This is a genomic window from Glaciimonas soli (genome assembly GCF_009497155.1).
In the GTDB taxonomy this organism is placed as follows: domain Bacteria; phylum Pseudomonadota; class Gammaproteobacteria; order Burkholderiales; family Burkholderiaceae_D; genus Glaciimonas; species Glaciimonas soli.
In genome coordinates this window covers 640,867-698,537 of sequence record NZ_WINI01000007.1, presented here as the reverse complement: position 1 = coordinate 698,537, position 57,671 = coordinate 640,867, and the positions used below count along the sequence as shown (strand labels likewise).

At 48.2% G+C, this 57,671-nt stretch carries 58 protein-coding genes and 1 other RNA gene (2 of these 59 only partly in view); 41 read left to right on the top strand and 18 right to left on the bottom strand.

Going from position 1 to position 57,671, the window contains the following annotated elements; genetic code table 11:
- The 16 genes from GEV47_RS15350 to GEV47_RS15275 all read left to right on the top strand — a co-directional run.
- A protein-coding gene (locus GEV47_RS15350; RefSeq protein ID WP_153235606.1) for a MotA/TolQ/ExbB proton channel family protein crosses the window boundary here: on the top strand, positions 1 to 133 show its final stretch. The gene continues 473 nt to the left of window position 1, outside the view; the window shows 133 of its 606 coding nt (coding positions 474–606); the start codon falls outside the window, past its left edge; the stop codon is at positions 131 to 133.
- Positions 134 to 152: 19 nt separating this feature from the next.
- Complete coding sequence (locus GEV47_RS15345; protein WP_153235605.1) at positions 153 to 590, top strand: ExbD/TolR family protein; 438 nt, start codon at positions 153 to 155, stop codon at positions 588 to 590.
- On the top strand, positions 577 to 1,620 hold the full coding sequence (gene lpxK / locus GEV47_RS15340) for a tetraacyldisaccharide 4'-kinase (RefSeq protein ID WP_322741659.1): 1,044 nt from the start codon (positions 577 to 579) through the stop codon (positions 1,618 to 1,620). The genes GEV47_RS15345 and lpxK overlap by 14 nt, the downstream gene beginning before the upstream one ends.
- Positions 1,601 to 1,831 (top strand): Trm112 family protein, encoded by a 231-nt coding sequence (locus GEV47_RS15335; protein ID WP_322741658.1) that lies wholly within the window; start codon positions 1,601 to 1,603, stop codon positions 1,829 to 1,831. Before lpxK ends, GEV47_RS15335 begins: the two co-directional genes overlap by 20 nt.
- Before the next feature lie 6 nt (positions 1,832 to 1,837).
- Complete coding sequence (gene kdsB, locus GEV47_RS15330) at positions 1,838 to 2,590, top strand: 3-deoxy-manno-octulosonate cytidylyltransferase (protein ID WP_153235602.1); 753 nt, start codon at positions 1,838 to 1,840, stop codon at positions 2,588 to 2,590.
- A gap of 243 nt (positions 2,591 to 2,833) precedes the next feature.
- Positions 2,834 to 3,490 (top strand): adenylate kinase, encoded by a 657-nt coding sequence (adk, locus tag GEV47_RS15325; protein ID WP_153235601.1) that lies wholly within the window; start codon positions 2,834 to 2,836, stop codon positions 3,488 to 3,490.
- A 358-nt stretch (positions 3,491 to 3,848) separates the two neighbouring features.
- The gene (locus tag GEV47_RS15320) at positions 3,849 to 6,455 is read left to right on the top strand and encodes a sodium-translocating pyrophosphatase (RefSeq protein WP_153235600.1); all 2,607 of its coding nucleotides are present in this window, start codon (positions 3,849 to 3,851) and stop codon (positions 6,453 to 6,455) included.
- Positions 6,456 to 6,492: 37 nt separating this feature from the next.
- Entirely contained in the window at positions 6,493 to 7,656 is a 1,164-nt protein-coding gene (locus tag GEV47_RS15315) for a patatin-like phospholipase family protein (protein ID WP_153235599.1), read from the top strand.
- 166 nt (positions 7,657 to 7,822) lie between these two features.
- A complete protein-coding gene (locus GEV47_RS15310; RefSeq protein WP_153235598.1) occupies positions 7,823 to 8,221 on the top strand; it encodes a ribonuclease domain-containing protein in 399 nt (132 codons plus the stop codon).
- Between the two features lie 34 nt (positions 8,222 to 8,255).
- Positions 8,256 to 8,714, top strand: a complete 459-nt coding sequence (locus tag GEV47_RS15305) for a barstar family protein (protein WP_228124738.1) — start codon at positions 8,256 to 8,258, stop codon at positions 8,712 to 8,714.
- Between the two features lie 91 nt (positions 8,715 to 8,805).
- Positions 8,806 to 9,420 carry a phosphoribosylglycinamide formyltransferase gene (gene purN / locus GEV47_RS15300; protein ID WP_228124720.1) on the top strand — a complete coding sequence of 205 codons (615 nt, stop codon included), beginning with the start codon at positions 8,806 to 8,808 and terminating at the stop codon, positions 9,418 to 9,420.
- A 172-nt stretch (positions 9,421 to 9,592) separates the two neighbouring features.
- Positions 9,593 to 10,846 carry an RsmB/NOP family class I SAM-dependent RNA methyltransferase gene (locus tag GEV47_RS15295; RefSeq protein WP_153235595.1) on the top strand — a complete coding sequence of 418 codons (1,254 nt, stop codon included), beginning with the start codon at positions 9,593 to 9,595 and terminating at the stop codon, positions 10,844 to 10,846.
- Between the two features lie 30 nt (positions 10,847 to 10,876).
- On the top strand, positions 10,877 to 11,494 hold the full coding sequence (locus tag GEV47_RS15290; RefSeq protein ID WP_153235594.1) for a phospholipase D family nuclease: 618 nt from the start codon (positions 10,877 to 10,879) through the stop codon (positions 11,492 to 11,494).
- Positions 11,491 to 12,855: a mechanosensitive ion channel family protein gene (locus GEV47_RS15285; RefSeq protein WP_153235593.1), complete on the top strand. Its 1,365-nt coding sequence runs from the start codon at positions 11,491 to 11,493 to the stop codon at positions 12,853 to 12,855. The genes GEV47_RS15290 and GEV47_RS15285 overlap by 4 nt, the downstream gene beginning before the upstream one ends.
- 158 nt (positions 12,856 to 13,013) lie before the next feature.
- On the top strand, positions 13,014 to 14,207 hold the full coding sequence (locus tag GEV47_RS15280) for a DesA family fatty acid desaturase (RefSeq protein WP_322741657.1): 1,194 nt from the start codon (positions 13,014 to 13,016) through the stop codon (positions 14,205 to 14,207).
- 421 nt (positions 14,208 to 14,628) lie between these two features.
- On the top strand, positions 14,629 to 14,907 hold the full coding sequence (locus tag GEV47_RS15275) for a DUF4019 domain-containing protein (RefSeq protein ID WP_153235591.1): 279 nt from the start codon (positions 14,629 to 14,631) through the stop codon (positions 14,905 to 14,907).
- Between the two features lie 132 nt (positions 14,908 to 15,039).
- On the opposite strand, the gene rpmG is transcribed toward GEV47_RS15275, so the two are convergent.
- The 3 genes from rpmG to radC form a co-directional block, all read right to left on the bottom strand.
- Positions 15,040 to 15,207: a 50S ribosomal protein L33 gene (gene rpmG / locus GEV47_RS15270; RefSeq protein WP_009667251.1), complete on the bottom strand. Its 168-nt coding sequence runs from the start codon at positions 15,205 to 15,207 to the stop codon at positions 15,040 to 15,042.
- A 17-nt stretch (positions 15,208 to 15,224) separates the two neighbouring features.
- Positions 15,225 to 15,461: a 50S ribosomal protein L28 gene (rpmB, locus tag GEV47_RS15265; RefSeq protein ID WP_054264245.1), complete on the bottom strand. Its 237-nt coding sequence runs from the start codon at positions 15,459 to 15,461 to the stop codon at positions 15,225 to 15,227.
- Between the two features lie 139 nt (positions 15,462 to 15,600).
- Positions 15,601 to 16,275 (bottom strand): RadC family protein, encoded by a 675-nt coding sequence (radC, locus tag GEV47_RS15260; protein WP_153235590.1) that lies wholly within the window; start codon positions 16,273 to 16,275, stop codon positions 15,601 to 15,603.
- Between the two features lie 141 nt (positions 16,276 to 16,416).
- Between radC and GEV47_RS15255 the strand changes: the two genes are divergently transcribed.
- The 6 genes from GEV47_RS15255 (at position 16,417) to GEV47_RS15230 (ending at position 22,251) form a co-directional block, all read left to right on the top strand.
- The gene (locus GEV47_RS15255) at positions 16,417 to 16,872 is read left to right on the top strand and encodes an FKBP-type peptidyl-prolyl cis-trans isomerase (RefSeq protein ID WP_153235589.1); all 456 of its coding nucleotides are present in this window, start codon (positions 16,417 to 16,419) and stop codon (positions 16,870 to 16,872) included.
- A 157-nt stretch (positions 16,873 to 17,029) separates the two neighbouring features.
- Complete coding sequence (gene ispH, locus GEV47_RS15250) at positions 17,030 to 17,974, top strand: 4-hydroxy-3-methylbut-2-enyl diphosphate reductase (protein WP_153235588.1); 945 nt, start codon at positions 17,030 to 17,032, stop codon at positions 17,972 to 17,974.
- Positions 17,975 to 18,545: 571 nt separating this feature from the next.
- Positions 18,546 to 19,475: a branched-chain amino acid ABC transporter permease gene (locus tag GEV47_RS15245; RefSeq protein ID WP_153235587.1), complete on the top strand. Its 930-nt coding sequence runs from the start codon at positions 18,546 to 18,548 to the stop codon at positions 19,473 to 19,475.
- A 41-nt stretch (positions 19,476 to 19,516) separates the two neighbouring features.
- Positions 19,517 to 20,731, top strand: coding sequence for an ABC transporter permease subunit (locus GEV47_RS15240; protein ID WP_153235586.1), 1,215 nt, complete (start codon positions 19,517 to 19,519; stop codon positions 20,729 to 20,731).
- A gap of 12 nt (positions 20,732 to 20,743) precedes the next feature.
- Entirely contained in the window at positions 20,744 to 21,514 is a 771-nt protein-coding gene (locus tag GEV47_RS15235; RefSeq protein ID WP_153235585.1) for an ABC transporter ATP-binding protein, read from the top strand.
- Entirely contained in the window at positions 21,514 to 22,251 is a 738-nt protein-coding gene (locus tag GEV47_RS15230) for an ABC transporter ATP-binding protein (protein WP_153235584.1), read from the top strand. The genes GEV47_RS15235 and GEV47_RS15230 overlap by 1 nt, the downstream gene beginning before the upstream one ends.
- 82 nt (positions 22,252 to 22,333) lie before the next feature.
- On the opposite strand, the gene GEV47_RS15225 is transcribed toward GEV47_RS15230, so the two are convergent.
- Positions 22,334 to 23,425, bottom strand: coding sequence for a lytic transglycosylase domain-containing protein (locus GEV47_RS15225; RefSeq protein WP_228124719.1), 1,092 nt, complete (start codon positions 23,423 to 23,425; stop codon positions 22,334 to 22,336).
- Positions 23,426 to 23,981: 556 nt separating this feature from the next.
- Between GEV47_RS15225 and ubiD the strand changes: the two genes are divergently transcribed.
- On the top strand, positions 23,982 to 25,466 hold the full coding sequence (gene ubiD / locus GEV47_RS15220) for a 4-hydroxy-3-polyprenylbenzoate decarboxylase (RefSeq protein WP_153235583.1): 1,485 nt from the start codon (positions 23,982 to 23,984) through the stop codon (positions 25,464 to 25,466).
- 66 nt (positions 25,467 to 25,532) lie between these two features.
- An RNA gene (gene ffs / locus GEV47_RS15215) (signal recognition particle sRNA small type) lies at positions 25,533 to 25,631 on the top strand.
- A gap of 75 nt (positions 25,632 to 25,706) precedes the next feature.
- Here ffs and GEV47_RS15210 read toward each other — a convergent pair.
- Complete coding sequence (locus tag GEV47_RS15210) at positions 25,707 to 25,934, bottom strand: hypothetical protein (RefSeq protein ID WP_153235582.1); 228 nt, start codon at positions 25,932 to 25,934, stop codon at positions 25,707 to 25,709.
- Between the two features lie 39 nt (positions 25,935 to 25,973).
- On the opposite strand from GEV47_RS15210, the gene GEV47_RS15205 reads away from it, so the two are divergent.
- Positions 25,974 to 26,156, top strand: coding sequence for a hypothetical protein (locus tag GEV47_RS15205; protein ID WP_153235581.1), 183 nt, complete (start codon positions 25,974 to 25,976; stop codon positions 26,154 to 26,156).
- A 41-nt stretch (positions 26,157 to 26,197) separates the two neighbouring features.
- Here the strand turns inward: GEV47_RS15205 and GEV47_RS15200 are convergent, their stop codons facing one another.
- From GEV47_RS15200 to GEV47_RS15180, 5 genes are read right to left on the bottom strand one after another with little or no spacing between them, the layout of a single operon-like run.
- A complete protein-coding gene (locus GEV47_RS15200) occupies positions 26,198 to 27,622 on the bottom strand; it encodes a heavy metal sensor histidine kinase (protein ID WP_153235580.1) in 1,425 nt (474 codons plus the stop codon).
- Positions 27,619 to 28,335 (bottom strand): heavy metal response regulator transcription factor, encoded by a 717-nt coding sequence (locus tag GEV47_RS15195; protein ID WP_153235579.1) that lies wholly within the window; start codon positions 28,333 to 28,335, stop codon positions 27,619 to 27,621. Before GEV47_RS15195 ends, GEV47_RS15200 begins: the two co-directional genes overlap by 4 nt.
- Positions 28,336 to 28,343: 8 nt before the next feature.
- On the bottom strand, positions 28,344 to 31,514 hold the full coding sequence (locus tag GEV47_RS15190) for an efflux RND transporter permease subunit (RefSeq protein WP_153235578.1): 3,171 nt from the start codon (positions 31,512 to 31,514) through the stop codon (positions 28,344 to 28,346).
- Entirely contained in the window at positions 31,511 to 32,773 is a 1,263-nt protein-coding gene (locus GEV47_RS15185) for an efflux RND transporter periplasmic adaptor subunit (RefSeq protein WP_194270675.1), read from the bottom strand. The genes GEV47_RS15190 and GEV47_RS15185 overlap by 4 nt, the downstream gene beginning before the upstream one ends.
- 21 nt (positions 32,774 to 32,794) lie before the next feature.
- Positions 32,795 to 34,321 carry an efflux transporter outer membrane subunit gene (locus tag GEV47_RS15180; RefSeq protein ID WP_153235577.1) on the bottom strand — a complete coding sequence of 509 codons (1,527 nt, stop codon included), beginning with the start codon at positions 34,319 to 34,321 and terminating at the stop codon, positions 32,795 to 32,797.
- A 224-nt stretch (positions 34,322 to 34,545) separates the two neighbouring features.
- On the opposite strand from GEV47_RS15180, the gene folE reads away from it, so the two are divergent.
- Positions 34,546 to 35,178 (top strand): GTP cyclohydrolase I FolE, encoded by a 633-nt coding sequence (folE, locus tag GEV47_RS15175; protein ID WP_153235576.1) that lies wholly within the window; start codon positions 34,546 to 34,548, stop codon positions 35,176 to 35,178.
- 390 nt (positions 35,179 to 35,568) lie between these two features.
- Here the strand turns inward: folE and GEV47_RS15170 are convergent, their stop codons facing one another.
- Positions 35,569 to 36,981: an MFS transporter gene (locus tag GEV47_RS15170; RefSeq protein WP_153235575.1), complete on the bottom strand. Its 1,413-nt coding sequence runs from the start codon at positions 36,979 to 36,981 to the stop codon at positions 35,569 to 35,571.
- A 345-nt stretch (positions 36,982 to 37,326) separates the two neighbouring features.
- Between GEV47_RS15170 and GEV47_RS15165 the strand changes: the two genes are divergently transcribed.
- From GEV47_RS15165 to ftsB, 4 genes are all read left to right on the top strand, one after another.
- Positions 37,327 to 38,982 (top strand): CTP synthase, encoded by a 1,656-nt coding sequence (locus GEV47_RS15165; RefSeq protein ID WP_153235574.1) that lies wholly within the window; start codon positions 37,327 to 37,329, stop codon positions 38,980 to 38,982.
- Between the two features lie 13 nt (positions 38,983 to 38,995).
- Positions 38,996 to 39,850: a 3-deoxy-8-phosphooctulonate synthase gene (kdsA, locus tag GEV47_RS15160; protein ID WP_153235573.1), complete on the top strand. Its 855-nt coding sequence runs from the start codon at positions 38,996 to 38,998 to the stop codon at positions 39,848 to 39,850.
- Between the two features lie 163 nt (positions 39,851 to 40,013).
- On the top strand, positions 40,014 to 41,297 hold the full coding sequence (gene eno, locus GEV47_RS15155) for a phosphopyruvate hydratase (RefSeq protein WP_153235572.1): 1,284 nt from the start codon (positions 40,014 to 40,016) through the stop codon (positions 41,295 to 41,297).
- A gap of 277 nt (positions 41,298 to 41,574) precedes the next feature.
- Positions 41,575 to 42,024, top strand: coding sequence for a cell division protein FtsB (gene ftsB, locus GEV47_RS15150; protein ID WP_153235571.1), 450 nt, complete (start codon positions 41,575 to 41,577; stop codon positions 42,022 to 42,024).
- Positions 42,025 to 42,081: 57 nt separating this feature from the next.
- On the opposite strand, the gene hslO is transcribed toward ftsB, so the two are convergent.
- A complete protein-coding gene (hslO, locus tag GEV47_RS15145; RefSeq protein WP_153235570.1) occupies positions 42,082 to 43,038 on the bottom strand; it encodes an Hsp33 family molecular chaperone HslO in 957 nt (318 codons plus the stop codon).
- A 14-nt stretch (positions 43,039 to 43,052) separates the two neighbouring features.
- Positions 43,053 to 43,577 (bottom strand): gamma carbonic anhydrase family protein, encoded by a 525-nt coding sequence (locus GEV47_RS15140; RefSeq protein WP_153235569.1) that lies wholly within the window; start codon positions 43,575 to 43,577, stop codon positions 43,053 to 43,055.
- 70 nt (positions 43,578 to 43,647) lie between these two features.
- Between GEV47_RS15140 and GEV47_RS15135 the strand changes: the two genes are divergently transcribed.
- Entirely contained in the window at positions 43,648 to 44,517 is an 870-nt protein-coding gene (locus GEV47_RS15135; protein WP_153235568.1) for a ferritin-like domain-containing protein, read from the top strand.
- A 32-nt stretch (positions 44,518 to 44,549) separates the two neighbouring features.
- On the opposite strand, the gene GEV47_RS15130 is transcribed toward GEV47_RS15135, so the two are convergent.
- The 4 genes from GEV47_RS15130 to GEV47_RS15115 all read right to left on the bottom strand — a co-directional run bounded on the left by GEV47_RS15130 (position 44,550) and on the right by GEV47_RS15115 (position 46,992).
- Complete coding sequence (locus GEV47_RS15130; RefSeq protein WP_228124718.1) at positions 44,550 to 45,095, bottom strand: RDD family protein; 546 nt, start codon at positions 45,093 to 45,095, stop codon at positions 44,550 to 44,552.
- Between the two features lie 104 nt (positions 45,096 to 45,199).
- Positions 45,200 to 45,949, bottom strand: coding sequence for a DUF3106 domain-containing protein (locus GEV47_RS15125; RefSeq protein WP_153235567.1), 750 nt, complete (start codon positions 45,947 to 45,949; stop codon positions 45,200 to 45,202).
- 9 nt (positions 45,950 to 45,958) lie between these two features.
- Positions 45,959 to 46,426 carry a DUF3619 family protein gene (locus tag GEV47_RS15120; RefSeq protein WP_153235566.1) on the bottom strand — a complete coding sequence of 156 codons (468 nt, stop codon included), beginning with the start codon at positions 46,424 to 46,426 and terminating at the stop codon, positions 45,959 to 45,961.
- On the bottom strand, positions 46,423 to 46,992 hold the full coding sequence (locus GEV47_RS15115; protein WP_153235565.1) for an RNA polymerase sigma factor: 570 nt from the start codon (positions 46,990 to 46,992) through the stop codon (positions 46,423 to 46,425). The genes GEV47_RS15120 and GEV47_RS15115 overlap by 4 nt, the downstream gene beginning before the upstream one ends.
- A 592-nt stretch (positions 46,993 to 47,584) precedes the next feature.
- Between GEV47_RS15115 and GEV47_RS15110 the strand changes: the two genes are divergently transcribed.
- From GEV47_RS15110 to GEV47_RS15065, 10 genes are all read left to right on the top strand, one after another.
- Entirely contained in the window at positions 47,585 to 49,336 is a 1,752-nt protein-coding gene (locus tag GEV47_RS15110; RefSeq protein ID WP_153235564.1) for an acetolactate synthase 3 catalytic subunit, read from the top strand.
- Positions 49,336 to 49,827, top strand: coding sequence for an acetolactate synthase small subunit (gene ilvN, locus GEV47_RS15105; RefSeq protein WP_153235563.1), 492 nt, complete (start codon positions 49,336 to 49,338; stop codon positions 49,825 to 49,827). The genes GEV47_RS15110 and ilvN overlap by 1 nt, the downstream gene beginning before the upstream one ends.
- 75 nt (positions 49,828 to 49,902) lie before the next feature.
- Positions 49,903 to 50,919, top strand: a complete 1,017-nt coding sequence (ilvC, locus tag GEV47_RS15100) for a ketol-acid reductoisomerase (RefSeq protein WP_153235562.1) — start codon at positions 49,903 to 49,905, stop codon at positions 50,917 to 50,919.
- 240 nt (positions 50,920 to 51,159) lie between these two features.
- Positions 51,160 to 52,092, top strand: a complete 933-nt coding sequence (locus GEV47_RS15095) for an ion transporter (RefSeq protein WP_153235561.1) — start codon at positions 51,160 to 51,162, stop codon at positions 52,090 to 52,092.
- Positions 52,093 to 52,246: 154 nt separating this feature from the next.
- Positions 52,247 to 53,008 (top strand): SIMPL domain-containing protein, encoded by a 762-nt coding sequence (locus GEV47_RS15090; protein ID WP_153235560.1) that lies wholly within the window; start codon positions 52,247 to 52,249, stop codon positions 53,006 to 53,008.
- Positions 53,009 to 53,038: 30 nt separating this feature from the next.
- Positions 53,039 to 53,278, top strand: a complete 240-nt coding sequence (locus GEV47_RS15085) for a hypothetical protein (RefSeq protein WP_153235559.1) — start codon at positions 53,039 to 53,041, stop codon at positions 53,276 to 53,278.
- 240 nt (positions 53,279 to 53,518) lie between these two features.
- Positions 53,519 to 54,163: a phosphatidylserine decarboxylase gene (locus GEV47_RS15080; RefSeq protein WP_153235558.1), complete on the top strand. Its 645-nt coding sequence runs from the start codon at positions 53,519 to 53,521 to the stop codon at positions 54,161 to 54,163.
- A 171-nt stretch (positions 54,164 to 54,334) separates the two neighbouring features.
- A complete protein-coding gene (gene pssA, locus GEV47_RS15075; protein WP_153235557.1) occupies positions 54,335 to 55,228 on the top strand; it encodes a CDP-diacylglycerol--serine O-phosphatidyltransferase in 894 nt (297 codons plus the stop codon).
- A gap of 120 nt (positions 55,229 to 55,348) precedes the next feature.
- Entirely contained in the window at positions 55,349 to 55,846 is a 498-nt protein-coding gene (gene lysM / locus GEV47_RS15070) for a peptidoglycan-binding protein LysM (RefSeq protein WP_153235556.1), read from the top strand.
- A gap of 146 nt (positions 55,847 to 55,992) precedes the next feature.
- The gene (locus GEV47_RS15065; protein ID WP_153235555.1) at positions 55,993 to 57,564 is read left to right on the top strand and encodes a 2-isopropylmalate synthase; all 1,572 of its coding nucleotides are present in this window, start codon (positions 55,993 to 55,995) and stop codon (positions 57,562 to 57,564) included.
- A 71-nt stretch (positions 57,565 to 57,635) separates the two neighbouring features.
- On the opposite strand, the gene GEV47_RS15060 is transcribed toward GEV47_RS15065, so the two are convergent.
- Positions 57,636 to 57,671, bottom strand: the end of a protein-coding gene (locus GEV47_RS15060) for a hypothetical protein (protein WP_153235554.1). The gene runs 276 nt beyond the window's last position; only the last 36 of its 312 coding nucleotides appear in the window; its start codon lies off the right edge, out of view — the gene reads right to left on this strand; its stop codon occupies positions 57,636 to 57,638.

The following is a 57,671-nucleotide window of genomic DNA, read 5'->3' as shown; positions in this document are numbered from 1 at the left end:
TTTCGGTTTGGCGATTGCTATGCCGGCATTGATTTTCTACCGCCATTTCCGCGCTTTAGTGGATAGCTTTATTGTCGATATGGAGCAGCAAGCCATTAAGTTTGTGGATGTTGTGCATGGATCACGTAAATAACTATAAATAGAGCGTAAACATGAATTTTCGCAAAGGCAGAGGAAGAGAAGAGCCTGAAATCAATTTGATCCCGTTCATCGACGTCTTGTTGGTGATCGTCATTTTCTTGATGGTGACCACCACATATAGCAAATTTACCGCGCTGCAAATCACGCTGCCGACCGCTGACGCTGCGAAAATGGCGGAGCCGCCATTTACTATCAACGTCGCTGTCACCGCGCAAGGTCAGTATGCCGTCAACAAGCTGCAAGTTTCATCCAAAGATGCAGCTGACCTGGCAGAAGATTTGAGGACCGCAGCGCAAAGTGATGAAAACAAATCTAAAGAAACACCTATGATCATCATCAATGCGGACGCTATGTCGCCGCACCAAATGGTGATTAATGTGTTGGAAGCGGCGCGTATGGCAGGGTTTGAAAAAATCACTTTTGCGGCACAGGCGAGTGGGCATAAATAAAACTTTATTGGAAGAAAAAATAACCGCGGCCTGGCAACGGCGCGGTTTATTGGCGTGTGTATTGTGGCCGTTGTCGCAGTGTTACCGAGTGACTACGGCGGCTCGCCGTTATGCCTACCGTCAAGGCTGGCTTGCCAGCGTACGGTTGCCAGTTCCTGTCATCGTAGTTGGTAATATTTTTATTGGGGGTACTGGCAAGACGCCATTTGCGATCTGGTTAGTGCAAGCCTTGCGTCAAGCCGGTTACGTGCCGGGCGTCATTTCACGTGGTTACGGTGCAGAAAATAGTGAGAGCAGCCGCGAGGTTTTGGCAGACTCCAGCGCCACCGAAGTAGGCGACGAGCCATTGTTGATCGCTGCTCGCGGTGTCTGCCCTGTGGTGGTGGGGCGCAATCGGGGCGCCGCTGCGCAGGCCTTGTTACAAGCGCACCCTGAGGTGAATGTCATCATTTCCGACGATGGCTTGCAGCACTATGCTTTGCAGCGAGATGTCGAAATTGTTCTATTCGATGGACGCGGGACGGGCAATGGTTGGTTATTACCCGCAGGACCTTTGCGAGAGGCTGCAACGCGCAAGCGTGATTTTACGATAGTGAATCTGGCTTCGACCGAATCTATTCCAGCATCGTTACCGGCTTCTGCCGTGCGCATGTCTTTAGTTGGCACGGTTGCGGAGCGTCTTAATGACAGCACACAGACACAAGCTTTATCAACATTGGGACAGCAGTCCTCGCGCATGTTGGCAGCCGGTGGTATCGGCAATCCACAACGCTTTTTTACGCTACTCAAAGCCAGTGGTCTGGTCATTACCGCGATGGCATTGCCGGATCATTATGATTTTTCTGACAATCCTTTTGCGGGCAGCGATGCAGAGATCATCCTGATTACCGAAAAGGATGCAGTAAAATGTCGCCAGATCGCCGCCATTAAAAATGACCCGCGTATATGGGTCGTTCCCGTCATTGCGAAAATTGATGACGCGCTGGCAAACCAAATTCTGGAGAAACTCCGTGGACACAAAATTACTTGATATTTTAGTTTGCCCGTTGTGCAAAGGGCCGTTGCAACATGACAAAAAAGCACAAGAACTCATCTGCAATGGTGATAGATTGGCTTATCCGATTCGTGATGGCATTCCGATCATGTGGGTGGATCAGGCACGTGATCTGAATGATAGTGCGGTTGCCAGCGCAGCTGCGTCAGCAGCAAAATCGGCGTCGACTGAAACTAAGGACGCTTGAGTATTTATGGCCTTCACTGTCATTATTCCTGCTCGTCTGGCGTCTACCCGTTTGCCGAATAAGCCACTAGCCGATCTTGGTGGCAAGCCGATGGTAGTGCGGGTCGCAGAACGTGCAGCACTATCTGGTGCCGCGCAGATTATCGTCGCAACAGACCATATTGATATTGCCCGCGCATGTGAACAACACGGTATCGCGGTACGTTTGACCCGTGCCGATCATCCATCTGGCACTGATAGAATTGCTGAAGTAGCGGCAGCGCTGGGTTTGCCGGCTGAAGCTGTCGTAGTCAATGTACAAGGCGATGAGCCGTTGATCGATCCGGCATTGATTGCCGCAACTGCAGCGCAGATATCAACCACCGTACCGATGGCGACCGCGGCCCATGTGGTTGAGAGCGCTGCCGATGCTTTCAATGCCAATGTCGTCAAAGTCGTGCTTAACCAAGCGGGACGTGCCATGTACTTTTCGCGGGCAACGATACCATGGCACCGCGATGGGTTCGCACAATCGACAGACCAACTTCCTGCGGGCTATGAACCATTAAGGCATATTGGCTTGTACGCTTACCGCCAAGATTTTTTGCAAATGTATCCAACACTGACAGCATCACCGCTAGAGCAAATTGAGGCGTTGGAACAGTTGCGAGTACTGTGGCACGGTTACTCAATAGCGGTGCATATTGCACCATCAGCGCCAGCCGCGGGCGTTGATACTCCCGAAGATTTGGCGCGTGTGAGACAGTTTTTTACTGTTTGATGACACCGGTTTGGTAAAATTGTATGAATTATGTGGTAAGTTTCATGCAAAGCATGTGTGTTGGCGTGTTATAAAAAAAGAAAACGCGCAAAAAAAACACAAAAAACGCACTTGATGACGTTGCCGCAGATAGGGATCACACAAAACCAAGCCGTGCAATTGGCACTATTGTTTAATGTGGGTCCAACATGTTCGCAGGCCGTTATCGCAATCAATTTTCAAACTCATCTTAGGATTTTAAATATGCGCCTCATCCTTTTAGGAGCGCCCGGTGCCGGTAAGGGCACGCAAGCAACCTTCATTAAAGAAAAGTTCAACATCCCGCAAATCTCTACTGGCGATATGTTACGTGCAGCAGTGAAAGCGGGAACACCATTAGGTCTGGCTGCAAAAAAAGTCATGGATGCCGGTAATTTGGTGTCGGATGACATCATCATCGGTTTGGTCAAAGATCGGTTGAAGGAACCAGATTGTGCTAACGGATATTTGTTTGACGGTTTTCCACGGACAACTCCGCAAGCCGATGCGATGAAAGATGCGGGCGTCGCGATTGATTATGTTTTAGAAATCGATGTACCTGATGAAGCCATTATTGAACGCATGAGTGGCCGTCGTACGCATCCGGCGTCTGGCCGCACATATCATGTCAAATTTAACCCTCCTAAAGTAGAAGGCAAGGATGATGTGACCGGCGAAGAGCTGATTCAACGTGAAGACGATAAGGAAGAAACCGTCAAAAATCGCCTGGCCGTTTACCATAATCAAACCAAAGTACTGGTTGACTACTATGGTGACTGGGCTAAATCAGGTCAGCCTGGCGCACCAAAATATCGTAAGATCAGCGGTGTCGGACCGGTAGAGCAAATTCGTGACAGTGCATTCACGGCACTGGAAAACTAAAAAAGCGGACTTTATGTCCGCTTTTTTATTTGTCAAATGATCCAGCGTCCGTTACGATGTTTTTAATATCAGGTCATAGATTGGAGCAATACCAAATAATTGATTTCAACAATACCGGGTTCATCCTCTCTAACGCGGGAATGACGAGGTGATTTTCAACATGATTATTTGGCTTTGCTTATTTGCAGTAATTTACTAAAAGCCAGCCCAGGCTACTTCTGAAAAAAGGGCGACGAAAAGTTTTGCAGTGCGCAGGTTCGCAGAAAAATTTTTGATTTTGTGATTGTGTTTTGTTTTACTTTGCCGTGCTAGTAGTTAGTTGAATGGACTACTAATTCTAAAAACAGAAGGAGTCAACATGACATCAGCTGGTGTGTGGTTTGCCCTCGTCTGCGGCGTGATTGCCGTTGTTTATGGTTTAGTCTCACGTAAATGGATATTGCAGCAAGATCCTGGCAACGCACGTATGCAGGAAATTGCAGAAGCAATTCAGCAGGGCGCTGCAGCGTACTTAGCGCGGCAGTACCGCACCATCGCCGTTGTCGGCGTAGTCCTTTTTATCCTTATCGCGATTGTTCCCGGCCTTGGTTTGATGACGGCACTCGGCTTTTTAGTCGGTGCCTTGTTGTCGGCCGCTTGCGGTTTTATCGGCATGAATGTCTCGGTACGCGCCAATGTCCGCACCGCACAGGCCGCGAGTAATTCTGGCTCGGGTTTGAATGATGCTTTGAATGTGGCATTTCGCGGTGGCGCGATTACCGGCATGCTGGTGGTTGGACTCGGCTTGTTGGGAGTGACGGTTTTTTATCTGCTGCTGACTTTGTCGTCGGGGCATGCCGAGATGAGCTTGCATGACATCCTTAAGCCATTGATCGGCTTGGCATTTGGCGCTTCGTTGATTTCCATTTTTGCGCGATTGGGTGGCGGAATTTTTACCAAAGGTGCAGATGTCGGCGCTGATCTGGTTGGTAAAGTTGAAGCTGGAATTCCAGAAGATGATCCGCGCAATCCGGCCGTGATTGCCGATAACGTCGGTGATAACGTTGGCGACTGCGCTGGCATGGCGGCTGATTTATTTGAAACTTATGTCGTCACGTTGATTGCTACCATGTTGCTGGGCGCACTGCTGGTGAAGGGATTTGAATTACAGGCGGTGCTTTATCCATTGGTGCTCGGTGGGGTATCAATTCTGGCATCGATCATGGGATGCTCGATGGTCAAAGCGAAACCGGGCAAAAAAATCATGTCGGCGCTGTATACCGGTTTGTGGTGGGCTGCGATTCTGAGCTTGATTGGCTTTGCGATTGTCACTTGGCTGATCATGCCTTCCGGATTACGGATCCCGATGATGGGCTCAGCTGCCATCGGCATTGTCTTGACTGGCGTGATGGTATATATCACGGAATATTACACCGGCACTGATTTCAAACCAGTGCGCCATATCGCCGAAGCATCAACCACTGGTCACGGCACGAATATCATTGCTGGACTCGGCGTCTCCATGAAGTCAACAGCGTATCCGGTCTTGGCGGTGTGCGTGGCAATTCTTGCTGCTTTTTGGATAGGTGGGTTATATGGGATCGCCATTGCAGCGACAGCCATGTTGTCGATGGCGGGCATCATTGTGGCATTGGACGCTTATGGGCCTATCACCGATAACGCCGGTGGTATTGCAGAAATGTCTGGAATGCCGGAAGAAGTCCGTGCGATTACCGATCCACTCGACGCGGTGGGTAATACTACCAAGGCAGTAACCAAAGGTTATGCGATTGGTTCGGCTGGGTTGGCGGCTTTAGTGCTGTTTGCCGATTACACTCATGCGCTTGATTCAGTCGGCAATAGTACTTCGTTCGAATTGTCCAATCCGCTGGTGATCGTCGGATTGTTCATCGGTGGCCTGATTCCTTATTTGTTTGGCGCGATGGCGATGGAGGCAGTGGGGCGCGCTGCGGGTGCTGTGGTGGTCGAAGTGCGACGTCAGTTCCGGGACATCAAGGGCATCATGGATGGCAGCGGTAAGCCAGAGTACGATAAAGCCGTTGATATGTTGACTGCTTCGGCTATCAAGGAAATGATTATTCCATCTTTGTTACCGGTAGTAGTGCCGATTGCAGTCGGGATGTTATTGGGATCCGCTGCTTTAGGCGGCTTGTTGATGGGCACGATTGTTACTGGTTTATTTGTTGCGATTTCGATGACTACCGGCGGCGGTGCCTGGGACAACGCCAAGAAATATATTGAAGATGGCAATCATGGCGGCAAAGGTTCGGAAGCGCACAAAGCTGCGGTAACCGGTGACACGGTGGGCGATCCATATAAAGACACGGCAGGACCTGCGATCAATCCACTGATTAAAATTATCAATATCGTCGCTTTGTTATTAGTGCCGTTGTTGCCCATGGGTGGTTCAGGTTTGATTGCAAAGATGGGGCATCAAGGCGAACTGGTAGGCGATGTTGAGCCAGCGGTCAGCACAGTGGCACAGGCTGCAAACGAGACCAACAATATGTCTGATGTTGCTAGTAGTGACGCCAGCGGAACGGAGGCCGTCGCAACCACTGCAGCCATTGCGGCCGCTGTTCCAGAGAATACGGCGATGGTACACAAGAAGCCCGCCAACAGTCCTGCCAAGTCATCCAAAGCCACCAGTAATAAAGCGGTGATTTATTTCGGCGAAGGCAAAAAAGATGTGCCGGCAGGAAGCGCTGAAAAACTGGCTGCAATAGCCGAAGCGATTAAAAATGATCCGGTAGCGAAGGTAGTACTTTCTGGATATCACGATACCACCGGCAGTGCCGCCACCAATGAAGAGATTGCGAAAGAACGTGCCAAGAACGTTAAAGCTTTATTGATAATGGACGGTGTTCCAGAAAATCAGATTATTTTGAAAAAGCCGCAAGTGATTAATGGAACAGATAATGGCGCGAGTGCTGCTGCACGCAGAGTAGATGTGAGCGTGCAATAACAATTCAGGCTCATGTAAAAGTAAAGGTGAGTATTAAATGAAACCCAGTATCGGCCTCATTTTGACTGGCGGTGGCGCGCGCGCCGCTTATCAAATTGGCGTGCTCGATGCAATGAAAACTATTCTGCGCGAACAAGGTTGGGCCGCGCAGCGTAATCCCTTCGATATCATTTGCGGCACCTCGGCCGGCGCAATCAATGCGACCGCGTTGGCCTGCCATGCAGATAATTTTGGGGTTGGCATGCGCCGATTGATGTCGGTGTGGCAGAACTTTACTACCGAGCACGTTTATCGTGCCGATTCACTCGGCGTCATACGCACCGGCGCACGCTGGCTATCGTTGTTATCGTTTGGCTGGTTGCTACGCCAGTGGCATGCGCATCCACCGACTTCTTTGCTGGATAGCTCGCCACTGGTCGGGTTGTTACATCGCCTGCTTGATTTGAATCGATTGCAAATGGCTTTGCGTAATGGCCATTTGCAGGCGCTGGCAGTGACTGCATCTTCTTACAGCAGTGGCTTGCATTACACGTTTTATCAAAGCGAGCTAAAACTTCAATCCTGGACGCGTAGCCAACGGCGGGCGATTAAAGATCAAATTAGCATCGCGCATTTATTGGCATCGGCTTCCATCCCGTTTATTTTTCCAGCGGTGCCACTGGATTGTAGTGGACATAAAGAATATTTCGGCGATGGCTCCATGCGCCAATTGGCGCCGATTTCACCAGCGATTCATCTTGGCGCACAGAAAGTGGTGGTAGTGGGGACTAGCAATGCAATGTCAGCATCAGCTGATTTGCCGCCAGAATTTAATTACCCCAGTTTGGCGCAAATCGCAGGACATGCTTTATCCAGCATTTTTCTCGATGGCCTGGCGGTTGATATTGAGCGTTTGGAGCGGATCAATCACACATTGTCTTTTCTTACGGAAGAACAAAAACAGCAGTCAACATTAAGACCGGTAGAGATGCTGATCATTTCACCATCAGAGCACATTGATGATGTGGCTGGTCGCCATCTTGATAGTTTGCCGAAACCGATCAAAGCGCTGTTGGGCGGGTTAGGGGCGAGCGAAGTGCGTGGTGCGGCATTGGCGTCGTATTTGTTGTTTGAGTCTTGTTATACGCGAGAGCTGATTGCGATGGGGCAAAAAGATACTTTTGCTCGCAGGCAGAATGTGGTGGACTTCTTTGCCGAATAAATGTTATTAAAAAACACAATCAGAGAATCGGTAAAGTTGGTGCCAACTACCTATTGGGAGACGCAATCTATTGCAATAGTTGATTCATTTTCAGCAACACGTTACTCTATGCCATCAACATACTTAGTCTGAACAAATGATAAGTCATACTAATAAGCAAAAAATAATGCGCCAGGTTATTGCGCCCAGTTGGCACGCAGCTGTAACGCGTTATTGTTTGCTATTTTTTGTTGGATTGTTGTTATCAATGCAGGTATTGGCGCGGAGTGCGTCGCCGTCAGATACAATTTCAGTAGATCAACTTCCTCCGCAGGCGCAACAGACGTTAATGTTGATTAAGCAAGGTGGCCCATTTCCGTACGCGAAAGATGGCGCTGTCTTTGGTAATTACGAAGGGCTTTTACCTAAACAAAAGCGCGGGTATTATCACGAATTCACCGTAAAAACACCGCGCAGCAGAAATCGTGGTGCACGCCGTATTATTTCAGGCGGGGCAATTGGTTCATCTGGCGAATATTACTATACTGACAATCATTATGAGACTTTCAGGCGCATCCAGGAATGACGGAAGTGTAAAAAGAGTGATAGGGCAGGAAAATATGCCGGGAAATGAAGCTCCCAAACAGCCGCAATCCATCATAGTCCAAGCTGAGGAAAAAATGAGTTTGTTTAAAACCGTGCCGCCCAATGTAGTGCAGTCCATCCGCGCCTTTCGCGTGTCTGACTTGCAGGCAGAAGCTGCGCGACTTGGGCAGCATTTCCTCTATGTGCACTGCGCAGAAGCAACGACTAAACAACAAGTGCTGGCATGCATTGCCCAAGCATTTCATTTCCCGAAATATTTTGGCAAGAATTTTGATGCTTTAGCCGATTGCCTCACTGATTTAACCTATAAAGCCGGGCCGCAACCGGGATTCATCGTGGTTCTGGAGCAATTGCCGAATACTCCCAAATGCGATAAAGAAGCGCGGGAAATCCTGCTTGACGTATTTCGCGACAGCGCCGATTTTTGGGCGGAAAAGAAAGTCGCTTTTCGTGTTTTTTATTCATTTCAATAACAACAATTTTTCCTTGATTGTTGTTTTGCCACTATATAGAACGGCTTTATTTTGATGCCGTTTTTGATTAAGTCGTAGTGCAACAGGTACAATGCGCGCCATGAAAAGCATCGTTATCCTGATTTCTGGACATGGAAGCAATATGCAAGCCATTGTCCGCGCCGCACAAGCCGAGCAGTGGCCAGTCCGTATCGCCGCGGTCATTAGCAACAAAGCCGATGCCGAAGGCTTAACTTTTGCCGCTAGACTAGGCATTCCTACTTCAGTTGTGTCAAATAAAGACTATCCTGATCGTGCGCAATTCGATGCGGCATTACAGGTCGAAATTGATCGTTATATGCCGGATTGCGTTGTGCTGGCAGGATTCATGCGGATTTTGACTGCGCCATTCGTGTTGCACTACGCGGGGCGCATGCTCAATATTCACCCGTCATTGCTGCCAAGTTTTACTGGGTTAGCGACACATCGCCAGGCGCTAGCAGCCGGCGTTAAGGTGCATGGTGCGACGGTGCACTTTGTCACTCCCGATCTGGATCATGGCCCGATTGTGTCGCAAGCTGTTGTCCCCGTATTTGATGACGATACAGAGGCGACGTTAGCGGCAAGAATTTTGGTTGAAGAGCATAAGATATACCCACTCGCTGTGCGCTGGTTTATCGAAGGACGTTTGCGCATAGTTGATGGTTGCGTACGTCATCACCAGTAAGTAGGTTGGTATAACTGTTTCTACATCGTTTCTCCTGCCTTACAGCTGTATGGCTTGGGCCGGTGTGATTTTCACAGTTATGCGGCCTTACTTGACAGCATTCCACACATCATTTGTAGCACCACGCGCTTCCTTGAAAAGTTAAGAAAGCGTCTTTAAAGAAAGATTTATCATGAGATTGCCTCCAGCGATCATCGGTTACACCGAAGAAGTATTGCGCGAAATTTTACGATTTACCGGTCCGGCTGACGTCACTTTGTCGCGTTATTTCCGAGATCATCCTAGGCTAGGCGCGCGCGAACGAGGAGTGATCGCCGAAGCTGTGTACGGCTTGCTGCGAAATAAATCTGTGTATACCAATTTTGCCGAATCGGGCAATGGCTCGCCTATGCGTCGTATGACCTTGTTGGGTTTGGCTGATGCGGTCGGTGTTGACTCTTTAGGTGGTTTGACCGAAGAAGAGACAGAGTGGTTAAATCGCGTCACCGCAATTGATCGTTCTTTGTTACCAGCCGCAATGCGTGCCAATTTGCCGAAATGGTTATTCGACAAATTAGTTGAACGTGATGGAGAAGAGCAGGCGATGAAATTGGCTGAAGCCTTAAACACGCCAGCGCCGCTAGATCTGCGTGTCAATTCCTTGAAGGCGACCCGCGATGAAGTGATTGCAACTTTGGCAGAAGCGCCAATACTCTGTGAACCAACGCCGTATGCGCCATTGGGTTTGCGGGTATTGAAAAAGCCATCTTTGCAAAACCTGCCATTATTTAAGGACGGTGCAATTGAAGTGCAGGATGAAGGAAGTCAATTGCTGGCGCAAATTGTCGGCGCTAAACGTGGTGAAATGGTCGTCGATTTTTGCGCCGGTGCTGGAGGTAAGACGCTGGCTTTGGGCGCGACTATGCGTAACACGGGGCGTTTGTATGCTTTCGACGTTTCCGAAAAGCGTTTGGCCAAATTGAAACCGCGGATGGCGCGTAGCGGCTTATCGAATATTCACCCGGTGTTGATTGCGCATGAAAACGATGGGAAAGTGAAGCGTTTGGCGGGAAAAATTGATCGTGTATTGGTCGACGCACCGTGCAGCGGCTTAGGGACCTTGCGCCGTAATCCCGATGTGAAATGGCGTCAAACGCCAGATGCGGTGACTGAAATGAATGCGAAACAGATCGCGATTTTGTCGAGCGCAGCGCGCCTGGTGAAATCTGGTGGTCGTTTGGTGTACGGCACCTGTAGCTTGCTAGATGAAGAAAATGAAGCCATTGCAGCGCAATTCCTCGCAAATCACGAAGACTTTTCATTAGTACCGATGAAGGATGTATTGGCTGAGCAAAAAATCGATCTGGAAATGCAGGACTATCTTAAGTTACTGCCGCATCTGCATCAAACGGATGGGTTTTTTGCCGCGGTTTTCGTGCGTAAATAGGAACACATTAGTTCAAGCAAAAGGATAGCGATGTTCCGTGTTTTTCCTGTGACGCACCGCACTGCCTTAAAAGTGATAATTGCAGCGCTTTCTCTGGTCGCCTCACAGGGATATGCCTTTGATGCGCCTGCGCCACCGCAGGCGGCAACCGGAACACTGCAAGCGTTATTTTCTCCGTGGGACAACATCGAAGGTGCGATATTGTCGGCGCTGGCTGGGGCTAAGCAGCAGGTTTTTGTGCAGGCGTATTTACTGACCAATGGGAAGATCGCTTCAGCATTATTGTCGGCCAAGGGGCGTGGTGTTGACGTACAAGTCTTAATGGACGGCAAACAAATCAAAAGTGGGGGATACGCTAAGGCCGCAGTGCTTGCAACTGCAGGAATTCCGGTCTGGCTGGAAACCAAATATCAAAACGCCCATAACAAGATTATCGTGATTGATCCGAGCACAACGGATCCGGTGTTAATTACCGGTAGCTTTAATTTTACGTGGGCCGCACAACACTCTAACGCCGAAAATGTCCTGATCGTGCGTAAAAATCCTCAGTTAACAGCACGATACGCACTCAATTGGCAGCGCCATAGGCAAGATGCTGTGCGTTATGATGCTAGCAAAGATAACAATCCAAAAAATAGCGCCAAATGATATTAGACCTGCTTTCCGATTCTGCTTATAACTTTGCTCGCAATTTGCGTGCGCAGGATTTGTTACTGCAGGTTGCAGTGGTGCTGGTATGCAGCGCACTTGGCTGGATGTTAGCGCGCTTGGTGCGTCGTTTTTTTGTGGTTGAGGATGTGACACAGCCTGTAATGCAAATTGGCTTGCGTAGTTTTTCGCAGGTATTAACCCCTTTGCTGATATTAGTGCTGTTAGTGGTCACTAAATTAATTTTAGTGAAATCGCAGCTTCCTGTCAGTGTGGTGCATCTGGCGATTCCATTGATGGCATCTCTGGGGTTAATGCGTTTTGTGTTTTATGCGTTGCGTCGCATTTTTGTTCGAGACAGCGGAGTCAGTGCATTTCTGCTTTTATTCGAAAAGTTATTTGGTGCGCTGGTCTGGGCGGGTGTATTGCTTTACATAACAGGCTTGTGGCCGGATGTGATTGACTACTTACATGGTACGGTCATCCCGATCGGCAAGCATCAGGTGTCGTTGTTGGATATATCGCAAGCATTGTTGTCGGTATTGTTTACGCTCTTGATCGCCTTATGGGCAGGTTCGGTATTAGAGCAGCGCTTAATGCGCATGAACACCATGCACTCATCACTACGCACGGTAGTGGCACGTATGGGGCGCGCATTTTTGATACTGGTAGCTCTGATGTTGAGCTTATCGCTGGTAGGAATAGATTTGACCGTGTTGTCGGTATTCGGCGGCGCACTGGGCGTAGCATTGGGGCTAGGATTGCAAAAAATCGCCAGCAGCTATGTTTCCGGGTTCGTGATTTTGCTGGAACGCAGCCTTGCCATTGGCGACATGGTGGGTGTCAGCACCTACTACGGCAAAGTGACCCAGATCAATAGTCGCTTCACCATCCTTGAGGGATTGGATGGCGTTGAGTCTATCGTGCCAAATGATGTCTTTATGACCAATGCGGTGCAGAATTACTCGTTGAATCATCGAATTTTGCGCTTGGCGACCCATATAACAATTGTTTATCAAGAAGATGTAGAAAAGATATTGTTTTTGCTAGAGCAGGCGACTAGTGTGATAGAGCGGGTCACGCATGACATTATGCCGCAGGCTGTGCTGTTGAAAATTGGACAAGACGGTTTAGAGATAGAGGTCGGGTTCTGGATACTCGATCCTGAGAACGGACGCTTAAATGTGCTGTCTGATGTAAACCGGGCCATTTGGCGCGTATTGCAAAAACACAATATTAAAGTGGCACAACCGCGACGTGATTTGCGGATGGTGGCAGAAGATGCGGTTGGAGCGGATTCACAACAGGTTGCAAAAATAGATGATGACCAGACCTTGCCAAATCCCAAAAGAACCCCATAAAAGTAGTATAATAGTCGGCTAATTTCGGTTAAGTTGTTCGTAACTACCTGCGAACTTGCTGTGAACTTCTAATGCACTTGCTCCGAATTTACATTGTCGTACAGTTATAGCAATAGCGTAATAGCTGCTGCGATCTTATTATTTTGGAGGAATACTTAGTGCTAGATTCAATTTTACACTTTCTGTCTAACGGCCTCACGGGTGCAAGCGCCTGGGGAGTGGTTATCGCAACGCTGGTGTTTACACATATCACCATCGCTGGCGTGACGATCTATTTGCATCGCTGCCAGGCGCACCGTGCACTGGATTTGCATGCCATCCCTAGTCATTTCTTCCGTTTTTGGTTGTGGCTGACAACGGGTATGGTAACCAAAGAGTGGGCAGCGATCCACCGCAAACACCACGCTAAATGTGAAACTGAAGAAGATCCACATAGCCCGGTGACACGCGGCATCAAAAAAGTATTGCTGGAAGGCGCCGAGTTATACCGCGTCGAATCCAAGGTTCCAGAAACCATGGAAAAATATGGCCACGGTACGCCAGACGATTGGATTGAGCGGAATCTGTATACCAAGCACAGTGGGCTTGGTATCGTGTTGATGTTGTTCATTGATCTCGCTTTGTTTGGGGTTATTGGCTTGAGTGTCTGGGCAATTCAGATGGTATGGATCCCGATTACAGCAGCCGGCATCATTAACGGTATCGGTCACTATTGGGGCTATCGCAATTACGATTGCAATGATGCGGCGACGAATATCATCCCATTCGGTATCCTTATCGGTGGCGAAGAGTTGCACAACAACCATCATACGTTTGGCACTTCGGCTAAATTGTCGTCGAAGTGGTATGAATTTGATATTGGCTGGATGTATATCCGCATACTTGAAACATTTGGTCTGGCTAAAGTTAAGAAAGTGGCACCAGCACCAAAATTCAACAGCGCAAAATTGGTTCCAGACTTAGATACTTTGCAATCGGTTATTGTGAATCGTTACGATGTGATGGCGAAGTACGCTAAATCATTGAAGAGCACTTGGCACGATGAGCGCGAGCATTTGTCGAATCAAGCCAAGTTGGGCGATGGCTTTTTGAAGTCAGCTAAAAAATTGCTGCAACGTGAGCCAGCAAAGTTGGAGGCGCCTCAACAGCAACAATTAACTGAATTGTTCACACACAGCAAGGCACTGCAGACTATGCATGAGATGCGCGTTGAGCTAGGTGCAATTTGGGAGCGCTCGCATTTTACGCGCGATCAATTGCTTCATCAGTTGCAAGATTGGTGTGCACGTGCAGAAGCGTCTAAAATTAAGGCTTTGCAAGAATTTTCTCTGCGTTTGCGTAGTTATTCTTGATGTGTCGAAAGTTATGACTGTAGTGCATGCAATAGAATAAAAAATGCCCCTGATTCAGGGGCATTTTTTTTGCAAATTTGCTTGTGCGCATCATTCTTCCATCATTGCAGGTGTAGCGAAATTTTTAACAATTTAAAATCAACCTTATACTTTGGCGGTAATCTGCAATAAATACTTTGTTGGCCAAATACTTTTCTTGGTTAAGGGCGTGGGATCGATTCTCAATTGACACTATTCATTATTTTGAGAGGGGAACGTGATGCAAGCTACTTCGTTTAAACGATTAGGATGTGCGAATGTTTTGGCGATCGGTATATCAATGTGCAGCGCTTCCGTTTTTGCCTAGGTGGCATCGTTGGATGCTGCTGTAAAAACTGCAACGGATTGGGCAGTTCAGGCCGATGCTAATTAGGCGGGTCACATGTGTGGCGAAAGCAATGTAATCATGCAAAAGAATATTTCCAAAGATGACTGGGCAAAATATCTCAATAGTTTGCATGCCGAATTAGGTAAATTAACTAGTCGCGGTTGGGTGCAGATAATACGAATGGGGCAACCGGCCAATTTGCCGCAAGGTGAATATCTCAACGTTATTTTTTTTCGCGTTTTGCTAATGCGGATACTGCTGAAGCCGTATCATTGGTTCAAAATGGTAAAGGTTGGGCACCAGTCGGTTATATTATCCGCAAGACGCAGCTAGTAACGCAGATAGCGAAGTAACAGTATGCGGGAGAATTATTGGCAGCCCTAGCGACGCTGGGTGAAAAAAAATAGTAATAAAAAAGCCCCTATAAGATGCTCTCTTGTAGGGGCTTTTTTGAGAAACGATCAATTACTTGATCTTGGTTTCTTTGTACTCAACATGCTTACGAACTTTCGGGTCGAATTTCATGATCGACATTTTTTCCGGAGTTGTACGCTTGTTTTTAGTTGTTGTGTAGAAATGACCTGTACCAGCAGTCGATTCCAACTTAATTTTGTCGCGGCCTGATTTTGCCATGATGGGCTCCTCTTAATTTAGACTTTTTCGCCGCGAGCACGCATGTCGACTAGTACGGCATCAATGCCTACTTTATCGATAACGCGCAAACCAGCGTTGGAAAGGCGCAGGGAGACCCAGCGGTTTTCTGACTCAACAAAAATGCGACGATTTTGCAGATTAGGCAAAAAGCGACGTTTTGTCTTGTTGTTTGCATGGGAAACATTGTTGCCGACCATCGGCCCTTTCCCGGTGACTTGACAGACACGTGCCATGTTTTACTCCTGAATAGATTTCCGAAATTGGAAAAAACGTGAGTATATATAAAAAACTGAGAATATTCAATGACTTGTGAAAAACAATTGTGTCTTGTTGGATTTTTAAATTTAACAATTTAAGATTTACATCGCTGCTTCACAAATCGCCATGTTCAGAGAAGGAGTACACAGTGTTGCCAGCAACAATAAAATGATCCAACACGCGCACATCGACCATAGATAAGCTCTGTTTAAGCATGCTGGTTAAATGATGGTCCGCAGCGCTGGGTTTGGCTATGCCGGTAGGGTGATTATGCGCCAAAATAACACTGGCAGCATTGTGCGATAGTGCCGATTTGACTATCTCACGCGGATAGACGCTGGTATGCGCCAAAGTCCCACGAAATAATTCACTGGTTGAAATCACGTGATTTTTGACATCTAAAAATAGTACGGTAAAAGATTCGTAAGATTTATTTCCCAATAGTAATTGCAAATATTGCGTGACTATCTGGGGGGAGTTCAGGTGATCGCCTATACGTAGCTTTTCCGCCAAGGCGCGCCGAGTCAATTCCAAGACTGCCTGCAATTGCGCAAATTTGGCCAGTCCCAAGCCATTAATGGCTGAAAAATCGTTTAGTGATGCACTGAACAAGCGATTGAGAGAGCCAAAATGATCGGTCATGTCACGCGCGAGATCGACCGCGCTTTTCCCGGCAACGCCGACACGTAAAAAAACAGCTAGCAATTCGGCGTCAGAAAGGGCTTCTGGGCCCAAGCGTATCAGGCGTTCACGAGGACGTTGCTCGACGGGCCAATCAGTAATTGCCATGCTTTCTTTCTTGTTTATTTGTTATTTAGGCGACGAAATCAATGTAAATCACCGGCCTTAAATGCAGCTATGACAGCCTTAGGGTAGAAGGTGGCTTACAATGATGGGTTCCGGCATTTAGCTGATCTTTTTTATTTTTCCATGTCTAATTCAACTGTTCCCGTCGTTACCGAAGCATCCTATTTGACTTTGCATTACCGTTTAGCCTCACAAGCCGGTGATGACATCATCAGTACCTTTAAAGAGTCGCCTGCAACGTTGCAATTTGGTATGGGGCAACTGGCACCTTTCTTAGAGGCTTGTCTACTCGGTTTGCCAGAAGGTACTCACACCACATTTGAACTGCCGCCAGAGCAAGCTTTTGGCCCACGTAATCCTGAGCTGCTGCAACGCGTTTCTCGTACTACATTGAGACAAAATTCGCAGTTGGGCGAGGAGTACCGCGTTGGTGATCTGGTGGAGTTCGCCGCACCTGGTGGCGGTCAATTTGCGGGGGTAGTACGCGAAATTGACGAGCAAGGCGCATTGTTCGACTTTAATCATCCGCTGGCAGGTCAGCAGGTGCAGTTCGAAGTAAAGATTATCGGAATTTTGTAAGTTATTTTGACTCTTAACGAGCGATTTAAGTTTTTGATTAAGTAAGGTCAAACTATCTTTGGCGCACGACCTCGTCATCCGTGCGTTCGTGAGGATGATGGTGGTATTTTTCTAATCGATTATTTGGCACCACTTATATAAACAGCGGAATATCATCATGGATAAAGAAATTTTATTAGCGCAACCACGCGGCTTTTGTGCAGGTGTTGACCGGGCAATTGAAATTGTTGAGCGAGCGTTACAAGAGTTTGGTGCGCCGATTTATGTACGTCATGAGATTGTGCACAACGCTTATGTTGTTGCGGACTTGCGTGAAAAAGGTGCGGTTTTTATTGAAGAGCTGGCAGATGTTCCAGCAGGGAATACGGTCATTTTCTCGGCGCATGGCGTATCAAAGGCGGTACAGGCTGAAGCTGAAATGCGCGGTCTGAAGGTGTTTGATGCAACTTGCCCATTGGTAACCAAAGTGCACATGGAAGTCGCCAAGATGCGTCGCGAAGGACGCGAAATTATCATGATAGGACATGAAGGTCATCCTGAAGTCGAGGGCACTATGGGGCAAACAGAGCTGGGTATGTATCTGGTCGAAACGGTCGCTGATGTCGAAAAATTGCAGGTGACGGATCCGGAATTGTTGTCCTACGTATCGCAGACCACACTGTCGGTCGATGATACTGCTGATGTGATTGCAGCCTTGAAGCAAAAATTCCCGCAGATTACCGAGCCAAAAAAAGGTGATATCTGTTATGCAACGACCAATCGTCAGCAAGCGGTCAAGTTTATGGCGCCACAAGTCGACGTCGTTATTGTCGTGGGAAGTCCGAACAGCTCTAACTCCAATCGCCTGCGCGAAGTGGCAGAGAAGATGGGCACGCATGCTTATATGGTCGACAATGCCGGAGAAATTGATCCAGCCTGGTTGCAAGATAAACCGCGGATTGGCGTCACTGCTGGTGCTTCAGCACCGGAGGTTTTGGTCCAGGCAGTTATCGACAAACTCAAGGAATATGGCGCAAAAAGTGTGCGTCCATTAGAGGGTGTTGAAGAAAATGTGACTTTCCCTATGCCGAAAGGATTGGCGCGCGTACCTCATCTTTCATAATTCATAATGGTTTTTAGTGCTCGGCATGTTGCCCGTTAGATGTATTCGGCGCATATTAAGCGAACGGAGAAAGCGAACGGAATAAAATTCTGGCTAGAGCACCGTTTTCCGTCGATAGTTTTTGCTTATCCTCGTTATGATGACGGCGAACATCAAAAGAGTTGCGTTATGCAAATTAAGCAACTAAAAAATGATGCTAACTCACTAAAGTGGATAATAAATCCATTAAAACCATTAGAAACTTCGTAGGAGACAATCATGCGTACGCCAGTTATATGTATCCCGTTGCAACCTCAGCCTATGTTCATAGCGATGATGTCGCTCGACTCCCAGATTGTGCAGATTAGATAAGCAGATATGAAGTCCAAGGGCATACCAGGAGCATTTCTGGATGCCCTTTTTTGCTTAAGTGAGGAGCAATAGAAATTTTATTTGCGATTTTGCTCAAGCTAATCTATGCATGTAAGGTATAGAGGGAACGATTTTTGCTCTGTAATACTGTGGTACTGATTGGGTTATATCATCGTCGAATGTTCAGTTCGGCTTGATTCACATTAAGAAGAAGGAAATTATGGATACGTTTATCCAACAAATCATTAATGGCTTAGTGCTGGGAAGCATGTACGCCTTGATCGCGCTGGGTTACACCATGGTGTATGGCGTTTTGAATCTGATTAACTTTGCCCATGGCGACATTCTGATGATAGGTGCGATGGTGGGTTTAACTATCCTCAACTTCGTGCAGAAGGTGGCTCCAGATCTGCCTGGCATCGTCCAGTTGATGATTGCTATTGGTGGTGCCATTCCAGTGTGCGTCATCGTCAGTTTGATTATTGAACGGGTTGCTTATCGGCCGCTGCGTAATGCGCCGCGTCTGGCGCCGCTGATTACGGCGATTGGCGTTTCCATTTTGCTGCAAACCTTTGCCATGATCATTTGGGGGCGTAGCCCATTACCGGTGCCGCAAGTTATGCCATCGGATCCGGTGCATATCATGGGCGCTTTGATTTCACCTACACAGATCATGTTGCTGGCTTTGGCAACAATGGCGATGGCAGCACTGGTGTGGCTGGTTGAACGCACCAAGATGGGGCGTGCGATGCGTGCAACTGCGGAAAACCCGCGTGTGGCTGGTTTGATGGGGGTTGATTCCAATAAAGTGATTGTGATGACCTTTGCCATTGGCGCTGCTTTGGCTGCCGTCGCTGGCGTAATGTGGGGGGCGAATTACTCTTCCGCTCAATTTGCAATGGGTTTTGTGCCCGGGTTGAAAGCCTTCTCTGCGGCGGTGCTAGGCGGTATCGGTAATATTTATGGTGCGATGCTAGGCGGTATTTTGCTTGGCTTGATCGAAAGTCTGGGAGCGGGTTATATCGGTGATCTCACCGGCAATTTCCTCGGTAGTAATTATCAAGACATTTTCGCTTTTATCGTGTTGATCATTGTGTTGACCTTGCGACCATCCGGCATCATGGGTGAGCGTGTGGCCGATCGGGCTTAATGCTGACAAATAAGCAGATGAAGAGAAACTGAGGAGAATATATGTCTAGTTATTTTGATGCAAAAAAGAATCCCGGCAAAACGTACAGTAGTTTGGCCATCTTGATGGTGTTATTCATTGCGTTCCCATTTATTGCCCAGAATTTCGGCAATTCCTGGGTGCGTATCATGGACTTCGCGCTGCTCTATATCATGCTGGCGCTAGGTTTGAATATTGTGGTGGGTTTTGCAGGTTTGTTGGATTTGGGTTACATCGCGTTTTATGCGATTGGCGCCTATATGACAGGTTTGTTGGCGTCGCCACAGTTTGCTTCGGTATTGGAATCTTTCGTCAATACTTATCCTGTTGTAGGTGATTTTTTGGTCAGAGTTTACGGCCCGGAAATTGTTCAGAATGGGATTCACTTATCGATATGGTTCATCGTCCCATTGGGAGCGGGTCTGGCAGCCTTGTTTGGTGTCATTCTGGGTGCGCCAACGTTGAAGTTGCGTGGCGATTATCTGGCAATTGTGACCTTGGGTTTTGGTGAAATCATCCGGATTTTCATGAACAACCTGAACGCACCAGTCAATATCACCAATGGCCCTCAAGGGATTAACTTGATCGACCCGATTCGTATTTTCGGTGTTTCTCTCGCTGGTGAACGCGGCTCCAATGCAACCGTCTATCTCGGTAATTGGGGAATGCCTTCGGTGAATGCCTATTACTTCTTGTTCTTAGTCCTGTGCATCGCGATTATTTTTATTACCGCACGTTTGCAGCATTCACGCTTGGGTCGTGCCTGGGTCGCCATCCGGGAAGATGAAATTGCCGCTAAAGCGATGGGTATCAATACACGTAACGTCAAACTGCTGGCGTTCGCGATGGGTGCTTCGTTCGCTGGTGTTGCTGGTGCGATGTTTGCGTCGTTCCAGGGTTTTGTTTCGCCAGAATCGTTCTCTTTAACCGAATCAATTGCCGTGCTTGCAATGGTAGTGTTGGGTGGTATTGGTCATATTCCTGGCGTGGTATTGGGCGCGATCTTGTTGTCCGCTTTACCGGAAGTATTGCGCCACACAGTGGAGCCGGTGCAGATGGCGTTATTCGGCAAAGTGTTTGTCGACGCCGAAGTATTGCGTCAATTGCTGTACGGTTTGGCGATGGTAGTGATTATGCTGATGCGTCCATCCGGCTTGTGGCCAGCACCTAAGCATGAGGACAGACCTGATCCCGATGTCGATAAACCGGCAAAATCCAGCGATGTTGTCGCGGCTTAAGGAGAGATGAAGATGAGTGAACAAATTATTCTTAGTATCTCCGGCGTTAACAAGCGTTTTGGCGGGTTGCAGGCGTTGTCTGAGGTGAATATCAAGATCTTGAAGGGGCAGATTTATGGTCTGATCGGTCCTAACGGTGCAGGTAAAACCACCTTCTTTAACGTGATCACTGGTTTATATCAACCGGATACAGGCTCGTTTGAATTGGCCGGTAAACCGTATTCCCCTTCAGCGCCGCATATGGTGGCGAAAGCCGGTATTGCCCGGACTTTCCAGAATATTCGTCTGTTTGGCGAAATGACGGCGCTCGAAAACGTCATGGTCGGTTGTCACGTACGTAGCCATCAAGGCGTGTTTGGTGCGGTTTTCCGGCATCCGGCTGCCCGTCGTGAAGAAGCTGGTATTCGTGAGCGCTCGATGGCTCTGCTGGATTTTGTTGGTATCAAACGTTTCGCTGACCGCACGGCGCGCCATTTGTCCTACGGCGATCAACGTCGCCTGGAAATTGCCCGAGCGTTAGCGACAGAGCCACAATTGCTGGCATTGGATGAGCCAGCAGCCGGTATGAATGCAACTGAAAAGCTGGCCTTGCGTGAATTATTGGTCAAAATTAAAAACGAAGGCAAAACCATCTTGTTGATTGAACATGACGTCAAATTGATGATGGGTCTATGCGATCGCATGACGGTGCTGGATTACGGCAAACCGATTGCGGAGGGTTTGCCTGCAGATATACAAAAAAATCCAGCCGTGATTGAAGCTTATTTGGGAGGTGGTCACTGATGGCTGCGAACGCACTTACTAATGTTCTAAAAATTGAAGGTCTTAAAGTCGCTTACGGTGGTATTCAAGCGGTTAAAGGAATTGATCTTGAAGTGAATGAAGGCGAGCTGGTTACCTTGATTGGTGCCAACGGCGCCGGTAAAACCACCACGCTTAAAGCAATTACTGGCACTTTGCCAAATTGTAAAGTGGATGGCCACATACATTATCTGGGCAAGGCGATTAAAGGCAGCCATTCGTTTGATCTGGTCAAGACTAAATTGGCCATGGTACCGGAAGGACGCGGTGTCTTTACGCGTATGAGCATCTATGAGAACTTATTGATGGGTGCCTATGTGCGTGATGACAAAGCTGGTATTGCGGCGGACGTCGACAAATGGTTCAGCGTTTTTCCACGTTTGAAAGAGCGCGCTGCACAGATGGCGGGAACGCTGTCCGGTGGTGAGCAGCAAATGTTGGCGATGGCACGTGCTTTGATGAGTCATCCGAAACTGTTGTTGCTCGATGAGCCTTCGATGGGGTTGTCACCTATTATGGTCGAAAAGATCTTTGAGGTTATCCGTACCGTGTCTGCGCAAGGCATCACTATCTTGCTGGTTGAGCAGAACGCTAAATTGGCACTGCAAGCCGCACATCGCGGTTATGTGATGGATTCCGGCTTAGTGACGATGAATGGCGATGCGAAGGCAATGCTGGATGATCCTAAGGTTAAGGCAGCATACCTGGGTGAGGGTTGATATAAGCAATTACTCTTCTTCGGAGGAGTAAATAAAAAAAGGAGCCTAGGCTCCTTTTTTTGTTGCAACTAATGCCAGCTATTTATAGCGCAGCCACTTGATCATTCGTCAATTTAGACTGACGCACCACGTGTTGATCGCTGATTTCTATTGGTAGTGCGGACGCTTCCGCAGGCACCACTGTTGCAGGTATTTGTGCAATTGGCTGAACAATTTGTGCCGGCTGTGGCTTCGGTGTCGTGGCGATTGGTGTCACACCACCATTAGCCGAGATATTTTTTCCCGTGGCAACCTGTTGCAAGCGTTTATATTCAGTCAGCACACGATAACCATAACCGTCATCTGTAGCAAAAGCTCCCGCACCAACATACCGTTTCAGGCCGGCTTCGATTGAGCCGCCCTGAACAACGTAGTCTTTCAAAATCTGCGAGCCGACTTTGATATTTGCCGTTGGATTCATGGCTGCTTGTACGCCACCAAATTTTGCAAATTTGTCATGGTGCACTTTGGACATTACTTGCATTAAGCCTTGGGCGCCGACTGGGCTTTCAGCAAATGGATTAAAGCCAGATTCAATCGCCATTACTGCCAGAATCAACAGCGGATCTAGCTTGGTTTCTTTTGCTGTTTTGTAAGCTGTGCTGACAAACATATGGCTTGCATCACCGGCAACGCGATATTTCTTGGAAATCCAATTGGTAACTTGTTGCTGAGCACTGTCGCTCGTTTTTGCGGGCGGTGTTATTGCAAAACTGAGCTTATTATTGACATCAGTAGCAGCATTGCCTGGCTTGGCCACAGCATTTTGGGCTACAGATGCAACAGTGGCAACTGTCGTTTGTGGATCATCAACTAATACAACTTGCGGGGTAATCGCAGCTTGTTTGTTGGATTGCGCATCCGCAAAAATAGGCAGTGCTTTTAATTGCGCAGTTAATTCCGGTTTAACTGCGAGGGTAGTGCCGCCGATAATCGTCAGCAGGATGGCTATCAGGGCAACCATGCCCACCATGCCAGCGCTACCATAATTGCCAAGTATTCCGCCTACGGTGCCTGGAATCGCTTTAACTGCATCTACGGACAAATTTGCTAATTGCTTTGTTATTTCTAGTGGCGTTCGGCTTTCGCCGACTTTGACCCTAACGGATCCCACCTTGATCGTACGTGAAAACATTGAACCTCCAGTATCGTTACGTTACACACGGCGGCTACTGATACAGGGCACGGAATATAGCAAAATCATGCCGCTTAGCTTGGTATGTAACGAAATCAATATCGTTTGGCGCTGACTGCGAATCTGCTTGCAGAGATAACAGTAAAAATTGCTGCAAGCCAGAAACACGCAAAACGTCGTGAAGTTTGCTGTAGTCTGATGGTAAAGATTGACCATCAGTAGCAAACAAGAATTTGGGGAAGAAGGCAGACGCCTTTTGAAAACACTCCTAAAATGTTGTGTGGGATCCCCATCCCGTGAATGTTGATTGCTGAGAAAAAATGGAAACGCAACTGTAAGTACAACTGCAAATTCAGACTTTAATTCCTCATAGCATCATCAAGAGTCGACGGGCATTGTATGGGCGTGATTATACGCAGTCAATACTATAGAACGTTGTTTCTATAACTTTTATGTCTAAATAATTTGTCATGTAAAAAATAAAATCCAATAAAATCAATCGCTTGCCGCAAAAGCTTAAATTTTAGCCTTCAAAAACTATAGTTATTAAGACAACATGAAATATACAGATTTACGCGACTTTATTGTCAAATTAGAACAATTAGGGGAGTTGAAGCAAATCTCCTTACCGGTATCGCCCGTGTTGGAAATGACGGAAATATGTGATCGCACGTTGCGCGCGGAAGGCCCGGCATTGCTATTTCAAAAACCTGTTGGTCATACCATACCGGTGTTGGGGAATTTGTTTGGCACTCCGCGTCGCGTCGCGCTGGGCATGGGGGCTGATGATGTCAGCGAATTACGCCGGATTGGTCATGTGCTCGCACGACTAAAAGAGCCGGAGCCACCGAAAGACTTTAAAGATTTGATGGGATTGGGCTCTTTAGTGAAGTCGCTATGGGATATGGCGCCAAAAGAGCATCGTTCAGCGCCATGCCAGGAAATTGTGTGGGAAGGGAATGACGTTGATCTCGCGAAATTGCCGATACAGCATTGCTGGCCCGGCGATATTGCTCCCTTAATTACCTGGGGTTTGGTTATCACAAAGGGACCACACAAAAAACGCCAGAATCTCGGTATTTATCGGCAACAAGTCTTATCGCGTAATAAAGTCATCATGCGTTGGCTGGCGCATCGTGGCGGCGCGCTCGATTTCCGCGAGCATGCGCTTGCCACTGGCGGCAAGCCTTATCCGGTTGCGGTTGCGTTGGGGGCAGATCCTGCAACTATATTAGGTGCGGTGACGCCGGTGCCGGATAATCTTTCTGAATACCAGTTTGCGGGTCTGTTACGCGGCAGTCGCACGGAATTAGTGAAAGCTATTGGCAGCGAATTACGTGTACCGGCTTCGGCAGAAATTGTGCTGGAAGGACATATTTATCCAGACGCAAATCACCCGTCCGGCTACGAAATGGCATTGGAAGGCCCGTACGGCGATCATACTGGCTATTACAACGAGCAAGATTACTTCCCCGTCTTTACGATAGACCGCATCACCATGCGCCGTGATCCGATTTATCACTCTACGTATACAGGCAAACCGCCAGATGAGCCGGCGGTGCTGGGTGTGGCGTTGAATGAAGTTTTCATTCCATTGCTGCAAAAGCAATTTTCGGAAATTCTCGATTTTTATTTGCCGCCAGAAGGTTGCAGCTATCGGATGGCGGTGGTGCAAATTAAAAAGGCCTATGCTGGTCACGCCAAGCGAGTCATGTTTGGCGTGTGGAGTTATTTGCGTCAATTCATGTATACCAAGTTCATCGTTGTAGTTGATGAGGATGTCAATATCCGCGATTGGAAAGAGGTCATTTGGGCCATCACGACACGGGTCGATCCGTTACGCGACACCACTTTGGTTGATAACACGCCAATTGATTATCTCGATTTTGCTTCCCCGGTAAGCGGTTTGGGCAGCAAGATGGGGATTGACGCAACCAATAAATGGCCAGGCGAAACAAGCAGGGAGTGGGGCACAACAATACAAATGACGCCTGAAATCAAAGCACGTGTCGATCAGATCTGGCAGGAATTGGGTTTGTAATTGAAATTATGCAAAACCGGTATTTGTACTGGTCAGTGACACCACTGATGCGGTACAATACCGACCGGCGGGCCCCTGCGCATTGTGGCACGGTGAATCTGGTCAGGTCGGGAACGAAGCAGCCACAGCTGTTCCCCACAAGTGCCGCAGACAAGGCTCGCCTCTTCTTATTTTCCCTTTCTTTTTCCGCAACGCATTTTCAAACGTGCCCGTATGCAAATTTTACGCATACAGGCGGTCTTAAATAATCGATCCAGTTTCATTAGTCATATTGTGCGTTCGCATGCCAAGCCAGTGTGCGAAATATTGCTCAACTATTTTGTGGTCTGCCGCATTCCCAATCAGCGCGACGTAAGCATCTGGGCATATCAGCATTAATTGTCTTTGCGCTAACTTGTAAGCATTGAGGAAGTGATTTTCTGCATCGACCAGATCGGGCTCTTCCTTACTGCGGCATTCTGCTGTCATTTGAAAAGTGTTTGTCCCTGGTAAAGGACACAGTCCCAATTGGCCACCTTCCGCTTTTGGTCAACGACGCCATGCGTCTCTGTCCAGATTGTCGATGTGCAGATCAGTGTGGCCCGTAACAGCGTGCTTGAAGAGGCGCTGGCAGACTGGAGTGACAAAGATCGTTCTGAGTTAGCGCGGCTGGTGCGAAAACTCGCAGACGAGGCAATGCAAATTAAATAGACGGCGATTTCGGCTGAGTCATCAATTGTTCAGCTACCGCGCTAGACGGAAGTCGTTACTGACGTTGGCGATGCTGCCAGTGTCGATCTGAAACTAAATCCTATCGTCGTCAAACCATGTTCACAGGTAGCAAATACACTGCCGCCGTGCATTTTTGCGACAGCCTTCACAATGGCTAAACCGAGCCCATAACCATGTAGTTCTCCATGATCATGACGCGCAATATCAACGCGATAGAAGCGATCGAACAAGCGTTGCAAATGCGCTTCAGAAATCGCTTCACCGGGGTTGCTGACAGCAATCTGGATGAGCGAATCGCTTGCAGTGATGCGGACCACAATCTGCGCATTTGCACTGGAATGTTGAATAGCATTCTGTAATAAATTACTCATTGCGCGACGGAACAAGGCGGTTTCAATCGGCGCTTCAACATCGAGATCGCCAATTAGACTGACGGTGATTGCACTGTCATCTAAGACGAACTCAAAAAACTCTATCGTTTTATTGACTTGATGTGCGACCGAGGTGCGGATTAATTCAGTCGCCGGTTCACCTTGATCAGCCCGCGCCAGAAACAACATATCGTTCACAATTGAACGCATGCGTTCCAGCTCTTCCAGATTCGATTCCAATACTTCTTGAAACTGCGCTGCGCCACGTTCACGCGATAAAGCAACTTGTGTGGTGCCGATCAGATTCGCAAGAGGTGTCCGCAGCTCATGGGCGACATCCGCATTGAATGCCTCCAGTTGTTGATAGGCACCTTCCATGCGTTCCAAAGCGCCATTGAACGCCGTGACCAGGGCCGATAATTCGTTCGGTAACGGTGTTATGTTCAAACGCTGTGAGAGCGCTCTGGGGCCGAGCGACAGTGCCTCGTTGGAAAGTTGCTTCAAGGGACGTAAGCCGGCTTTGGTGATCCAATAACCAAGCAGCATAACTAATAAAACGCCAAGCAAAGATAGTGCGACCAAAGCAATCACGAAGGCACGCATCGTATGAAAATAGGGTTCGGTATCAATCGCAACAATCAAGCGCACTGGCTGCCTGTCTTCAAACGCCGCTATGGTTTTTGTCATGGTCAGTAATGGATAGGCGCGATTGCGTAATTGAATCTCCCCTATGCCATTTCGGTCGCGATTGAGTTGATCAATTTCGGCCAGGCCGCGACCGTACTGAAAACGCGGATCATCACCGAGTATCCAAAAACGTTTAGTTCCATCAAGCGGCGTCAGAGCATCCAGTTTTGCTTGTACTTTAACCCATCGATCAACCGTGCCGACATGTTCCAGCATGTATTGGATATCTTGAAACAGCGTATGCAATTCTTCTTGCTGATGGCGCTCAAGTTCGCGGTGCACCACGTTATATAACAAGGCGCCGATCAGTGAAAATATGCACAGCGTGGCGACGGCGAACATTACAACCAGACGGGTCGTGATGGAACGTCCGAATGACATTTTCATAGTGATTGATCGCCTTGCACTTCTGAGCGCGGTTCCAGCACATAGCCCATGCCCCGTATCGTATGCAGCAACTTGACGTTGAACGGGCCATCTATTTTAGCGCGCAAACGCTTGATCGCCACTTCGACCACATTGGTATTGCTATCAAAATTCATGTCCCAGACCAGTTCAGCAATCGCCGTTTTCGACAAAATTTCTCCCTGGCGTTTGGCTAATACCAGCAATAAGGAAAACTCTTTCGCAGTGAGGTCTATGCGTGTAACTGGTGCCCCTGTACCGCCATTGCCGCGCGATGCTTTACGACTAAGCAGATCTATATGCAAATCACCGATGTGTAGTTGTGTCGGTTCCAGAGTGCGACCGCGGCGCGTGAGAGCTTGCAGGCGCGCCAATAATTCAAGAAAAGAGAAGGGTTTGATCAAGTAGTCGTCGGCCCCGTCATGCAAGCCTTTGACCCGATCTTCAACCCGATCACGTGCCGTCAACATAATAACCGGCGTATGTTTGACCGCACGTAAAGCGCGCAAAACAGAAAAGCCATCGATACCTGGCAACATGACGTCAAGCACAATCACGTCGTAATCGTGTTCTAACGCCAAATGCTGACCGTCGATGCCGTTATGTGCCAGATCGACCACGCAGCCTTGCTCGGACAAACCTTTGTAAAGGTAGTCTGCGGTCTTTAACTCATCTTCGACGATCAGGATTTTCATATTAACTTCTATTCTATTGCGGGCGGTGTTTGATGCATCTGGTTAGCCGCTGCTTTCCGTGCGCGTTTTGCTGCTTTGCGTTTTTCGTACCAAAAATGCGCTCTATCCAAATACAGATAGACCACTGGCGTGGTGAACAAGGTTAGCATCTGCGACAGTATCAAACCACCCACCATCGCATAACCGAGTGGCCGACGCAATTCCGAACCAGAACCGTGGCTCAACATCAACGGCAATCCACTCAACAGTGCACACATGGTCGTCATCATGATAGGGCGGAAGCGTAACAGGCAAGCCTGATAAATCGCCTCTTCCGGACTCATGCCTTTTTCACGTTCAGCCGTCAACGCAAAATCCACCATCATGATGCCATTTTTCTTGACGATACCGATCAATAAAATAATCCCGATCAGTGCAATCACGCTGAGATCATAACCGCCAGCCATCAAGATCAGCAATGCTCCTACACCGGCCGATGGCAAGGTCGATAAAATTGTCAGCGGATGAATATAACTTTCATACAGCAAGCCCAGCACGATATACACCGCGATCAACGCTGCAGCGATCAAATACGGTTGTGAAGAAAGTGAATCGCCGAATGCTTTGGCCGAACCCTGGAATGTGCCAGTTAAGGTATGCGGTACATTCATTGCCTCTTGCGCTTTTTGGATTGCTGTTACCGCCTCGCCAAGTGCAACGCCCGGCGCGAGGTTAAATGAGATTGTCACTGCAGGGAACTGGCTTTGATGGCTAATCGATAGGTAACCTGTTTTAGTTGTATCCACTTTCACAAAGCTCGACAGCGGGATTTGCTGACCGGTCAACGGTGAAGTGACGTACAACTTATCAAAAATCGCAGGATCTTTTTGTAGTTCCGGCGTCACTTCCAACACCACGTGATAACTATTCACCTGGGTGAAGTATTGCGCAACCTGACGCTGTCCAATGGCGTCGTATATGGTGGAATCAATTAGCGCTGGCGAAATGCCAAAGCTAGAAGCGCGGGCACGATCTATCGTCAGCGTAGCAGTTGCAGCAGCGTTCTGTTGATCCGAGGCGACATCGGTCAGTTGAGGCAGTTGCTTAAAGCGTGCCATTAATTTCGGCGCCCATACATCCAATTCATCTAACGAAGAATCGACGATGGTGTATTGATATTGTGTACGCGCCAGACGGCCGCCAACGTTAATATCTTGCCCGGCCTGTAAGAATAATTTGACACCCTGAATTTTTTCCAGCTGTGGCCGCAGTCGTGCAATGACTTCATCGGCGTTCGCTTTACGACCTTCATCTTTGGGCTTTAGGCCGATGAAAAAATTCGCTGTGTTATAGGTGTTTTGACCAGCGCTGACACCGAAGCTTGCTACCGCATTATCTTTGCGCACCACATCTGCAAGTTGAAGTACCCGCTGTTTCATTGAGTCAAATGAAGAGTCTTGGGCCGATTCGGCAAAGCCGAAAATGAAGCCTGTATCTTGCTGCGGGAAGAAGCCTTTCGGAATGATGGCAAACAACACGACTGTAATCGCCATGGTGGCAAAGAACGTGCAAAGTGTAATAAATTGATGGCGCAACACGACATGTAATCCGCGTTTATAGGCGTCCAGCATAGCCTGGAAACCGCGCTCAAACAATTGCGCAATTTTGCCGTGCTTTTCCTCGTTGTGATTCCGTAAAAAACGCGAACACAGCATTGGTGTCAAGGTTAACGACACGATGACCGATACAGCGATTGTGACGGTGACGGTGATCGCAAACTCCCGGAACAGTCGGCCAACAATGCCGCCCATTAGCAACAGTGGAATAAACACTGCAACCAGTGAAACCGAAATCGAGACAATCGTGAACGCAATTTCACCCGCGCCTTTGTAGGCGGCATCCATCGGCGACATACCTTCTTCGATGTAGCGATAAATGTTTTCCAACATGACGATCGCATCATCGACCACGAAACCAACTGCAATCGTCAGTGCCATCAACGACAAATTGTCGAGACTGAAGCCGACCAGATACATGACGGCAGCGGTACCCATTAATGCGAGCGGCACCGTCACACTTGGTATCAAGGTGGCAGGAATGTTACGCAAGAACATAAAAATCACTAATACGACCAAGGCGATGGTGAGCATCAGTGTGAATTCCACATCTTTGACAGATGCGCGGATAGTTTGCGTACGATCAATCAGGGTGTTGACGCGCACAGAAGAGGGGATCGCCGCTTGCAGTCGTGGCAATGCCGCTTTAATGGCATCCACGGTTTCAATTACGTTCGCACCAGGTTGTTTGGTGATCGCCAACACGATAGAGCGGCCATTGGTAATGGTACTGTCGGCCGGTGCTGCTTTACCTGCATATGCCCAACCTGCGGCTTTGACATTTTCTGGTGCATCAATAGCGACACCGATGTCGCGTACGCGGACAGGAGCGCCATTTTTGTACGCCAAAATCATGTCGTTCCATGGAGCAGCGTGCAGTAACTGATCGTTGGTGTAAACCGTAAAGCTTTGGTGATCACCGTCAACCGTGCCTTTCGGTTGATTGACAGTGGTATTGGCGATGACATTGCGAATGTCTTCCAGATTCATTCCGAATGCGGTCAACTTGGTGGGATCGACCTGGATCCGTACTGCCGGCTTTTGCGCGCCGCCGATAAAGACTAAACCGACACCTTCAATTTGTGAAATTTGCTGTGCCAGAATATTGTCAGCATAGTCATTGACCTGAATCAGCGGCAATGTCGTCGATTGCACTGCCAATACTAAAATCGGCGCATCGGCAGGATTGACTTTGCGGAAGGTCGGCGGGTTTGGCAGATTGGCTGGCAACTGCCCGCTGGAAGCATTAATCGCAGCTTGTACATCCAAAGCGGCCGCATCAATATTGCGATTTAAATCAAATTGCAAAGTGATTTGCGATGATCCCAGCGTACTGGTCGAGGTCATTTGCGACAGGCCGGCAATCAGTGAAAACTGGCGTTCCAATGGCTGCGCCACATTCGATGCCATCGTTTCAGGGCTTGCGCCCGGCAGACTGGCAGAAACTTGAATGGTAGGGAAATCAACTTGCGGTAAAGGTGCGACCGGTAACAGCGGCCAAACCGCGATACCGACCACCATAATGGCTATCGCCAGTAAGGTCGTACCAATAGGACGTTTAATAAAGGTTGCGGAAATACTCATTTAGCCGCTCCGCTTACAGCCTTGTTAGCAGTCGCTGTTTGATTGGCAGTTGTACTAACTACGGCGTCATCGGCGGTGAGTTTTGAATGGTCTACAGCATGTTCAGAGTTATCTGCATGCTCAACTATCGTTGCGCCTGGTTTCAATTTGTATTGACCGTCTAATACTACACGCTGACCAGCGCTCAATCCCTGATCGATGGCAGCAATACCATCTTGAATCTGAACGACATGGACGGCTTGGTCTTTGACCGTGTTATCCGCGTTAACGACATAGACATATGTGCCATCTTGTCCACGCTGGACGACTGCGGCAGGCACCGTCAGTGCTTGTGGCAAGTCGCTCAATTGCAGGCGCGCATTGACGTACTGTCCCGGCCACAGTACGTGCGTCGGGTTTTGGTATTTTGCTTTAAGTTGCACGGTGCCGTTGGTGGTGTCGATTTGATTGTTCAATAACACTAATTGGCCAGTCGCTAACGCAGCATTACTATCACGATCAAAAGCACCAACGCTCAGTGGTTGTGATGATGCATGCAGTGCTTTATTGATGTCTTGGAAATTATCTTCCGGGAGTGTGAACACGACGGCGATCGGATCGATTTGATTGATGACGACCAAACCATTGGCGTCGGCGGCATGCACGATATTGCCCGGATCAACCAGACGTGCACCGACGCGGCCACTAATTGGCGCAGTGATGTGGGTATAGTCCAACTGCACTTTGGCATATTGAATTTGCGCATCGTCGGTTTTAACGGCAGCATCCAATTGTGCTACCAGAGATTTTTGTGTATCTAATGTTTGTTGGGTCGCTGCGTCTTGTTGACGTAGTGAGATGTAGCGCTGCAAATCAATTTTGGCGTTCATCAACGAAGCCTGATCTTTGGCCTTTTGCGCTTCGGCTTGTGCCAGTTGCGCTTGTAAAGCGCGTGGATCAATTTGCGCTAGCAATTGTCCGGCTTTAACATCTTGACCTTCTACGAAGCCAACCTTGTCGAGTTGTCCATCAATGCGGGTTCTAACGGTGACGCTGGCATTGCTGGTGACTGTACCGACGCCAGTGAGGTAGCGCGGCACATCCTGTTGTTTGACTAAAACGCTGGTAATTTCTACCGGTGCATCCGGGGTTTTCGCCGGAGCGCTTGCAGTTTCATGTTTATAAACCCATACAGCAGCGCCGATCAATACGATGATGGCAGCGCTAATCAGTAGATTCGAGCGACGTGGGGGCAATGAGGTGGAATTATTGTTAGTCATAATGGAAATGTGTTTGCAGTTTTAGTGAGCAATTGCTGTCGTTTGGCTATTTTTACTATCGGCGCTAACTGTGGGTGTTTTATCCAGCTCAGCGGCATCCCAACCGCCGCCTATCGCTTTGACCAACGCCACACTAGCCACCAGTTGGCGGCCGCGTAATTGCACTGCAGTGCGTTGATTGCTTAATGAAAGCGCTTGCGCAGTAGCGACATTCAAATAGAGACTGGTGCCGGCGTTGTATTGCGCCAGCGCCAGTCGTTCAGATAATTGTGCTGCCGTGACCGCCTGATCTTGCACCGTAGTTTCCTGATCGAGAACATGCAACAACGCCAGGTTATCTTCTACATCCTGGAAACTGCTCAGCACGGTTTGTTTGTATTGCGCGACCGAAGCATCATAAGCAGCAATGGCTTGCGCACTTTGCGCGCGCCGCAGACCGCCATCGAAAATGGTTTGTGCCAGGGCAGGGCCGAGCGACCAGACGCGACTAGGTACGGCAAACCATTGCGCCAAACTGCCAGCATCAAAACCGCCGCTGACGTTTAGCATCAGCGATGGGAAAAACGCTGCTTTGGCAACGCCGACATTGGCATTGGCAAGTGCTACACGGCGTTCTGCAGCAGCGACATCGGGGCGACGCTCCAGCAGTTCAGAAGGCAAGCCGGTTGGGATGGCGGGTAAATGCGCGGCCAGTTGTAAAGTTGCGGTATCTGCCGATGCTTCTGCGGGTATGGAAAACGCTGCCGGTGTTTTACCTACCAGGATGGCAATCGCATGTTCCAATTGACGGCGTTGGGCATCCAGATCGATGGCTTGCGCTTCTGTCGATTTCAATTGCGTTTCTGCTTGCGCCACATCGGAACGCAGAGCGACACCTGCGTTGTATTGAGATTGCGTCAGTTTTAGCGAGCGGGTATAGGCAGTGATGGTGTCTGCGTAAAGTTGTTTTAGCTGGTCAGTAATCCGCAGTTGCAAATAATCTTGGGCCAGCGTGGTTTGAATGCTCAAGCGCGCTGCGGCTAAATCAGCTGCACTGGCTTGGCTACCTGCCTGGCCGGACTCAACGGCACGTCTGACGCCACCCCAGATATCGGGCTCCCAGCTTGCATTAGCCGCAATGTCGTAGTAATTGCCTAGCTTAATGCCGTTAGAATTAGTAAGTGCTCGTCCGGCCCCAGCGTTTACACCCAGTGTCGGCCACAAACCAGCGCGTGCTTCATTCGCTACCGCCTGTGCCTGGCGATACTGTGCTTCAGCCAGTTGAATGCTCTGGTTAGCCTGATTCGCTTGTTCAATCAAATTGTTGAGTGTGCTGTCGCCGTAAATTTCCCACCAACGGTGATCGGCATTAATCTGTTGTGGCGTCGCAGTTTTCCACGATTGGTTTTCCTTGAGGCCGGTTTCTTTAAATGCCGTTGGCATGTCCATTTTTGGTCGCGCATAGTCCGGCCCAACTGCGCAGCCCGCTAATAATGAAATTACTGAAACAGCGGCGGCGACAGCCGTCAGCCGAAGATTAAGCAAAGGGGGAGATTTGGAGGATGTCATGGACAATAGGAGAGTAAATTTTACCTCCATACTGTAGTCCTCCATCGGGGACGGCTTGCTGTCTTGAAACTGACAAATCTGTCAGATTCCCTGAACTCTTTTGACAACTGCAAACCTAAACTCCGGTAGTAATTTGGGTAGTGATTCAATAATCGGTTAACCTATTATGTAATCGGCATGAAATAACCGGCATGAAAAATCGTGCCACATCTAAGGAATAAGGTATGTCCTCGACGGATCATGATCACCAGCATTGCAATTCTGAATCAGCGCAAATCGGTATCCGGCGTGTGCGCCCATTTGACGCTATAGCGTTCGAGAACGCAGTCACCAATATGCTTGAGGCCAGCGGCTTGGAAATCGATCCGGCGCATACCGGAAAGACGGCACAACGGGTGCGTGAGTTGTGGCAAACGCGGTTGCTTGACGGTTATGAGGTTGATCCTGCAGAGGCGCTTGGCACCGGTTTTGAAGATACCCGTCGCGATATGGTGGTGATACGGAGTATGGCAGTACATGGGGTTTGCCCGCATCATTTGTTGCCGTTTCGTGGTGTGGCGCATGTGGCTTATTTACCTGGCGGGCGTTTGCATGGATTTGGCCGGATTGCCCGCATGATTGATGCAATCGGTCATCGTTACACTTATCAAGAGTGGATGACTAATGATATTGCTAATATTTTGATGACGCACGGAGAGGCACGTGGTGCGGCTTGTCTGATTGAGGCGGAGCAGTTGTGTCTATTGATGGGTGAGAATCGACGTGGAGATGAGCGGGTTGTCACTCAGTGTTACGTTGGTGAATTTGAGCATAATGCGCAGGCGCGGGTTGAGTTTTTGCATGCGATTGGGCGGTGATATTTTTATTGGATATATCTAGTTTTATTGCTATTCAGATAAGTGATCTTGATTGGAGCATCACTCCGTAGTGGCTACTGTGTCGGGGGTAGCCCGACAGCTGCTTACTTTTCTTGCTTCGCCAAGAAAAGTAAGCAAAAGAAGGGCAGGAGCACTGCTCCTGCCAAAGCCGTCACTCGTCTTTGACGAGTGATCCCCAAATTACGGCTAGCATTCGGGAGGAAAGACCAACTCGCCTGCGGCTCAAACATGTCTTCCTATAATTCCCGAATGACAGTCGTCACATTTGGCAACGTCCAATGCGAAATTCAAAATCAACGTCAAAAGCAACAGCTCTGGCGGTGCTGAAATACGTTATATGGCGACTGATGGAAAACAACTTTTCTAGGCCTAACTCTTTTGTCGTTGTATCCGTAGCCCACTCACTATTGTCGCCAACAACGCCACGCCTGCAGCCACCCATAGCGCGATATGCACTGCGCTGGCATCAATCGCCGCAGCACTATTTGCGGCATGACTAACGCCAGCAAATGCTAATAAAATCGCCACTAATGATGCTCCCATCGATTGGCCAAAAGTGCGGATAATTGCCAGCACGCCAGAAGCTGTGCCGCTGCGGTTGCGAGGTGCGCTGCTTAGCATTTCACGGTTGTTTGGGCTTTGGAAGAAGCCAAAGCCAATTCCGCAAATAAAAGCGCGCCACAAAATATCAGTGACCGAAGCATGATCGCCAAGACAGGCGAGAAGTGCCAAACCTATGGCGTATACGGCCAAACCGCTGGTCGACAATATTGCTGCCGGGTGGCGGTCGGCCATGCGCCCGGCAATCGGTGCAACGATGGCTATGGCAACCGGCCATGGCGTGAATAATGCAGCCGACATCAAAGGGCTGAAACCGTAAGCGCCTTGAAACAAGAATGGCAAAGCGATAAAGGCAATACCTTGCCCAGTGAAAGAGCATAACGAGGTGATGACTGACATCGAAAAACGTTTGGAATGAAAAATATCTAAGGGCAGCAAAGGCGCCGCGGCACGTTGCTGACGCCAGATGAAAAGCAGGGTGGCGATCAGCGCGATACCGACAAAAGCCCATTCTTTTTCCCTATTGTGCTGATCAGATATGCCGTCGATGGCAAAAATGATGGCAGCCATGGCTGTCGCCGACAACAGTGCCCCCATCACGTCGAATTTGCCGCCACGACCACGATCATGCGGCAAGGCCTTGCGCGCCAAAATCAAGGTAAAAATGCCAATTGGCACATTCACTGCAAACAGCCATGGCCAATCAGCCACAGCCAATATAGCGCCACCAATGGCCGGTCCGGCAGCAAGAGAAGACGCGACCACAGTAGCATTCACACCCAGCGCAGCCCCCAGCAATCGGGTTGGAAAGATAGTGCGATACAGCGCCGGCCCGATACACATTGCTGCGGCGGCACCCAAGCCTTGAAAGAAGCGGAAAATGTTCAGTGTCATCAGGTTAGGCGACAGTGCACAACCCAGCGATGTCACCGTAAACAGCGCAAAACCACCAATATACAAACGCCGGAAACCAATAATTTCGCCCAGAGATGCAAAAGCCACGATGGTCATCGCACCGGCCAGCATATAGGCATTGGCAATCCAGACTGCCGCCGAAGGATCAACTTGCAAATCGCGTGCAATCATCGGTAAGGCGACATTGACAATGGAGCCATCCAACACTGTCATGGAGGTACCCAAAACCATGACGATAATCGCCAAACGTCGTTGCGCGCCAGGAATGCCGTCGTCGCCTTCAAGGTCGCTGAAAAGATTGCTCATGCTGTTTTTTTTCGGGGGAAAATGGGAGGGGGGATTGCTACGATGTGCCATGATGATAAATTATTATCGCAACTTGTGCTGGGCGATCACTTATTGTGCTGATGTTATGTAAGTAGTGTTTACGATGGGTAGCGTATTTTTTTGCTCTTGCGAGCATTCGGTCAAAGAAAGATGTTATCGGCTGCAATGAAGGCGGGCATGATCTTTATAAAATACACTGCATGCCCCCTGCTCCTATTACGTCGGCGACTTTTCAACAGAATTACGCACTGCTGTGCGGTGTCATGTACCGTTCTTGATGTATAATTCGAATTTCCCGCATGTGCCGTTCGGCACCTATCTGCAATGACCAAATTTGTATTCGTTACTGGCGGTGTTGTCTCTTCCTTGGGTAAAGGAATTGCTGCCGCCTCCCTCGCTGCGATCCTTGAATCGCGCGGCCTGAAAGTCACCCTTCTTAAACTTGATCCGTATATTAACGTCGATCCCGGTACCATGAGCCCGCTGCAACATGGCGAAGTGTTCGTGACCGATGATGGCGCTGAAACTGATCTTGATCTCGGCCACTATGAGCGTTTTATTTCGACGCGCATGAAAAAAGCCAATAACTTTACCACTGGGCAAGTTTACGAATCTGTGATTCGTAAAGAGCGCCGTGGTGAATATCTTGGCAAGACCGTGCAAGTTATTCCACACATTACCAACGAAATTCAAGAGTACATCTATCGCGGCGCCGAAGGTTACGACGTCGCGCTGGTAGAAATTGGTGGCACGGTTGGTGATATCGAATCGTTACCATTTCTGGAAGCTGCGCGCCAATTAAGTTTGCGTGCCGGCCGTAACGCGGCTGCTTTTGTACATCTGACATTGGTTCCGTATCTGGTTGCTGCTGGCGAGTTAAAAACCAAACCTACACAGCACAGTGTACAAAAATTACGCGAAATCGGTATCTTGCCTGACGCTTTATTATGCCGTGCTGATCGCCCGATTCCAGAAGATGAACGCGCAAAAATTTCGTTGTTCTCTAATATACAAAGCGACGCCGTAATTTCGGTGTGGGATGCAGATACCATCTATAAAATCCCGCAAATGTTGCACGATCAAGGCTTGGACAAGATTATTTGCGAAAAATTGGCCATATCACCTAAGCCAGCTGACTTGAGCATGTGGACCAAGTTAGTACATGCTTTGGAAAATCCTAAGCATGAAGTCACTATCGGTATGGTGGGTAAATATGTTGATCTTACTGAATCTTATAAATCGTTGACTGAAGCCTTGCGTCATGCAGGCATTCATACCGATTGTCGTGTCAATATCGAATATCTGGACTCAGAAGAAATTGAAATCAACGGCACAGCTGAATTGGCTAAATACGATGCGATTCTGGTACCAGGCGGTTTTGGTAAACGTGGCGTTGAAGGCAAGATTATGGCTGCCCAATATGCGCGTGAAAGCAAAACGCCTTATCTGGGCATTTGCTTAGGTATGCAAGTAGCATTGCTGGAATATGCACGTAATAAAGCCGGCTTGACGCATGCCAATTCAACCGAGTTTGACGAGCAAACCGAACAGCCAGTCGTTGCTTTGATCACCGAATGGGAAAACCACGACGGCAAGGTGCAAACGCGTGATACCAATTCTGACTTGGGTGGCACCATGCGCCTTGGTGCGCAGACTTGCGCTATTAAACCGGCAACCCTGGCATCGGAAATTTATGGCGCGACAGTGACCGAACGTCACCGTCATCGTTATGAAGCGAATAACCATTATCTGGATCGTATCGAAGCTGCTGGTTTAGTGGTGTCGGCGCGGACTCCGACCGAAGATTTGTGCGAAATTATGGAATTGCCACGTACTGGCGTTAATGCACATCCTTGGTACGTTGGCGTGCAATACCATCCAGAATTTAAATCAACGCCACGCGATGGTCATCCGTTGTTTATTTCGTTTATCAAAGCAGCGCTAGCGCATCAGCAAGCGACTGTTAAAAAAGCAGCATAAGAGGAGCACAACCATGAAACTTTGCGGCTTTGATATCGGTTTAGAACATCCATTTTTCTTGATCGCCGGTCCTTGCGTGATTGAATCACGCCAAATGGCATTGGACACCGCTGGTCAATTGAAGGAAATTACCAGCGCTTTGGGTATTAACTTCATTTATAAGTCGTCTTTTGATAAAGCCAACCGCTCATCCGGTAGCTCTTTCCGTGGCTTAGGCATGGAAATGGGGTTGGATATTCTGGCTGACGTCAAAAAAACCATCGGTGTACCGGTGTTGACCGATATTCATGAAATCGATGAAATTGCACCGGTTTCCAGTGTGGTTGATGTGCTGCAGACGCCTGCGTTTCTTTGTCGTCAAACGGATTTCATTAACGCTTGCGCGCAATCCGGCCGTCCGGTCAACATCAAAAAAGGGCAGTTTTTAGCCCCGCATGATATGACTAACGTGATTGCTAAAGCGCGTGCTGCAGCGAAGGCTGCAGGTCTGCCAGAAGATAACTTTATGGCATGTGAGCGTGGTGCTTCGTTTGGTTATAACAATTTGGTTTCCGACATGCGATCACTCGCCATCATGCGCGAAACCGGTTGCCCGGTAGTGTTCGACGCCACACATTCAGTGCAATTGCCAGGTGGTCAAGGTAGCACTTCTGGCGGTCAGCGTGAATTCGTTCCGGTGTTGGCACGTGCGGCAATTGCAGTAGGGATTGCTGGTGTGTTTATGGAAACACATCCAAATCCGGCTGAAGCGATGTCTGATGGCCCTAATGCGGTGCCGTTGGGACGGATGAAGGAATTGTTGTCGACTATGATAGATTTGGATCGCGTGGTCAAAAAGAACGGATTTTTGGAAAGTAATTTCAAGTAATAGCCATATGCCAGCCATCATTTTGCAATGATGGCTTTGCTGTTTTATTCGCGTACATTATTGCTGCAATGAGATTGTTTTCTCTTTGTCCCGCATGCGGGATAGAGTGTGATCATAAATTTTAGTTTGGTTTTATTCGTCATCACTACGGAGATAGAAATAAATGAGTGCAATTGTTGACATCATAGGACGTGAAATTATCGATTCACGCGGCAATCCAACAGTAGAGTGCGATGTGTTGCTTGAATCTGGCGTCATGGGACGTGCATCGGTACCATCAGGCGCATCGACCGGTTCTCGCGAAGCGATTGAACTACGTGACGGTGATAAAAAACGTTACGGCGGCAAAGGCGTATTGACCGCTTGCGAATATATCAATACAGAAATCTCCGAAGCCATTATGGGCCTGGATGCGAACGAACAAGCATTTCTGGATCGCACATTGATCGATCTTGATGGCACAGAAAACAAAAGCCGTTTAGGCGCGAATGCAATGCTGGCAGTATCGATGGCAGTTGCCAAAGCTGCTGCAGAAGAAGCTGGCTTGCCGTTGTATCGTTATTTCGGCGGTAGCGGCGCAATGCAAATGCCAGTACCAATGATGAACGTCATCAACGGTGGTGAGCATGCTGACAACAACCTGGATATCCAGGAATTCATGATCATCCCGGTTGGCGCTCCTAGCTTTCGCGAAGCGTTGCGTTACGGCGCTGAAGTGTTCCACGCGCTGAAGAAAATTTTACACGACAAAGGTTTGGCAACGTCGGTTGGAGATGAAGGCGGTTTTGCCCCATCACTCTCCAGCCACGAAGAAGCGTTGAAACTGATCATTCAAGCGATTGAAGCGGCTGGCTATGAGCCAGGTACGCAAATCGCATTGGGCTTGGATTGCGCAGCGAGCGAGTTCTACAAAGACGGCAACTACGTTCTGGCGGGTGAGAACATGACCTTAACCGGTGCGCAATTCACTGGTTTGTTGGCATCATGGTGCGACAAATATCCTATCATCAGCATCGAAGACGGTATGGCTGAAAACGATTGGGATGGTTGGAAGTTATTGACTGAAACATTGTCGAAAAAAATCCAATTGGTCGGTGACGATTTGTTCGTGACCAACACCAAAATTTTGAAAGAGGGCATTCAAAAGAACATCGCCAATTCGATTCTGATCAAGATTAATCAGATCGGTACTTTGACTGAAACTTTTGCCGCAATTGAAATGGCTAAGCGCGCTGGTTACACTGCAGTGATTTCACATCGTTCGGGTGAAACAGAAGATTCGACCATCGCTGATATCGCTGTTGGTATGAATGCGCTGCAGATCAAAACGGGTTCGTTGTCGCGTTCGGATCGTATGGCTAAGTACAATCAGTTGCTGCGTATCGAAGAAGATTTAGGCGATATCGCCAGCTATCCTGGTCGTGCCGCTTTTTATAATCTGAAGTAATCAAGCTTGTACGCAAAATAAGTAATATGTAAGAATCCGGTCAGTGATTATTTTTTAATCGTTGGCCGGATTTTTTGTATCATGGCTTGTAAGTAATGCGAAATAATAGCTTTGAAAAATTGCTACCATCCTTCCCGCGTTTGCGGGAAGGATGGTAGCAATTTCAGAATAATACGTAAATCTTACTTAAAATAGACTTTTTTCGAAATCGTTGGCTCAGTTTGTTGAGAGTCGGTTCCGAAAGATGTTTAATCTCAAACCACTATCTGGATAGTTAATGCGCCTCATCGCTATTTGTCTTGCTGCCCTGCTGATCTTGATTCAATACCCACTGTGGCTGGGCAAGGGCGGCTGGCTCAAAGTAGCGGACATGACACAACAAGTGCATGCCGCACATGAAAAAAATGACGAACTTGCCCTGCGCAATGCCAAGCTTAACTCCGAAGTACAAGACTTAAAAAACGGTACTGGTGCGATTGAAGAACGCGCTCGCTCTGAGCTGGGAATGATCAAAAAAGACGAAATTTTTGTGCAGTTACTCGATCCAAATAATGTGGAAACAGTATCGGCAGCCGACAAGCAAGAAGCGCAGCAATTATTGGATAAAGTGGACGCTGCGGTAGCGCCGAAACCGGTCGCAAAGCAGGATGGCAAGGTGGCGAATAAAGCTGGCGTGAAAAATGTGACTAAACCAATTCAGGCCTCAGAAATTATGGTGAAAGATTAACGAAGTACCTAATCGTAGAATGGGTGGAGTGCAGCGACACCCATCCTACTAGTGTGTTTAGTGTTTCACATCGCCCGGCGCGATCAAGGTTTCCACAGGTTCATCGCTAGCAAACAATTGTGCGCAATCGACTTTGTCGAATTCATAATGTTGTCCGCAAAAATCGCAATTAACCGCCAGTTTTTCTACATCGACCAATGCGTCATTAATCTCATGTTGCCCCAACATCTTAAGCATATTGCCCACTTTTTCACGCGTGCAGTTGCAGACAAAAGTAGGGTGCTGTGGTTCGAAAACGCGTATTGATTCCTCCCAAAACAGACGGCGCATCAACGTCTGAATATCCGTGACTAACATTTCTTCATTGCGCAAAGTTGCGCCCAGCATGGTGACGCGATGCCAGTTTTCCAATGCATCATCTACGGGCGCTTCGGTGCCGCCATGATTGGGTAGTTTTTGCAACAGCAGGCCGCGTGATACTTGATCATTGGCCGCAAGCCATAGCTTGGTGTCGAGTTGTTCTGAGCGCAGCATGTAATTTTCGATCACGGTCGCTACACTGTCGCCGTCAAGCGGAACGATGCCTTGATAGGCTTGTTGTCCCGGCATTTTATCGCTAGGGTCCAGCGTGATGACAAACCGGCCATGGCCATTCACATTAACTAATTGCGTTAACGTCGCATCATCTGCGATCACTGCATCTGGAGCAAGCTTTGCGGTCGCGCGCATTTGCAATTTATCATCGCATTCAACTACTAACAGTCGCACCGGGCCATCGCCGTGAATTTGCATCACGATGACACCGTTGAATTTTAAGTTCGCAGTGAGCAAAGCCGATGCTGCCAGCATTTCACCTAGAAATGTGATGACAGCTTTGGGATAGCTACGTCGTGCCAGCACGTGCTGCCATGTGTTGGAGAGCTCGACCAACTCACCCCGTACGGCAGCGTTTTCCACCATGAATCGTTGCAGGTTGTCGTGAGTTACATCTGGGTTTATTTCTTTGATAGTCATTTTGAAGGTAGCTGTTAAGCTATTTTTTTGAGTTGTGTTTTATACGTTTGCGCAGCTTCAACATAATGTTGGCTGTTACGTGCTAGCCCGGCAATTTCTTGCTCGGTTAGCATGCGCGCTACTTTTGCGGGTGAGCCGATGATCAATGCGTTATCGGGAAATTCCTTACCTTCAGTAACCAAGGCGCCGGCACCGACCAAACTATTCTTACCAATTTTGGCACCGTTTAGTACTACGGCCTGAATCCCAATCAATGCACCATCGCCGATAGTGCAGCCATGTAATGTGACTTGATGGCCGATGGTGACATTCTCGCCTATCGTCAGTGGAAAACCCATGTCGGTATGCAGCACGCTGTTTTCTTGTACATTGCTGTTGTGACCAACCGTGATTAATTCGTTATCACCGCGTATGGTGGCACCAAACCAGACGCTGGCATTTGTACCGATGTTGACTTTGCCGATGATGCTTGCCGTATCGGCAATATAGGCTGTGGCGGCGATGTCAGGGGCGTGTTCACCTAATTGGTAGATACTCATTATGGGTAAATCTCCGTAGAATGCGTACTTTTGATTAATTGGCTATTTTACCGCTGCTAGCATGAAGAGTATGTCTGATCCTATTTTCTTTGCCACACAAGATAACGCGGTTACTGAACTGCATGAGTTACGCGCTGCAGCTTTGCAAAATCTGCTTATCGCTGATCCGAGCGACAAAGTTACTGGCGTTGCGCGATTAGCAGCTGATGCCAAAGCTGGTGCGTTGTCTTTAATGGTCGGTGCGTCACTGATGGATGCTGTTGAAGTGTCCCTGATTCCAGGACGCCCCTTGCTACCGGAGTTAGTTGCTCCACGATTGTTGAAACGTCGTTCGATGCGCACCGATGAAGGTCGGGCTGCATTGATTCATGCGCTTGCGCATATCGAATTTAATGCGATTAACCTGGCCTTGGATGCCATCTGTCGCTTTGCGGACATGCCGCCGGAATATTACACTGACTGGTTGAAAGTGGCTGCTGAAGAGGCCTATCACTTCAGCATGCTGGTGCAGCATTTGCAGACTTTAGGCCACGCTTATGGTGACTTTCAGGCACATGGCAGCATGTGGGAAATGGCCGAGAAAACGCAGCAAGATGTTTTAGCGCGCATGGCTTTGGTGCCACGTTTGTTGGAGGCGCGCGGCTTGGATGCCACGCCATCCACCAGAGCAAAATTAGCACAAGCCGGTGATATGCCTGCGGCAGCGATACTCGATATTATTTTGCGTGATGAAGTAGGACATGTCGCTATTGGTAACCATTGGTATGGTTGGCTATGCGCCGCGCGTGGATTAGAGCCGGTTGCGACATTTGCCGCTTTGCTGGTGCAGTATGAAGCCCCGAAATTGCGCGGCCCCTTCAATTTGCCTGCGCGTCGTGAGGCTGGGTTTTCAGAAGATGAATTAACCGCGTTGCAACAAACAGCAGAGCAAATAGCATAGAAAACAGCGCAACAAGCGACCGACATAGTCTCTTAGTCGTACCAGCGCCGCTTGCCACCTTTGCGTGGCGCAATGACATCCATGTCGGTGATTTTTGTGCCGGCGATTCTATCGTGTAAAAACTGGCGGTGTGGATCCAGATAAATCGTCAGCGACCACAGTACGAAATTGGCGATGGGAATCCATATAAGCATCCAGGTATGTGCGCCCAACGCCCATGCCAATGCGAGACCCGGCAAGAACCAGCTCCAGGCTAACAAAGTACGCAACAATGCCTTTGGCATTTTGAGTGCGCTGCCATCTTTGTTCTTCAGTTGTAATCGCCAAGTCTTCATTGCTAAAGTCTGGCCGCCGTGACTCCAGCACCATACAAAATAGACTGTCACGACCAAAAATAACCACGCCTGCTGACCATGACGCAGATAAAGTGCGTTGCGCTGTTGTAGCAAAGTGGAAAAAATCAGGGCAGAAACAAAGACGATGCCAAACAACAGCATGGACTCATACATCATGCTGCCGAAGCGGCGTTTTAATGAGGGTGTTGCTTCTGTCGCAGAGGTCGGAGCGGGAAATTTCAAAGGAAGTGACTTCACAATTAAAATGTTGAGGGCTGACTAATGTGGAATGATTATTTCCGTGCCGAGATTCTACGCGCAGTCTGAAGTAATCCCTCAAATACCGATCAAGGGTGCTTCAAACCTTCGTCGGGCGACAATATAGGGTCAGGCGGCGACAAGTTAATCGGGTTTGCAGGCATGCTCTTTTCTATAATCGGCGCTGGCGCTGTAACACGTTTGGTGGCTTCTTGCGGGGGCGCTTGCGCCGCCAGTTTTTGTTTTGCCTCATCAGAGAGTTGCTGATATTGCACCCAACGCTCGGCTCTTTGCTCTGTATCGAGCTGGCTGTTGCGGGCGTAATTTTCCCGAACAATTTGTCTTTCTTTTGGGCTCAAATCTACCCAGTCATGCATGCGTTCCCGCACGCGCGCTTGTTCTGCAGGCTTCATCGCAGCATAGTGTTGACTGATTTCCAGCCACTTGTTTCTGGTCGCCGGTTTTAACTTGCTCCAATTGGGAGCGAGTGGCGCCAGGATTTTTTGTTGGATAGGCGTTAATTTTGCCCAGTCAGATGTTGCTTCGACTAAAGGGCGATCTTCAGTAGCTTGCGTTGCTGCCGTTTTTTTTGCCGTGTCGATGGCTGGACTAGTGCCACTATTGTTACTGCTAACAATGTTGTGTTTGACGGGGGCAGGAGTAAAAAAGGAAGAGACAAATACGCCTAACACGGATAGCAGCGCGGCCAAAAAAAACAGGATGGCAAACAGTTGCCCTATTTTTCTTAGACGCGAAACTGGCGCTGCATTGCCAGTAGCACTGGAAGTACTGATGGTTGATGCAATCCGTTCCGATTCAGGAGTATTTTTTATTGCCATGCTTCTTTCTTATTTGCTATTTTCAGTGTTTGGAGCAAGACTCGGAGCAACGTTTTGCGACAGATATGCATCAAAGCCGCTATCCAAATAAGCTACAGGTGGCACTTCATCAGCCAGCACTGCGGCATCAATCGATGCCAACTCTTTAATGTGGTGTTGCTGTTCGTATTGATACAAGCCAGAGAACATGACGATGCCAGCCAAAATAGGAGCGGCTACCCCCAGACGTGTAAGCCAGGCCCACGGCTGTTGGAAGAAATGGCTGCTTTGACCCAGACTTTGCCCATGACCCGCTAATACGTTTTGATGCGCAAATACGCGTGCAGGCGCATCCGCCTTCTTTTTGCTTAGCGCGAGTTGACGTGCCGCAGCAAGTTTGCTGGCGGTTTCTGGTGAAATGCTATCAATTTGCTCATTCAGTGCGTGTCGCACTTTATAAGCGAAATTAATATCCGCTTGGGTTTCAGAGTGGTTCATAAGGTAATTCCTTTTGCCTTTAGCGCATGTGCCAAGGTGTGAGTTGCTCGAGAGCAATGCGTTTTCACGCTCCCCTCGGAGCATCCCATTGCACTGGCCGTTTCGGCGACATCCATGTCCTCCCAATAACGCATCAGGAACGCTTCTCGTTGACGTGCCGGCAGTTTTTGTACTTCTTCGTCGATTATATTAAGAACCTGCTCTCGTTCCAACTTAGTCGCACTCGATTCGGTGGCTTGTGAGCCTTCTTCGGACTCGTAAGTTTCCAAAACGTCATAATCTTCATCGCTGGCTTTGTCATGCCCCAGGCTGGAAAACAGGCTAACCCAGGTATTACGGACTTTTTCTCGCCGAAAATAATCAAGAATCGTGTTTTGTAGTATCCGCTGAAATAGCATTGGCAGTTCAGCAGCGGGCTTATCGCCATATTTTTCAGCTAGTTTAATCATCGCATCCTGAACGATATCAAGTGCGGCTTCGTCCTTGCGGACTGCGTAAATCGCTTGCTTAAAGGCGCGACGTTCTACGTCTTCAAGAAAATCTGAAAGTTCTTTATTAGTGGCCATGCGATGTGGCGAGCTGTGTCATAGGTCGCCATCTGTAAAGGTGTTGCAATGTGGCGTTAATGTAATTTTTTTTGCCACAACTGTTTGTGGCAGCCCGAATCCTAGCAAAAAAGGCTTAACTCGTGGGGTATTTTGTCGGTAATCCAGGCTTGTTTTTGTATCTATCTGGAAAATCAAACAAGTATTTAATTGCATTTTAGGTAATTGATAAGCGTTTTTAGTGAATTACGCTTGACCTAAATGGTGTGGCATATTATGGTGGCAATCCACCTCAGCATCCTGGGTTGTACCTATGGTCTTCTCATTCGCAGCACATCATGCAGCATGATGATGAAGACGCGCTTCATTTTTGAAAGCTGTTTGTTCTAACCCGCGCCACAAGCGCGAGAATGCAGTAACGGTTTTTTGATGGTAACTGGCTGAACGAGTCGCGTTAAGCGGCATTTTGAATCGCATCTACGGCTGCGCAACGGAATGACGTGACCGCACAAAGAAGGAATGCCTCTCCTATCAATTTATACGCCAACACTGCTTTCGTCAGGAAAGAGCATCCGATCAATTTCCAATGGACCTTGAAAGGACGTAGTGCATTATGAGCAATACAACGAGTAACAATACTAAGCAAGATAGTAATTTACCTATCACCGGCGCGGAAATTTTAGTCCGTTGTCTGGCAGAAGAGGGCGTTGAACACGTTTTCGGTTATCCCGGCGGTTCGGTGCTTTACATCTACGATGCTATCTTCCAGCAAGATAAATTCCAACACATACTGGTGCGTCACGAGCAAGCTGCGATTCATGCGGCCGATGCCTATTCGCGCAGCTCCAAGAAAGTTGGTGTCGCGATTGTGACTTCTGGGCCGGGTGTCACTAATGCAGTGACTGGCTTGGCGACTGCCTATATGGATTCGATCCCTATGATCGTGATTTCCGGGCAAGTGCCATCGTACGCAATTGGTGAAGATGCCTTCCAGGAATGCGATACCGTCGGTATCACACGTCCGTGTGTGAAGCATAATTTCCTCGTCAAAGATGTGAAGGATTTGGCAGAAACTGTCAAAAAAGCCTTTTTCATCGCCACCACTGGTCGTCCGGGGCCTGTGTTGATTGATATTCCTAAAGATATTTCCATGCATCGCCACACGTACTCGTACCCGAAAGAGGTCGAGATGCGTTCATACAAGCCGGTCGATAAAGGTCATTCAGGACAAATTCGTAAAGCTTTGCAGCTACTGCTCTCTGCCGAACGCCCGATGATTTACACCGGCGGCGGTGTGATTTTGGCGAATGCATCGCCTGAACTAAATCAGCTGGTTGATCGTCTTGGCTATCCTTGCACCAACACCCTGATGGGTTTGGGCGGCTATAAAGCATCTAGCGAACAATTCGTTGGTATGCCCGGCATGCACGGTACTTATGAAGCCAACATGGCGATGCAGCATTGCGACGTGTTGATTGCAATCGGTGCGCGATTTGATGATCGCGTGATCGGCAATCCTAAACATTTCGCCTCCGCTTCGCGCAAAATCATTCACATTGATATCGATCCATCGTCGATTTCCAAGCGCGTCAAAGTTGATATTCCTATCGTCGGCAACGTTAAAGATGTGTTGATCGAATTGCTGTCGCAATTGGATACGGCCGAAACGAAGCCGAATGCAGCCGCATTGTCAGATTGGTGGAAGCAAATCAATCAATGGCGCGGCCGTGAATGTCTGAAGTATACAAATTCGTCAGAAGTGATCAAGCCGCAATCGGTGGTGCAAAAAGTATGGGATATCACTGGTGGTGATGCCTTCATTACTTCCGATGTTGGGCAACATCAAATGTGGGCGGCGCAATACTACAATTTTGATAAACCACGCCGTTGGATTAATTCCGGCGGCCTTGGCACCATGGGCGTTGGCTTGCCGTATGCGATGGGTGTGCAGATGGCCAACCCCGGCGCGACAGTTGCTTGTATTACTGGCGAAGCATCGATACAAATGTGTATCCAGGAACTGGCTACCTGCAAGCAATATCATCTGACGCCAAAAATCATTTTGTTGAATAACCGCTTCCTCGGTATGGTCCGTCAGTGGCAACAGATTGATTACGGTTCGCGCTATTCTGAATCGTATATGGATTCTCTGCCAGACTTTACCAAGCTGGTGGAATCCTACGGCCATGTCGGCATGAAAATTGAAAACCCTGCTGATATCGACGGGGCATTGAAAGAAGCGTTTGACATGAAAGATCGCCTGGTCTTTATGAACTTCATTACCGATCAAACCGAAAACGTTTGGCCTATGGTCAAGTCGGGTAAAGGTTTGTCTGAAATGTTATTAGGTTCGGAGGATCTGTAATGCAGCATATTATTTCTGTTTTGTTGGAAAACGAAGCCGGTGCGTTATCACGCGTGGTCGGACTGTTTTCGGCGCGTGGTTACAATATTGAGACATTAACAGTCGCACCGACTGAAGATGGGACCTTGTCACGAATGACCATCGTGACCAGAGGTTCGGATGAAGTGATCGAACAGATCACCAAACATTTGAATCGCTTGATTGAAGTCGTCAAAGTGGTCGACCTGACCGAAGGCGCACATATCGAACGCGAACTGATGTTGATTAAAGTACGCGCCGTTGGCAAAGAACGTGAAGAAATGAAGCGCACCGCAGACATTTTCCGTGGTCGCATCATTGACGTCACTGACAAAACCTACACCATCGAATTGACCGGCAATAAGAGTAAGCTGGATGCCTTTATTGAGTCGATAGATCGCGTTTCTATTTTGGAAACGGTACGTACCGGTGGTTCTGGTATCGGGCGCGGCGAACGCATCTTAAAAGCTTAAGAACTGAAGCAACGAATCGAATTTGAAACTGAAGCAACGAATTTAAACAAATTAATTAAATATATAGGATTAAAAATGAAAGTTTTCTACGACAAAGACGCTGACCTCTCCTTAATCAAAGGTAAAAACGTTGCCATCATCGGCTACGGTTCACAAGGTCATGCACATGCGCAAAATCTGAATGATTCAGGCGTTAAAGTTACCGTTGGCCTGCGTAAGGGCGGCGCTTCATGGGATAAGGTTGCAAAAGCTGGTTTGAATGTTGCAGAAGTTAACGATGCTGTTAAAGCTGCTGACGTCATCATGGTTTTGCTGCCAGATGAAAACATCGCCCAAGTATATGCGGAAAATATTGCGCCACACGCTAAACAAGGTGCTGTATTGGCATTTGCCCACGGATTCAACGTGCATTATGGTCAAGTAACTCCACGTGCCGATTTGGACGTCATCATGGTCGCACCAAAAGCGCCTGGTCATACCGTCCGCGCAACATACACTCAAGGTGGCGGTGTTCCTCACCTGATCGCCGTGTATCAAGATAAATCCGGTATCGCACGTGATATCGCTCTGTCATATGCAACAGCAAACGGCGGTGGCCGTGCTGGTATCATCGAAACTAACTTCCGCGAAGAAACTGAAACCGATTTGTTCGGTGAGCAGGCAGTATTGTGCGGCGGTGCGGTTGAGTTGATCAAAGCGGGTTTCGAGACATTGGTAGAAGCTGGTTATGCACCGGAAATGGCTTACTTCGAATGCTTGCACGAATTGAAATTGATCGTTGATTTGATCTATGAAGGCGGTATCGCCAACATGAACTACTCGATCTCTAACAATGCTGAGTACGGTGAATACGTTACTGGTCCACGTATCGTCACAGAAGACACTAAAAACGCTATGCGCGCAGTGTTGAAAGACATTCAGACCGGTGAATATGCGAAGAGCTTCATCCTGGAAAACAAAGCTGGCGCGCCAACGTTGATTTCACGTCGTCGTTTGAATGCAGAGCACCAGATCGAGCAAGTTGGTGGTCAGTTGCGTGCGATGATGCCTTGGATTGCAAAAAACAAAATGGTCGATCAATCGAAGAACTAAGATGTTTCGACTGACGGGCATCATGCTGTAGTCGCACGTAGGCGATTACAGCGCTCAACCGAAAAGCTGCGCGCAGGCGCAGCTTTTTTTTCGGTTTCGCGTGCCTTGGATTGCAAAAAACAAGATGGTCGATCGATCGAAGAACTAAGTGCTTCAAGAGTAAATAAAAAAGGGACGCAAATGCGTCCCTTTTTGCTATAAAGTCGTGGTCACCGCAGTAAATCCATTTGTGAAAGAATAATGGCTACTACATCGAGAAAAATGCCCTTCAATCGCTACGGCAAACCGGATCAAGGTTGGCGAGCGCGGCTCTATACGATAATTTTTGAAGCAGACACCGTGGCTGGGCGGCGCTTTGATACTGCGTTGCTGATCATGATCGTGTTGAGTGTGGCGACCGTGATTATCGACAGTATCGGTGCGATACGTATACGTCAATTGTGGGTGTTGGGCGGCCTGGAGTGGTTGTTTACTATTTTATTCACGGTTGAATATATCGTGCGTTTGATGTGCGTAAAACGGCCATTGAAATATGCGACCAGTTTGTTTGGCGTCATTGATTTACTCTCTATCTTACCGACTTATCTGGCTATTCTGTTCCCGGAATTTCATTCTCTGATTGATGTTCGGTTGTTGCGGATGTTGCGGGTATTCCGGGTCTTGAAATTGCCGCGTTATTTCGATGAGTCTCAAGTGCTGCTACAAGCACTACGCAATAGCCGTCACAAGATACTGGTATTTCTTGGTGCCGTGATAATCATGAGTGTCATTCTCGGCACGATTATGTACGTCATCGAAGGCCCGGAAAATGGTTTTACCAGTATTCCAGTCGGGATGTACTGGGCCATTGTGACCCTGACCACGACTGGTTACGGTGACATTCATCCTAAAACCCCGATGGGGCAATTAATTACTTCGATGGCGATGTTGCTTGGTTACGGCATCATCGCACTGCCGACCGGTATCGTTGGTGTTGAGTTGGCGATGAGCATGATGCGCGGCGCACCAACGACTCGCACCTGCGAGCATTGTCTGACCGAAGGGCATGATGCCGATGCGCTGTTTTGTAAACACTGCGGTGAAGAATTGCCCGCTTATCAATACGACCCCAGTGCCGCCGGTTTGGGGGCCGATCTTTTGGATATGGCCGGACGAAAGAAAAAGCCCAAATGATGTTGAACAAAGTGGTCTTGTTTGCATCACCTTGTGTTTAAAAGATAGACTCGCTAGTATTAACTAAACCCGGCGGCGCATACAGTCAGAACAGGTTCAGAAATACTCAGAATGTCAGAAATTGGTTAGCCGCTTAATTTTTTTTGGAGACGCTATGTCACGATCCCGCAATCTCATCCTTTCATCCATGTTGGCAGCGGTGAGCATCAGCGCACATGCGCAGACGCAATCGACTAATGGCACATTGGTTGTGGTTCCAGCCTACGGCGAAGTCAAACATGCTAACGATCAGGTAAGAATGACTTTTACAGTGGAAGAGCAAGACAAAGACAAAGCAACGGCAGCGTCCAAGGTCAATCTGAAGATGAAGCAAGGGACTGAGATTCTAAAGCGCGAGGATCCTGGCGCAATTTTGCAAACGCATGGCTATTACACTTATCCGGTGTACCCGGAAGAACAGCCACAACCGCGTATCAGTAATACTCCTAACAAGTTACGCCAACCCACTGGCTGGCGCGTCGGGCAATATCTCGACGCTACCACCACGAATCTGAACAACTTGCCAAAAACGGTAGCGGCGGTACAAAGCGTATTAGGTTTGAACGGCATAAACTTTGGTTTAAGTAGCGCCACAGCTAAAAAACTGGATGATCAGCGCATTGCCGCTACTTATCAAAATCTGACGGAGCGAATCGCTTCGATTGCCCATGCGATGGGACGCAGTCCGGCAGAAGGGGTGTTAGATACCATTGATTTTGAAGGCTCAGGTAATTACGCAGAAGCGAGTGATCGCGCGCCAAAAATGATGATGGCACGTGCCGCGATGGCTGCTCCTGAACCAGTAGAGGAGCCTAGCTTTGAACCCGGGGAAACAACGTTGACGATGCGCGCAGTTGGCAAAGTTCGTTTTAAATAAAAGCAACTTAACATCCATGGCCAACATGAAATGATGACAAGTATTTTTAAAAATGCAAAATTGGTACCGATTGCAGCATTGGCTTTCTCGAGCGTGATGCTCATGACGTTGGCAGCGTGCAAGCCACAAAAGCCAACCACGCCGCATCCGGAGCTTCTCAAAGAACAGCGTGATGCTTTGGATAAAGCGAAAGGGCTGGAAAAGCAAATGCAGCAGCAATTGCAAGATAGGATGAAAAACAGTGATGCTGCTGATGAAGGGCAAAAATAGTCCGCTTTCAGCTGTTGTCGTGCTAATTTTTTGCATAACAACTCAGCTCTAAGAGCGCAATTGGTTGCATTTGCTCTCGGCTCGTCTAGAATAGCCACGCTAAGTAAGTCTGCATAATTATTTATACGTTGTTGCCCCTCTTTGTTGTACTAAAGTACAGTCTGGGGTGAGGCATCTGGTCTACATAGTTATGCAGATTTACTCATTAAATTTCCCCTATTCAGAACATTCGGAGAGCCGTTGAATAATAATAACTACCCACATCCCATCATTGCCCGTGAAGGCTGGCCATTTTTAGGGATTGCTTTAGCCGTGGCATTGCTCGTCACTTTCCTGTCGACGGCATGGTCTATTCCTTTCTGGATCATATTTTTGTTTGTTTTGCAATTTTTCCGTGATCCGCCACGTGTCATCCCGCAAAATCCTAACGCAGTGATTTCCCCAGCGGATGGCCGGATCGTTGTAGTTGAAAAAGTCCAGGATCCATATGCAAATCGTGAAGCATTGAAAATTAGTGTTTTCATGAACGTATTTAACGTTCATTCGAATCGTGCGCCAGTTGACGGCAAGATCGAGAAAATACAATATTTCCCGGGCAAATTCGTGAATGCCGACCTGGACAAAGCATCCGTTGAAAACGAACGCAATGCTTTAGTCATTACCGCTGCCAATGGTCAAACCGTGACCTGCGTGCAAGTTGCCGGGTTGATTGCGCGTCGCATCCTTTGTTACGTCAAAGTTGCGGACGTTCTGACTCGCGGCCAACGCTACGGTTTTATTCGTTTTGGCTCGCGTGTTGATGTGTATTTGCCGCTGACGGCAACGCCAAAAGTGGCTGTTGGTGATAAAGTTTCGGCAACTGAAACGATTTTGGCTGAATTTTAATTCGACTGAAATTTTGTAGAAATTATATGTTTTCCTCTCTCCAGCTTGTGCGAGAGAGGTTAGATGCGAGGGAGATTCACAGTGAAAACATGTGAAGTACTCCCTCTCTTCAACTCTTCTTCCAGTGGAAGAAGAGAGTTCCTCAAGATGAAAGCTTAAAGCGGAAATCAGATGCCAAAATTCCCCCGCCGTAAGGCGAAGAGTCATGCCACGTCATTTCCCAGATCGGTGCGTATCAATAGAAACGCTTTGCGCTCATCGTATCGACATGAAGACGACGAAGACGATGACGCACCTGCACGCTCAATCCGACCCACATTAAGGCGTCGCGGCATTTACTTGCTACCCAACTCAATTACTACTGCAGCATTGTTCTGCGGCTTTTTTGCGATTGTCATGGCGATGAATTTGCGCTTTGACTATGCTTCGATTGCGATTTTTGTAGCGATGGTGCTCGACTTTCTAGACGGCAGAGTCGCCCGCATGACCAACACCCAAAGTGAATTCGGTGCGCAGTACGACAGTTTGTCCGACATGGTTTCGTTCGGTGCTGCGCCGGCATTGGTGGTGTATGAATGGTCGTTGCGCGGCATGGGCAAATTGGGCTGGCTGGCTGCGTTTGTGTATTGTGCAGGCGGTGCATTACGCTTAGCGCGTTTTAATACGAATATTGCCGTCGTCGATAAACGATATTTTCAAGGTATGCCCAGCCCGGCTGCAGCAGCTCTGGTGGCCGGTTTAGTCTGGATCATGGATGACATGGGTTTTGCAGGATCAGATTTTAGCTGGCTAGCGTGGGTCATTACTTTGTATGCTGGCTTGACCATGGTAAGTAACGTACCGTTTTATAGTTTTAAAACGATTAATCTGCGCAAGCCGATACCGTTTATTTTTGCTTTTGTCATTGTCCTTGTATTAGTCGTTATTTCCAGCGCACCTGCGCAAGTATTGTTTGGTGCGTTTGTGTTGTACGGATTATCCGGTTTTGTTGTGTATTTCTGGCGCTTATTCAAAGGTAAACCGGTCAGTATCGTGCAAACAGAACATGAGCATGACGAGAAATAAAATGACAACAATCGTTAAAAACGTCAGCAATCGGATCGAATGTTGTTAGACTGCAGGCTCGTTGTGCAAGCTGTTGTAGATGATTTCTTTACTGTTGTTTAACCATACTGGAGGAAAAAAATGGGTATTTTGAATTTTTCTGGCATAGGTAGCGCAATTAGCAAAGCTTTTGGTATTGGCGAGGCCAAAGCTGCTGCGACAACTGCAGCGCCTAATCTTCAAGATTTGGAACAAAAAGCAGCAGATGCAATTACAGCTAATATTGCGGCAAACAATTTAACTGCAGATGGTTTGCTGGTGGCGTTTGATGCAAAATCATCAACGGTCACCGTGCAGGGCGAAGCGGCAGATCAGGCAACCAAGGAGAAAATTCTTCTTTGCTGCGGTAATGTGCATGGGGTAACCGTAGTAACGGATGAAATGTCCGTGACTGCACCTTCAGATCCTTCGGAGTACTACACGGTTGTTAGTGGTGATAATTTGTCAAAAATTGCTGCGCATTACTACGGCAATGCCAACGACTATCCAAAAATTGTCGACGCTAATCAGCCTATGATTGTTAATGCGGATAAAATTTATCCAGGCCAAAGTTTGAGAATTCCACCTAAAACATGGTAATTCGCAATTGTTTCTAAAAATGCCGAGCTAGTCTCGGCATTTTTTATAAGCAAACAGACCTTGAAAATAAAACGTTACTATTTTTGTTCTATCATTATAAAGTCTTTAAAATCTCAGCTTTCACTAAGAATAATCAGGAGCACAGCATGTCTGCAACAGCATCAACAATATCCTTACCACCTCCGGAAAAACTCATCATATTCGACACCACGCTACGTGATGGTGAGCAATCGCCTGGTGCATCAATGACCAAAGATGAAAAAATTCGTATCGCTAAACAATTGGAGCGGATGAAGGTGGACGTGATTGAAGCTGGTTTTGCTGCGGCTTCTCCCGGTGATTTTGATGCCATCAAAACGATTGCCGGCATTGTCAAAGATTCCACTATCTGTTCACTATCCCGCGCTAATGACAAAGACATCGCGCGCGCAGCGGAAGCGCTGCAGCCAGCGGAACGTAAGCGTATTCATACTTTCCTCGCTACTTCTCCATTGCATATGGAAAAGAAACTGCGGATGACACCGGATCAAGTATTTGAGCAAGCCAAGTCGGCGGTTCGTTATGCGCGTAACTTCACGGATGACGTTGAATTTAGCCCGGAAGATGGCAGCCGCTCCGATATGGATTTCTTGTGCCGCATATTGGAAGCGGTAATTGCCGAAGGTGCGACCACCATCAATTTTGCTGACACAGTTGGTTATGGTGTGCCAGAGTTGTATGGTCATATGCTGCGCACCCTACGCGAGCGCATCCCTAATTCTGACAAAGCGATCTGGTCAGTACATTGTCATAACGATCTTGGAATGGCTGTTGCCAATTCTCTGGCGGGTGTCATGATCGGCGGCGCGCGTCAGGTGGAATGCACCATCAACGGATTGGGCGAACGTGCCGGTAATACCGCTTTGGAAGAAATCGTGATGGCGGTCAAAACTCGCCGTGATTACTTCAATCTTGATATCGGCCTCGATATCTCACAAATCGTGCCAGCGTCAAGATTGGTTTCCCAAATTACCGGCTTTATTGTGCAGCCGAATAAAGCCGTGGTTGGCGCAAATGCATTTGCCCATGCATCCGGGATTCATCAAGACGGCGTATTGAAAGCGCGTGATACTTACGAAATCATGCGTGCCGAAGATGTTGGCTGGAGCGCAAACAAAATCGTATTGGGCAAACTGTCTGGCCGTAACGCTTTCAAGCAACGCTTGCAAGAGCTAGGCATTGAGCTCGATTCGGAAACAGAAACCAATGCGGCATTTGCCCGTTTCAAAGAACTGGCAGATCAAAAATCAGAAATTTTTGACGAAGATATCATTGCGCTGGTTTCACAGGAGCAGCAGTCGCATAGCGAAGAGCATTATCGTTTTGTTTCATTGTCACAGCACTCTGAAACTGGCGAAAAGCCGACTGCTGACGTGGTGTTCTCGGCGCATGGCGAAGAAGTCAAATGTCAGGGCCAAGGAAACGGTCCGGTTGATGCTATCGTCAATGCGATTGAAAGCAGTGTCCAAAGCGGCGCAGAATTGTTGCTATTCTCTGTCAATGCGATTACTACCGGAACCCAATCGCAAGGTGAGGTTACCATGCGCTTATCTAAATCAGGTCGTATCGTTAACGGCGTTGGCAGCGATTTGGATATCGTGGTTGCTTCGGCAAAGGCATATTTATCAGCACTAAATAAACTGCATTCAAAATCGGAGAAATTGAATCCGCAGTTGTAAGATGTGATGGTTTGAGCACAATAAAAAAACGCACCTGACGGTGCGTTTTTTTATTGTTCGAATATCGTGTCTTATTGTGCTGCTGGTGCTGGCGCAGCTGCTGGAGT

Coding starts and splice junctions, on each gene's coding strand:
- GEV47_RS15345 (WP_153235605.1), top strand. CDS start 153: ATGAATTTTCGCAAAGGCAGAGGAAGAGAAGAGCCTGAAATCAATTTG.
- kdsB (WP_153235602.1), top strand. CDS start 1,838: ATGGCCTTCACTGTCATTATTCCTGCTCGTCTGGCGTCTACCCGTTTG.
- adk (WP_153235601.1), top strand. CDS start 2,834: ATGCGCCTCATCCTTTTAGGAGCGCCCGGTGCCGGTAAGGGCACGCAA.
- GEV47_RS15320 (WP_153235600.1), top strand. CDS start 3,849: ATGACATCAGCTGGTGTGTGGTTTGCCCTCGTCTGCGGCGTGATTGCC.
- GEV47_RS15315 (WP_153235599.1), top strand. CDS start 6,493: ATGAAACCCAGTATCGGCCTCATTTTGACTGGCGGTGGCGCGCGCGCC.
- GEV47_RS15310 (WP_153235598.1), top strand. CDS start 7,823: ATGCGCCAGGTTATTGCGCCCAGTTGGCACGCAGCTGTAACGCGTTAT.
- GEV47_RS15305 (WP_228124738.1), top strand. CDS start 8,256: ATGCCGGGAAATGAAGCTCCCAAACAGCCGCAATCCATCATAGTCCAA.
- purN (WP_228124720.1), top strand. CDS start 8,806: ATGCGCGCCATGAAAAGCATCGTTATCCTGATTTCTGGACATGGAAGC.
- GEV47_RS15295 (WP_153235595.1), top strand. CDS start 9,593: ATGAGATTGCCTCCAGCGATCATCGGTTACACCGAAGAAGTATTGCGC.
- GEV47_RS15290 (WP_153235594.1), top strand. CDS start 10,877: ATGTTCCGTGTTTTTCCTGTGACGCACCGCACTGCCTTAAAAGTGATA.
- GEV47_RS15285 (WP_153235593.1), top strand. CDS start 11,491: ATGATATTAGACCTGCTTTCCGATTCTGCTTATAACTTTGCTCGCAAT.
- GEV47_RS15275 (WP_153235591.1), top strand. CDS start 14,629: ATGTGTGGCGAAAGCAATGTAATCATGCAAAAGAATATTTCCAAAGAT.
- rpmG (WP_009667251.1), bottom strand. CDS start 15,207: ATGGCAAAATCAGGCCGCGACAAAATTAAGTTGGAATCGACTGCTGGT.
- rpmB (WP_054264245.1), bottom strand. CDS start 15,461: ATGGCACGTGTCTGTCAAGTCACCGGGAAAGGGCCGATGGTCGGCAAC.
- radC (WP_153235590.1), bottom strand. CDS start 16,275: ATGGCAATTACTGATTGGCCCGTCGAGCAACGTCCTCGTGAACGCCTG.
- GEV47_RS15255 (WP_153235589.1), top strand. CDS start 16,417: ATGTCTAATTCAACTGTTCCCGTCGTTACCGAAGCATCCTATTTGACT.
- ispH (WP_153235588.1), top strand. CDS start 17,030: ATGGATAAAGAAATTTTATTAGCGCAACCACGCGGCTTTTGTGCAGGT.
- GEV47_RS15245 (WP_153235587.1), top strand. CDS start 18,546: ATGGATACGTTTATCCAACAAATCATTAATGGCTTAGTGCTGGGAAGC.
- GEV47_RS15240 (WP_153235586.1), top strand. CDS start 19,517: ATGTCTAGTTATTTTGATGCAAAAAAGAATCCCGGCAAAACGTACAGT.
- GEV47_RS15235 (WP_153235585.1), top strand. CDS start 20,744: ATGAGTGAACAAATTATTCTTAGTATCTCCGGCGTTAACAAGCGTTTT.
- GEV47_RS15230 (WP_153235584.1), top strand. CDS start 21,514: ATGGCTGCGAACGCACTTACTAATGTTCTAAAAATTGAAGGTCTTAAA.
- GEV47_RS15225 (WP_228124719.1), bottom strand. CDS start 23,425: ATGTTTTCACGTACGATCAAGGTGGGATCCGTTAGGGTCAAAGTCGGC.
- ubiD (WP_153235583.1), top strand. CDS start 23,982: ATGAAATATACAGATTTACGCGACTTTATTGTCAAATTAGAACAATTA.
- GEV47_RS15210 (WP_153235582.1), bottom strand. CDS start 25,934: ATGACAGCAGAATGCCGCAGTAAGGAAGAGCCCGATCTGGTCGATGCA.
- GEV47_RS15200 (WP_153235580.1), bottom strand. CDS start 27,622: ATGAAAATGTCATTCGGACGTTCCATCACGACCCGTCTGGTTGTAATG.
- GEV47_RS15195 (WP_153235579.1), bottom strand. CDS start 28,335: ATGAAAATCCTGATCGTCGAAGATGAGTTAAAGACCGCAGACTACCTT.
- GEV47_RS15190 (WP_153235578.1), bottom strand. CDS start 31,514: ATGAGTATTTCCGCAACCTTTATTAAACGTCCTATTGGTACGACCTTA.
- GEV47_RS15185 (WP_194270675.1), bottom strand. CDS start 32,773: ATGACTAACAATAATTCCACCTCATTGCCCCCACGTCGCTCGAATCTA.
- GEV47_RS15180 (WP_153235577.1), bottom strand. CDS start 34,321: ATGACATCCTCCAAATCTCCCCCTTTGCTTAATCTTCGGCTGACGGCT.
- folE (WP_153235576.1), top strand. CDS start 34,546: ATGTCCTCGACGGATCATGATCACCAGCATTGCAATTCTGAATCAGCG.
- GEV47_RS15170 (WP_153235575.1), bottom strand. CDS start 36,981: ATGAGCAATCTTTTCAGCGACCTTGAAGGCGACGACGGCATTCCTGGC.
- GEV47_RS15165 (WP_153235574.1), top strand. CDS start 37,327: ATGACCAAATTTGTATTCGTTACTGGCGGTGTTGTCTCTTCCTTGGGT.
- kdsA (WP_153235573.1), top strand. CDS start 38,996: ATGAAACTTTGCGGCTTTGATATCGGTTTAGAACATCCATTTTTCTTG.
- eno (WP_153235572.1), top strand. CDS start 40,014: ATGAGTGCAATTGTTGACATCATAGGACGTGAAATTATCGATTCACGC.
- ftsB (WP_153235571.1), top strand. CDS start 41,575: ATGCGCCTCATCGCTATTTGTCTTGCTGCCCTGCTGATCTTGATTCAA.
- hslO (WP_153235570.1), bottom strand. CDS start 43,038: ATGACTATCAAAGAAATAAACCCAGATGTAACTCACGACAACCTGCAA.
- GEV47_RS15140 (WP_153235569.1), bottom strand. CDS start 43,577: ATGAGTATCTACCAATTAGGTGAACACGCCCCTGACATCGCCGCCACA.
- GEV47_RS15135 (WP_153235568.1), top strand. CDS start 43,648: ATGTCTGATCCTATTTTCTTTGCCACACAAGATAACGCGGTTACTGAA.
- GEV47_RS15125 (WP_153235567.1), bottom strand. CDS start 45,949: ATGGCAATAAAAAATACTCCTGAATCGGAACGGATTGCATCAACCATC.
- GEV47_RS15120 (WP_153235566.1), bottom strand. CDS start 46,426: ATGAACCACTCTGAAACCCAAGCGGATATTAATTTCGCTTATAAAGTG.
- GEV47_RS15115 (WP_153235565.1), bottom strand. CDS start 46,992: ATGGCCACTAATAAAGAACTTTCAGATTTTCTTGAAGACGTAGAACGT.
- GEV47_RS15110 (WP_153235564.1), top strand. CDS start 47,585: ATGAGCAATACAACGAGTAACAATACTAAGCAAGATAGTAATTTACCT.
- ilvN (WP_153235563.1), top strand. CDS start 49,336: ATGCAGCATATTATTTCTGTTTTGTTGGAAAACGAAGCCGGTGCGTTA.
- ilvC (WP_153235562.1), top strand. CDS start 49,903: ATGAAAGTTTTCTACGACAAAGACGCTGACCTCTCCTTAATCAAAGGT.
- GEV47_RS15095 (WP_153235561.1), top strand. CDS start 51,160: ATGGCTACTACATCGAGAAAAATGCCCTTCAATCGCTACGGCAAACCG.
- GEV47_RS15090 (WP_153235560.1), top strand. CDS start 52,247: ATGTCACGATCCCGCAATCTCATCCTTTCATCCATGTTGGCAGCGGTG.
- GEV47_RS15085 (WP_153235559.1), top strand. CDS start 53,039: ATGATGACAAGTATTTTTAAAAATGCAAAATTGGTACCGATTGCAGCA.
- pssA (WP_153235557.1), top strand. CDS start 54,335: ATGCCAAAATTCCCCCGCCGTAAGGCGAAGAGTCATGCCACGTCATTT.
- lysM (WP_153235556.1), top strand. CDS start 55,349: ATGGGTATTTTGAATTTTTCTGGCATAGGTAGCGCAATTAGCAAAGCT.
- GEV47_RS15065 (WP_153235555.1), top strand. CDS start 55,993: ATGTCTGCAACAGCATCAACAATATCCTTACCACCTCCGGAAAAACTC.